The sequence below is a fragment of the Paramagnetospirillum kuznetsovii genome (genome assembly GCF_003284725.1).
Classification (GTDB): Bacteria; Pseudomonadota; Alphaproteobacteria; order Rhodospirillales; family Magnetospirillaceae; genus Phaeospirillum; species Phaeospirillum kuznetsovii.
Window position 1 is genome coordinate 1 of sequence record NZ_PGTO01000019.1, and the last position, 57,671, is coordinate 57,671.

45 protein-coding genes (1 of these 45 running past the window's edge) are annotated in these 57,671 nt (G+C 64.5%); 21 read left to right on the forward strand and 24 right to left on the reverse strand.

The annotated features are described in order from the left end of the window. The first annotated feature begins 221 nt into the window (after positions 1-221). Positions 222-1,610, forward strand: coding sequence for a M23 family metallopeptidase (locus CU669_RS17335; RefSeq protein ID WP_112146860.1), 1,389 nt, complete (start codon positions 222-224; stop codon positions 1,608-1,610). 85 nt (positions 1,611-1,695) lie between these two features. On the opposite strand, the gene CU669_RS17340 is transcribed toward CU669_RS17335, so the two are convergent. Next, positions 1,696-3,270: a hypothetical protein gene (locus CU669_RS17340; protein WP_112146861.1), complete on the reverse strand. Its 1,575-nt coding sequence runs from the start codon at positions 3,268-3,270 to the stop codon at positions 1,696-1,698. Between the two features lie 555 nt (positions 3,271-3,825). Here CU669_RS17340 and CU669_RS17345 point away from each other — a divergent pair. Then, entirely contained in the window at positions 3,826-4,263 is a 438-nt protein-coding gene (locus CU669_RS17345; protein ID WP_112146862.1) for a bacteriohemerythrin, read from the forward strand. A gap of 19 nt (positions 4,264-4,282) precedes the next feature. Here CU669_RS17345 and clpB read toward each other — a convergent pair whose 3' ends face one another. Beyond that, positions 4,283-6,874, reverse strand: coding sequence for an ATP-dependent chaperone ClpB (clpB, locus tag CU669_RS17350; RefSeq protein WP_112146863.1), 2,592 nt, complete (start codon positions 6,872-6,874; stop codon positions 4,283-4,285). 270 nt (positions 6,875-7,144) lie between these two features. Here clpB and CU669_RS17355 point away from each other — a divergent pair, with 270 nt between their 5' ends. After that, positions 7,145-7,855, forward strand: a complete 711-nt coding sequence (locus tag CU669_RS17355; protein WP_112146864.1) for a Crp/Fnr family transcriptional regulator — start codon at positions 7,145-7,147, stop codon at positions 7,853-7,855. Here the strand turns inward: CU669_RS17355 and CU669_RS17360 are convergent. Both CU669_RS17360 and CU669_RS17365 read right to left on the reverse strand, forming a co-directional pair. Next, positions 7,846-9,921, reverse strand: coding sequence for an ATP-binding protein (locus tag CU669_RS17360; RefSeq protein ID WP_239988762.1), 2,076 nt, complete (start codon positions 9,919-9,921; stop codon positions 7,846-7,848). The genes CU669_RS17355 and CU669_RS17360 overlap by 10 nt on opposite strands. A 183-nt stretch (positions 9,922-10,104) precedes the next feature. Then, positions 10,105-11,319 (reverse strand): argininosuccinate synthase, encoded by a 1,215-nt coding sequence (locus CU669_RS17365; RefSeq protein ID WP_112146866.1) that lies wholly within the window; start codon positions 11,317-11,319, stop codon positions 10,105-10,107. A 135-nt stretch (positions 11,320-11,454) separates the two neighbouring features. On the opposite strand from CU669_RS17365, the gene CU669_RS22070 reads away from it, so the two are divergent. Beyond that, on the forward strand, positions 11,455-12,057 hold the full coding sequence (locus CU669_RS22070) for a hypothetical protein (protein ID WP_112146867.1): 603 nt from the start codon (positions 11,455-11,457) through the stop codon (positions 12,055-12,057). 2 nt (positions 12,058-12,059) lie between these two features. Here CU669_RS22070 and rlmN read toward each other — a convergent pair whose 3' ends face one another. Then, entirely contained in the window at positions 12,060-13,187 is a 1,128-nt protein-coding gene (gene rlmN, locus CU669_RS17375; protein WP_112146868.1) for a 23S rRNA (adenine(2503)-C(2))-methyltransferase RlmN, read from the reverse strand. A 108-nt stretch (positions 13,188-13,295) separates the two neighbouring features. Between rlmN and CU669_RS17380 the strand changes: the two genes are divergently transcribed. The 8 genes from CU669_RS17380 (at position 13,296) to CU669_RS17420 (ending at position 27,326) form a co-directional block, all read left to right on the forward strand. Next, on the forward strand, positions 13,296-14,198 hold the full coding sequence (locus tag CU669_RS17380; RefSeq protein ID WP_112146869.1) for a sulfite exporter TauE/SafE family protein: 903 nt from the start codon (positions 13,296-13,298) through the stop codon (positions 14,196-14,198). A 48-nt stretch (positions 14,199-14,246) separates the two neighbouring features. Then, positions 14,247-16,724, forward strand: coding sequence for a sensor histidine kinase (locus CU669_RS17385; RefSeq protein ID WP_112146870.1), 2,478 nt, complete (start codon positions 14,247-14,249; stop codon positions 16,722-16,724). 61 nt (positions 16,725-16,785) lie between these two features. Then, positions 16,786-17,508, forward strand: a complete 723-nt coding sequence (locus tag CU669_RS17390) for a response regulator transcription factor (RefSeq protein WP_112146871.1) — start codon at positions 16,786-16,788, stop codon at positions 17,506-17,508. Between the two features lie 37 nt (positions 17,509-17,545). Next, positions 17,546-18,151, forward strand: a complete 606-nt coding sequence (locus CU669_RS17395; protein ID WP_112146872.1) for a TetR/AcrR family transcriptional regulator — start codon at positions 17,546-17,548, stop codon at positions 18,149-18,151. A gap of 103 nt (positions 18,152-18,254) precedes the next feature. Continuing rightward, positions 18,255-19,742 (forward strand): TolC family protein, encoded by a 1,488-nt coding sequence (locus tag CU669_RS17400; RefSeq protein ID WP_239988763.1) that lies wholly within the window; start codon positions 18,255-18,257, stop codon positions 19,740-19,742. Further along, a complete protein-coding gene (locus CU669_RS17405) occupies positions 19,720-21,756 on the forward strand; it encodes a peptidase domain-containing ABC transporter (protein ID WP_112146873.1) in 2,037 nt (678 codons plus the stop codon). Before CU669_RS17400 ends, CU669_RS17405 begins: the two co-directional genes overlap by 23 nt. Next, the gene (locus tag CU669_RS17410; RefSeq protein ID WP_112146874.1) at positions 21,756-23,159 is read left to right on the forward strand and encodes an HlyD family type I secretion periplasmic adaptor subunit; all 1,404 of its coding nucleotides are present in this window, start codon (positions 21,756-21,758) and stop codon (positions 23,157-23,159) included. Before CU669_RS17405 ends, CU669_RS17410 begins: the two co-directional genes overlap by 1 nt. A 9-nt stretch (positions 23,160-23,168) precedes the next feature. Then, positions 23,169-27,326 carry a cadherin-like domain-containing protein gene (locus CU669_RS17420; RefSeq protein WP_146747775.1) on the forward strand — a complete coding sequence of 1,386 codons (4,158 nt, stop codon included), beginning with the start codon at positions 23,169-23,171 and terminating at the stop codon, positions 27,324-27,326. A 143-nt stretch (positions 27,327-27,469) separates the two neighbouring features. On the opposite strand, the gene CU669_RS17425 is transcribed toward CU669_RS17420, so the two are convergent. From CU669_RS17425 to cobA, 15 genes are all read right to left on the reverse strand, one after another. Beyond that, complete coding sequence (locus CU669_RS17425) at positions 27,470-28,174, reverse strand: cytidylate kinase-like family protein (protein WP_112146876.1); 705 nt, start codon at positions 28,172-28,174, stop codon at positions 27,470-27,472. Between the two features lie 106 nt (positions 28,175-28,280). After that, positions 28,281-29,630, reverse strand: coding sequence for a methyl-accepting chemotaxis protein (locus CU669_RS17430; protein WP_239988764.1), 1,350 nt, complete (start codon positions 29,628-29,630; stop codon positions 28,281-28,283). Positions 29,631-30,039: 409 nt separating this feature from the next. After that, positions 30,040-31,938 carry a hypothetical protein gene (locus tag CU669_RS17440; protein WP_146747777.1) on the reverse strand — a complete coding sequence of 633 codons (1,899 nt, stop codon included), beginning with the start codon at positions 31,936-31,938 and terminating at the stop codon, positions 30,040-30,042. A gap of 62 nt (positions 31,939-32,000) precedes the next feature. Continuing rightward, a complete protein-coding gene (gene rsmA / locus CU669_RS17445; RefSeq protein WP_112146880.1) occupies positions 32,001-32,834 on the reverse strand; it encodes a 16S rRNA (adenine(1518)-N(6)/adenine(1519)-N(6))-dimethyltransferase RsmA in 834 nt (277 codons plus the stop codon). After that, entirely contained in the window at positions 32,831-33,811 is a 981-nt protein-coding gene (gene pdxA / locus CU669_RS17450; RefSeq protein ID WP_239988765.1) for a 4-hydroxythreonine-4-phosphate dehydrogenase PdxA, read from the reverse strand. The genes rsmA and pdxA overlap by 4 nt, the downstream gene beginning before the upstream one ends. 37 nt (positions 33,812-33,848) lie before the next feature. Next, entirely contained in the window at positions 33,849-35,117 is a 1,269-nt protein-coding gene (locus CU669_RS17455; protein ID WP_112146882.1) for a peptidylprolyl isomerase, read from the reverse strand. 58 nt (positions 35,118-35,175) lie between these two features. Beyond that, a complete protein-coding gene (gene lptD / locus CU669_RS17460; protein WP_112146883.1) occupies positions 35,176-37,944 on the reverse strand; it encodes an LPS assembly protein LptD in 2,769 nt (922 codons plus the stop codon). A gap of 16 nt (positions 37,945-37,960) precedes the next feature. Then, the gene (gene lptF / locus CU669_RS17465; RefSeq protein WP_322096915.1) at positions 37,961-39,100 is read right to left on the reverse strand and encodes an LPS export ABC transporter permease LptF; all 1,140 of its coding nucleotides are present in this window, start codon (positions 39,098-39,100) and stop codon (positions 37,961-37,963) included. Positions 39,101-39,144: 44 nt separating this feature from the next. Beyond that, positions 39,145-40,548 (reverse strand): FAD-binding oxidoreductase, encoded by a 1,404-nt coding sequence (locus CU669_RS17470; protein WP_112146884.1) that lies wholly within the window; start codon positions 40,546-40,548, stop codon positions 39,145-39,147. Beyond that, positions 40,545-41,501, reverse strand: coding sequence for an L-threonylcarbamoyladenylate synthase (locus CU669_RS17475; RefSeq protein ID WP_112146885.1), 957 nt, complete (start codon positions 41,499-41,501; stop codon positions 40,545-40,547). Before CU669_RS17475 ends, CU669_RS17470 begins: the two co-directional genes overlap by 4 nt. A gap of 3 nt (positions 41,502-41,504) precedes the next feature. Further along, positions 41,505-41,966, reverse strand: a complete 462-nt coding sequence (locus CU669_RS17480) for a YcgN family cysteine cluster protein (RefSeq protein ID WP_112146886.1) — start codon at positions 41,964-41,966, stop codon at positions 41,505-41,507. A gap of 75 nt (positions 41,967-42,041) precedes the next feature. Continuing rightward, complete coding sequence (locus tag CU669_RS17485; protein ID WP_112146887.1) at positions 42,042-43,361, reverse strand: cobyrinate a,c-diamide synthase; 1,320 nt, start codon at positions 43,359-43,361, stop codon at positions 42,042-42,044. Next, positions 43,354-43,956 (reverse strand): SCO family protein, encoded by a 603-nt coding sequence (locus CU669_RS17490; protein ID WP_112146888.1) that lies wholly within the window; start codon positions 43,954-43,956, stop codon positions 43,354-43,356. The genes CU669_RS17485 and CU669_RS17490 overlap by 8 nt, the downstream gene beginning before the upstream one ends. A gap of 16 nt (positions 43,957-43,972) precedes the next feature. Beyond that, positions 43,973-44,725 carry a sulfite exporter TauE/SafE family protein gene (locus tag CU669_RS17495; RefSeq protein WP_322096916.1) on the reverse strand — a complete coding sequence of 251 codons (753 nt, stop codon included), beginning with the start codon at positions 44,723-44,725 and terminating at the stop codon, positions 43,973-43,975. Further along, entirely contained in the window at positions 44,722-45,504 is a 783-nt protein-coding gene (gene cobA / locus CU669_RS17500) for a uroporphyrinogen-III C-methyltransferase (RefSeq protein ID WP_112146889.1), read from the reverse strand. Before cobA ends, CU669_RS17495 begins: the two co-directional genes overlap by 4 nt. Before the next feature lie 72 nt (positions 45,505-45,576). Between cobA and CU669_RS17505 the strand changes: the two genes are divergently transcribed. Beyond that, positions 45,577-46,608, forward strand: coding sequence for a cobalt-precorrin-5B (C(1))-methyltransferase (locus CU669_RS17505; protein ID WP_112146890.1), 1,032 nt, complete (start codon positions 45,577-45,579; stop codon positions 46,606-46,608). Then, the gene (locus CU669_RS17510; protein ID WP_112146891.1) at positions 46,601-47,362 is read left to right on the forward strand and encodes a cobalt-precorrin-6A reductase; all 762 of its coding nucleotides are present in this window, start codon (positions 46,601-46,603) and stop codon (positions 47,360-47,362) included. The genes CU669_RS17505 and CU669_RS17510 overlap by 8 nt, the downstream gene beginning before the upstream one ends. Here the strand turns inward: CU669_RS17510 and cobM are convergent. From cobM to gap, 3 genes are all read right to left on the reverse strand, one after another. Next, positions 47,309-48,073: a precorrin-4 C(11)-methyltransferase gene (cobM, locus tag CU669_RS17515; RefSeq protein WP_112146892.1), complete on the reverse strand. Its 765-nt coding sequence runs from the start codon at positions 48,071-48,073 to the stop codon at positions 47,309-47,311. The genes CU669_RS17510 and cobM overlap by 54 nt on opposite strands. 84 nt (positions 48,074-48,157) lie before the next feature. Beyond that, complete coding sequence (locus tag CU669_RS17520; protein ID WP_112146893.1) at positions 48,158-49,414, reverse strand: phosphoglycerate kinase; 1,257 nt, start codon at positions 49,412-49,414, stop codon at positions 48,158-48,160. A 161-nt stretch (positions 49,415-49,575) separates the two neighbouring features. Beyond that, positions 49,576-50,577 carry a type I glyceraldehyde-3-phosphate dehydrogenase gene (gap, locus tag CU669_RS17525; protein ID WP_112146894.1) on the reverse strand — a complete coding sequence of 334 codons (1,002 nt, stop codon included), beginning with the start codon at positions 50,575-50,577 and terminating at the stop codon, positions 49,576-49,578. Positions 50,578-51,119: 542 nt separating this feature from the next. On the opposite strand from gap, the gene CU669_RS17530 reads away from it, so the two are divergent. From CU669_RS17530 to CU669_RS17540, 3 genes are all read left to right on the forward strand, one after another. Then, entirely contained in the window at positions 51,120-51,962 is an 843-nt protein-coding gene (locus tag CU669_RS17530) for a peptidylprolyl isomerase (RefSeq protein ID WP_112146907.1), read from the forward strand. 64 nt (positions 51,963-52,026) lie between these two features. Continuing rightward, positions 52,027-53,256 (forward strand): bifunctional glutamate N-acetyltransferase/amino-acid acetyltransferase ArgJ, encoded by a 1,230-nt coding sequence (gene argJ, locus CU669_RS17535; protein WP_112146895.1) that lies wholly within the window; start codon positions 52,027-52,029, stop codon positions 53,254-53,256. A 142-nt stretch (positions 53,257-53,398) separates the two neighbouring features. Beyond that, positions 53,399-53,692: a hypothetical protein gene (locus tag CU669_RS17540; protein WP_112146896.1), complete on the forward strand. Its 294-nt coding sequence runs from the start codon at positions 53,399-53,401 to the stop codon at positions 53,690-53,692. 170 nt (positions 53,693-53,862) lie between these two features. On the opposite strand, the gene lepA is transcribed toward CU669_RS17540, so the two are convergent. After that, complete coding sequence (gene lepA, locus CU669_RS17545) at positions 53,863-55,665, reverse strand: translation elongation factor 4 (RefSeq protein ID WP_112146897.1); 1,803 nt, start codon at positions 55,663-55,665, stop codon at positions 53,863-53,865. 164 nt (positions 55,666-55,829) lie between these two features. On the opposite strand from lepA, the gene CU669_RS21445 reads away from it, so the two are divergent. The 4 genes from CU669_RS21445 to feoB form a co-directional block, all read left to right on the forward strand. Then, on the forward strand, positions 55,830-55,973 hold the full coding sequence (locus CU669_RS21445) for a hypothetical protein (RefSeq protein ID WP_161539709.1): 144 nt from the start codon (positions 55,830-55,832) through the stop codon (positions 55,971-55,973). A gap of 271 nt (positions 55,974-56,244) precedes the next feature. After that, a complete protein-coding gene (locus tag CU669_RS17555; RefSeq protein ID WP_112146899.1) occupies positions 56,245-56,433 on the forward strand; it encodes a hypothetical protein in 189 nt (62 codons plus the stop codon). A 44-nt stretch (positions 56,434-56,477) separates the two neighbouring features. Further along, positions 56,478-56,732: a FeoA family protein gene (locus tag CU669_RS17560; protein WP_112146900.1), complete on the forward strand. Its 255-nt coding sequence runs from the start codon at positions 56,478-56,480 to the stop codon at positions 56,730-56,732. Positions 56,733-56,767: 35 nt separating this feature from the next. Then, a protein-coding gene (feoB, locus tag CU669_RS17565; protein ID WP_112146901.1) for a ferrous iron transport protein B crosses the window boundary here: on the forward strand, positions 56,768-57,671 show its start. It continues 1,208 nt past the right edge of the window; only the first 904 of its 2,112 coding nucleotides appear in the window; its start codon is at positions 56,768-56,770; the stop codon falls past the right edge of the window.

Genomic DNA, 57,671 nt, shown 5'->3' on the forward strand with positions numbered 1-57,671 from the left:
CCTCACCACCGCATTTCCTTGCGAAAACGCCGCAGCGAGGCGCGGGTTGTAGTCCCTTCCATACATACCGTCAAGCCCTTCCGCGTCATATTTCCTTCGCAATCGCAAAAAGGTTTCGGACTCCATGGACAAACCGCCTTGATCGGGCAATTTGAGTTGCGCCCCTGGGGGCCCGGCTGCCATAACCGCCCCTGGACACAAGCGCGGGACGAGCGAGAGCATTGGCCGGACACGTCACAGCCAAACTGAAGCGCAGCCTGAAAGCCCTGGCCCTGGTCATCCTGGTCGGCGCGGCCGGTCTATTCGCCGCCCGGCCCTTCGTGCCGAGCTTTTCCCCCTTTGGCGATGAAGAGCCGCTGCACGCCCCGTCCTCCCTCTATATGGATCTGGATAACGAGGGGAAGATTCACGCCACCGCCGAACTGTCCGACAGCGAGATCGAGGACCGTGCCCGCCGCCCGGTTGATTACCTGGTCCGGGTCGGCTCTGGCGACAAGCTGAGCGACCTGCTTGGCCGGGCAGGCGTGGTGGGCCCCGACGCGGTCCAGGCCATCGACGCCCTGATCAGCATCTTCGATCCGCGCAACCTCAAGGCCGGGCAGAAGGTCACCGTCACCTTCGCCCCCGCCCCCCATGGTTTCGGCGAGGGCGAATTTCAGCAGATCAGTCTGGCCGCCGATCCGGTGCGCGACGTCTTTGCCCGACGCGACGAGGCGAGCGGACGCTTCAAGCCCCATCAGGACGTCCGCCCCGTCACCAAGCAGGTGGCCCATTATTCCGGGTCCATCAAGTCCAGCCTGTACGAGAGCGCGTCGTCGGCGGGCGTGCCCGCCCAGGTGATCATCAATATGATCAAGGCGCTGAGCTACGACGTCGATTTCCAGCGCGATATCCAGAGCGGCGACACCTTCGAAGTCATGTTCGAGGGCTGGTACGACACCAAGGGGAAGTTGGTCCGCAACGGCGAATTGCTCTATGCCGGTCTCGACCTGTCGGGCGCCGAGATTCAGCTTTATCGCTACGACGACGGCCACGGCAACAACGACTTCTTCAATGCCAAGGGCGAAAGCGCCAAGAAGGCCCTGCTGAAGACCCCGGTGGATGGCGCCAAGATCACCTCGGGGTTCGGCATGCGCAACCACCCCATCCTGGGCTATTCCAAGATGCACAAGGGCATCGATTTCGGCGTGCCGCCCGGCACCCCCATCCAGGCCGCCGGAGATGGCAGCGTGGAAATGGCCGGCCCCAACGGCGCCTATGGCAATTACGTGCGCATCCGCCACGGCAGCGGTTTCGCCACCGCCTATGCCCATATGAGCCGCGTCGCGCCCGGCGTTCACACCGGCCGCCGGGTCATGCAGGGCCAGATCATCGGCTTCGTCGGCTCCACCGGCCGTTCCACCGGACCGCATCTTCACTACGAGGTGCTGCAGGGCAATACCCAGGTCAATCCCATGAGCATCAAGGTTCCCACCGGCGTTAAACTGGCGGGCAAGGACTTGGAGCGCTTCCAGGCCCACAAGCGGCAGTCGGACCTGATCATGGCGCAGATTCCCTCGGCCACCCATGTGGCGTCCAATGCCGTGGGGAAGCTGGGCGGCCGGAATTGATACTGCTCGCTCCGAGAATAGCGCCCCATCTGGAGCGCGGGCGTCTCGCCCGTCTGTCGGTCATATCAACCGACGCGCGGCACGACTAAGCCTTCCGATTTGCCTTGGACGGCAATTCTGGGTGACTGAGATCGCACATGACGCCCGGCCCGTTGATGAGGGAGAATCCCGCCTCCACCAGCTTGGCGATCAGCGGCCGCCGCCGCACGCCCCAGACATAGGTGGCGACCTTGGCCTTCTTGGCCTCCAGCCGAAAGACCTCCAGCCGGGCGAACAGGTCATCGTCTCCCACTCGCTCGTCATCGGCCAGTTCGGCAAGATCCACCCCCACCGCCCGCAGATGCGACAAGGCCGGAATCATATCCACCGCCGTCAGCGGAAGTCGCGCCATGACATCGCAGCCGATCTTCTCCAAGGGCTCGAAGACCCGGCGCAAGACATGAGCCGGGATTCCCGGGGTCAGGCCGAACACTTCGATCTTCAGGAATTTTCGGCGGGCTTCCACCGGGCAATCCTCGAACGGAATGCGGATGACATCGCGCCATTTCGGCGACAGGGACATCCAGTTGACCGGCAGGGTCAGGCCGATCTTCTGCCGGGAATAAAACAGACTTTTCAACTCGCGCGCCGTCTGGGTGACGGTAAAGCGATCGAGGGTCAGCGCCTCGATGGGTTGGAGGCCGTCATAGGCATGCACGCCTTCAAGGGTCGGCGTATTGTCCTTGTCCGAACGGATGACCCGAGCATGAAAGGCGCCGATGGCGCGGCGGCCGGTCACCCAGGTGGGGGTCCAGACCAAGGTCAAGGCGGTGTCCGGCGTCAATGCCGATCCTCCCCTCCCTTCAATGCGCATGACCTGCTCGGGGGCTTTTTCCTTGCGCTCCTTGCTCATGTCGAGCACTCGACGCTCGGCGTCGGCCCCTCGCTTGGCCGTCGAGGACGGCGAAGCGCGTTCCTCCGTTATCAACCAATCGGGCTCGGCCATTTTGGCGCGTTCACCGCCTGAAATAGCATAGCCCTTCTTTTTCTCGCGCGCCGCTTCCGCCTCCATTCGGGCGGCGTCCTCGGGCGTCATCAGGGACGACAACTGGGCCCGATAGGGCGCAGCCATGCCACCCGCCGCCCCCATGGCCGCCAATCCCTCGGCCAGCGCCGCCCCCGCCCTGGCCAGGGCGTGGTCGATGGCCTCGCGGTCCATTTCGCCGCCGTCGGTCAAGGCATCATCCAGGGGAAGATTGGCGGCCAGCACCTGCGGCCGCCGACCGTCGATCACCGCGTCGCCGAATAAGTGGGCGGATATATCGCGGGCGATGGCGGCAACCATGGTTCGGGTTTCCGAACGCGATGCATTGGGAAGCGCCAGGCAGGCAATCTCTGCGTCCAGACGGGTAAAGATATCCTTTTCCGCGTTCACATGGCGGCGGATGATGGATTCAACGGCCACTTCCACCAGACCGCCGAGCCGCTCCCATTTGGCTCCCACGGCGCTACGGAAATCCGATAGGGAAAACACATGCAGATGCGGCTGCGGCAGGATGTCGCCGTCCCTGATCTCAACCAGCTCGCCTGCGAATGCATCCACGTTGAGGAAGCCCGTCCGCTTGGCCTTGGGCAGGGGCGGCCGAACATGGCCGGACCGTCTGCCATCGGCGGCGGACACCTCATGCGATAACCCCAAGCGACGGCGAATACTTTCCCACAGTTGGCCAACACGCATATGGCCTACTCCATCCTCCCGAACCCACCACGGAGCATACTCCACTTCGTTATATGGGCACGTGTCTCCCTGTTTTCAGGGGGAGGAACACAAATGACCCGTCTTAGCGGAGCCAAAGCAATACGAAAGCATATAGCATCCATTGACGGCCATGTACGAATGGATCTTATACATAAGGCATGAACGCATCCGCCATTACGGCCTATGGAGCGGGATTGCCAATGTCATAAAACCGCAACATCACAAGCGCGAACCGCCCGACACCTTCGGACCAGTCAACACGACCAAGCCACAACATATTGTTATAACATGTTTTTATCTAGGCACGGCGCCATTCGACCGTCTCGATCGTCAAATCAAGCCATCACAATGCGATGCAATGGCACCCTTCATTTCACTATTTCGTTACTTTGTGCATTTTTGCATTTATTGACTTTGACGGATGTTTTCTGAGAGGCTTATGGACGGTCGAACGCACAGAATGGTGCCGAGGGAATCATGAAGCTCGAATGGTCTCCATCCTTCGCAATCGGACATAAGTCCATCGATGACGACCATCGGCGGCTGTTCGAATTCGTCAACGAGTTCGTCTCCACCCAGAATTTGGATTCCGCCCGCCAGACGGTCATACGCCTGCATGACTACGCCAAGGGACATTTCGGCCGCGAGGAGGCCATCCTGGCGGCGGCGGGGGCGCCCGACCTGCCCTCCCACCGCAAGGAGCACGAGAAGCTGGCCAGCGCCATCCACTCGCTGCTGCTGTCCCATCTGGTGCCGGATAAGGCGCCGTCGGAAAAGGACGTCATCCAAAAAGTGGCCGCCTTATTGGAAAACTGGATTTTTCATCATGTCCTGGTCAACGACATGAAGCAGAAGGCCACCGTCAAGCAATTGACCGAACGCATCAATTCGTCGCGGAAGCAGGCGGCGGGGTAAGGCCCCCACCGCCCTCCCCTCAGACCTCGGCTCCGACCGAGCGGCCGTTGATCATCAGTCCGCCCTCGGCGGCGGTGACCTTGACGGTGTCGCCGTCCTTGACGCCGCCCTCCAGGATTTGACTGGCCAGCGGGTTCTGAAGGGTGCGTTGGATCACCCGCTTGAGCGGCCGCGCCCCGTAGACCGGATCATAGCCCTTCTCGCCCAGCCACAAGGTCGCCCGCTCGTCCAGGTCCAGGGTCACCTTGCGGTCGGCCAGCAGCTTGCGCAGGCGCGCCAGTTGGATCTGGACGATACCGGCCATGTCGCCGCGTCCCAGGCGGTGGAACAGCAGTACCTCGTCCAGCCGGTTGAGGAATTCCGGTCGGAAGGAGGCGCGCACCACCTCCATCACCTCGGCGCGCACCGCGCCGGAATCCTGGCCCTCGTCCTGGTTGGCGAGGATCTCGGAGCCCAGGTTGGAGGTCAGCACGATCAAGGTGTTGCGGAAGTCCACGGTGCGGCCCTGTCCGTCGGTCAGGCGGCCGTCATCGAGCACTTGCAGCAGCACGTTGAAGACATCCGGGTGGGCCTTTTCCACCTCGTCGAACAGCACAACCTGATAGGGGCGGCGACGGACGGCCTCGGTCAGGGCGCCGCCTTCCTCGTAGCCCACATAGCCGGGCGGCGCCCCGATCAGCCGGGCGACCGAGTGCTTTTCCATGTATTCGCTCATGTCCATGCGGACCATGGCGGTCTCGTCGTCGAACAGGAATTCCGCCAGGGCCTTGGTCAGCTCGGTCTTGCCGACGCCGGTGGGGCCGAGGAACAGGAACGAGCCGATGGGCCGGTTGGGGTCTTGCAACCCTGCGCGGGCGCGGCGCACCGCGTTGGACACCGCCACCAGCGCTTCTTGCTGCCCCACCACGCGGGCGCGCAGGCGGGTTTCCATGTCCAGCAGCTTCTCGCGTTCACCGGCCAGCATCTTTTCCACCGGAATGCCGGTCCAGCGCGAGACCACCGAGGCGATATGCTCCTCGGTCACCGATTCGGTCAGCATGCGCTTGCCCTCATCGGCACCGCCCTCGATCTGTTTTTCCAGTTGGGGAATGACGCCGAACTTCAACTCGCCCGCCCGCGCCCAATTGGCTGCGCGTTCGGCATTGGCCAGTTCGATGCGGGCTTCCTCCAACTGCTCCTTGACCTTGGTCGACGAGGCGAGGCTGTTCTTCTCGGCCCGCCAGCGCTCCGACATGTCGAAGCTTTCGCGCTCCAACTGGGTCAGTTCCACTTCCAGCTTGCCGAGACGATCGCGCGAGGCTTGGTCGTTCTCCTTCTTCAGCGCCTCGCGCTCGATCTTGAGCTGGATGATGCGGCGGTCCAACTCGTCCAGCGCTTCGGGCTTGGAATCGATCTGCATGCGCAGGCGCGAGCCCGCCTCGTCCACCAGATCGATGGCCTTGTCGGGCAGGAAGCGGTCGGTGATGTAGCGGTTGGACAGGGTCGCCGCCGCCACCAGGGCGCCATCGGCGATGCGCACGCCGTGGTGCAGTTCGTACTTCTCCTTCAGGCCGCGCAGGATGGAGATGGTGTCCTCCACCCCCGGTTCGGAAACGAAGACCGGCTGGAAGCGCCGCGCCAGGGCGGCGTCCTTTTCCACATGCTTGCGGTATTCGTTCAGCGTGGTGGCGCCGATGCAGTGCAACTCGCCGCGCGCCAGGGCGGGCTTCAGCAGGTTGGAGGCGTCCATGGAGCCTTCCGCCGCTCCGGCGCCGATCAGGGTGTGCATCTCATCGATGAACAGGATCACCTCGCCGCTGGCGGTGGTCACCTCGGTCAGCACCGCCTTCAGGCGCTCCTCGAACTCGCCCCTGAATTTGGCCCCGGCCACCAGGGCGCCGAGGTCGAGCACCATCAGCCGCTTGTTCTTCAGGGTCTCCGGCACGTCGCCGTTGACGATGCGGTTGGCGAGGCCTTCCACGATGGCGGTCTTGCCGACGCCGGGCTCGCCGATCAGCACCGGATTGTTCTTGGTGCGGCGGCTCAACACCTGGATGGTGCGGCGGATTTCCTCGTCACGGCCGATCACCGGATCCAGCTTGCCGCCCCGGGCCGCCTGGGTCAGGTCGCGGGCGTATTTCTTGAGAGCATCATAGCTGTCCTCGGCCGAGGACGAGGTCGCCTTGCGACCCTTGCGGACCTCCTCGATGGCGTGATTGAGCCCCTGGGGCGTCACCCCGGCCTCTTGCAGCGCCTTGGCCGAGGGCGTGCCGGTGGCCAGGGTCAGCGCCAGCAGCAGGCGCTCGGCGGTAACGAAGGAATCGCCCGCCTTGTCGGCCATCTGTTGCGCCTGGTCGAACAGCCGCGCCAGTTCCGGCGTCAGATGGACACCACCGGCACCGGGGCCTTCCACCTTGGGCAATTTGTCCAGGGCGGCTTCCACCGCTTTCAGCGCCTTGGCCGGATCACCGCCCGCGGCCTTGATCAGATTGGCGGCGAGGCCTTCCTTGTCGGCCAGCAGAACCTGCGCCAGATGTTCCGGCGTCAGGCGTTGGTGACCATTGCGCAAGGCCATGGTCTGCGCCGATTGGATAAAGCCTTTGCAGCGCTCGGTAAATTTCTCGAAATCCATTTTGCCCTCGATCTTGAGCGGCGGGAAAGCGGCGCCACCATGGCCGCCGCCCTCCCCGTCTGAGTGTTGCAGATTGATATGGCGTAAATTCCCAAACCCGCAAGCGGCACGCGACGGAGGAAATCAAGGGGATACGAGAGACCTATGTATCCGCCACCTTTGAATTGGGTAGATTCCGCCGCTGAGCTCATTTTTCGGCTTCGGCTGAATTTCGCTGGTCCTGGTCAGGTTAAGGCTTGGCCATACCTGCAAATGAAAGAGATCCGAGCGATGGCCAGTTCACGTCAATGCTGCGATTGCGATGCGTGGGAATCCGGGCGGCGCCAGCCCATGCGCGACACAATCGGCGCCCGCTGCCCGTTTCCCGCGCTCGCCACCCGATTCTCGCTGCCACGCGGGCAGAACATCTTCCATCAGGGCGACGCGGTGGCGGGACTTTACAGTCTTGCCAGTGGAATGGTGGCGCAGGAAAGGGTGGATGCCGACGGCTGTCTCACCATCTTGCGGATCTTGCAGCCCGGGGCGCTGTTTCCCTGCTCTGGCCTGCTGGGAGATGGACCGCACGAGACCGCTGCCCGCGCCCTGACCGATATAAGCGGGTGCTTCGTTCCCATGGAGCGCCTGATACCTGCCTTGCGCGACGATCCCGACATCACGCTGGCCTTGCTGCGCATGAGCGCGGCCGAACTTCGCGAAGACGAGCAAATGATCTTCCGGCTGTGCAGTTCCGACCTGCCCCAGCGCGTGCTGGGGGCGCTGATGACCTGGGCCGACGAGATGGGAGCCCCCCAGGACAATGGCGACATCACCGTCACCCTGCCGGTTTCCTGGCGCGACGTGGCGGCCATGGTGGGAACCGGCCCGGAAGTGATTTCCCGCCTGCTGCGGCGGCTGTCCAAAGCCGGTCACATTTCCTTCCAAGGCCGGAAGGTCACCCTGCACCCCGCCGCCACCAAGCGGACGACTCCGACCTATTGCTGAGGGGCGTGTGCGTTGACGGCGGGAAGGACGACGCTGAAGGCCGAGCCCTCGCCGGGAACCGACTCGATGGCGATGCGACCGCCGTGATGCTCCACCACCTTCTTGCAGATGGCGAGACCGATGCCGGTCCCTTCATATTCGCCCCGTCGGTGCAGGCGCTGGAAAATCAGGAAGATGCGGTCGAAGAACTGCGGATCGATGCCGATTCCGTTATCGGCGACCTTGATCTCCCAGCCGCCGTCGGCCGGTGCGACGGAAAGACGGATGACGGGCGGGCGCTCGGGATCGCGATACTTGACCGCATTGCCGATCAAATTCTGAAACAGCCGCGACAATTCGTCGCCATCGCCCCAGACCGAGGGCAATGGGTCCGGCGGCAGGATGATTTCCGCCCTCGCCTCGTCGATCTTGACCGACAGCGCCCTGACGGCGCGATCGAAAACCTTGCCCAAGGGTATGGCCGACATGGGTTTGGTGATGCGGCCGATGCGGGAGTATTCCAGCAGATCGAGAACCAACCGATCCATGCGCTTGGCCCCATCGCGGGCAAAGCCGATGAATTCCAGCGCTTCCTCGCCCAATTGACTGCCGTAGCGGCGCTGAAGCAGGTCCACATAGGAACTGACCATGCGCAACGGCTCGCGCAGGTCGTGGGACGCCACATAGGCGAACTGCTCCAATTCCGTATTGGACCTGATCAGCTCCTCCGCCTTGGCCTTCAGGTCCAGTTCCGCCGTCTTGCGTTGGGTGATGTCCTTGATGGTTCCGACCAGCCGACAAGGCTTGCCGCTGTCGTCGCATTCGATCTTGCCCAGTCCCGCCACCCAGCGACAGGCGCCGTCACTGCGCCGCAGGATCGGATATTCCTGATCGAAGTCATGTTCTCCGTTCAAGATTCCATTCAGGTATTCGGCCATCCTCCATCGGGCGCCGGGCTCGACGAGACTGAGCCAGCCCATGGCGGTCCGCTGGAATGACTGATCGATGCCGAATATGTCGTCCAGGATGGCCGAGCTTTCCCAATGATCATTCGTGAAGTCGAAGATGTAATAGCCGAGCCTCGCCACCTGTTGGGCCTGGAGCAGATTGGCCTCGCTGACCTTGAGACGGGCCAGAGTCTCGCTCTCGGCGTGATAGCGGCGCAGCAGCAAGACAAACAGAGTGGTCAGCCCGATGATGCCGAAGGCGACGATGGAGACCATCCGGACGCTCTGCTGCCGCCACGGCGCCATGATCCTGTCGAGCGGAATGGCCGCCAGCACCACGAGATCATAGTGCTTCAGCCGCCGGAAACTGGTGATCCGCTCCACCCCGTCCAGGGGCGAAACCGTGACATTGGAGGCGAAGACCTTGCCCTCGGCCATGGCGGGAAAGACAGTCCGGTTGTCCACCTTGGAGCCCACCGCACCTTCGCGGAATGGATGACGGACCAGTATGGTGCCGTCGCCGCGCTGCACATTGACGACTCCGCGATCACCGACCCCCAGCGTCTCGAAAAGTTCCACCACGGTCCGGGGGTCCACATTGGCCGCGATCACGCCGGCGAAGCGGCCATCGGCATAATCGAGCCGTCGGGCCAGGATCAGGGTCTGGCGTTCCAGGATCATCCCCACGACCGGTTCGGTGACATAGGCCTGATCCGTGGGCGTTGCCCGCAGCGCCTGGAAATACTGCCTGTTCTCGATGGTCTTGTCGGGGGCGGGAAAGACGCCCGCATGCATGCGGAACCGGCCGCTTTGGTCGGCCATGAACAAACTGGGGATGGTGTGCTGGGCGCGCCCGAGATCGCGCAGCAACTGCCAACCGTCGTAATCGGCCGCCAGCCGGTTCCAATCGTGGTCACGGGTGAACAGCGGCGTCGCGACTTTGACGGCGGCATCGGCGCTGTCGTAAAGGTGTTCGATATGCTCGGCCGCCAGATCGGCCATGGATTGGACGCGAAGCCGGGCCTGCTCCATGCCCTCGGCGAGATCCCTGGCAACCGTGGCCCGGACCCAGCCCGCCACCAGGATGACGACGCCCCCCCAGATCCACAGTGGCCACCATCGGCGAAGGCCGTCTGTCATGATGCCCCGATGCATTGACATGGAATCCCCGCAAGGCCGGTGACGCAGGGCGTCTTTGGCCCAATTCCCTAACCGATAGTATAAGTATCCCCGTGCCGCCGCAAACCTGTATTTTATTGGACCTGAAATACGAAAAGGCCCCGCCGGGACGGGGCCTTTCCTTTTTTCCATATGGCCGCCTGCCTAGCCGCGGGCCATCTTGGCCAGTCGCATGCGCAGGGCGTTCAGCTTGATGAAGCCCTGGGCGTCGCGCTGGTCATAGACGCTGTCCGCCTCGAAGGTGACGTAGTCGAGACGATAGAGCGAACGCGGCGACTTGCGTCCCACCACCGAGGCCACACCCTTGTAGAGCTTGAGCCGCACGGTGCCGGTGACATTCTCGCTGACCTTATCGATCATGGTCTGGATGGCGATGCGTTCCGGGCTGAACCAGAAGCCGTTATAGATCAGCTCGGCATAGCGCGGCATCAATTCGTCCTTCAGATGCCCCTCGCCACGATCAAGCGTCAGGCTCTCCATGGCGCGGTGCGCCACGATCAGGACAGAACCGCCCGGGGTCTCGTAGACGCCGCGGCTCTTCATGCCCACGAAGCGGTTCTCCACCAGGTCGAGGCGGCCGATGCCGTTGGCGCCGCCCAATTGGTTAAGCTTGGTCAACAGAGTGGCTGGGCTCATGCGCACGCCGTCGATGGCCACCGCGTCGCCCTTCTCGAACTCGATTTCCACATAGGTGGGCTGATCCGGCGCCTTTTCCGGGCTGACCGAACGGGTATACATATCCTCGTTGGGCTCGACCCACGGGTCTTCCAGCGCCTTGCCCTCATAGGAGATGTGCAGCAGGTTGGCGTCGGTGGAATAAGGCGCCTCGCCGCGCTTATCCTTGGCGATGGGAATCTGGTGCTTCTCGGCGAAGTCCAGCAGCGCGGTGCGCGAGTTCAGATTCCACAGCCGCCAGGGGGCGATGACCTTGATGTCGGGCTTAAGCGCGTAATAGCCCATCTCGAAGCGGACCTGATCGTTGCCCTTGCCGGTGGCCCCGTGGGACACCGCGTCGGCGCCGACCAGATTGGCGATCTCGATCTGGCGCTTGGAGATCAGCGGCCGGGCGATGGAGGTGCCCAGCAGATAGACGCCTTCATACAGCGCGTTGGCGCGGAACATGGGGAAGACGAAGTCGCGGACGAATTCCTCGCGCAGGTCGTCGATGAAGATGTTCTCGTCCTTGATGCCCATCATCTGGGCTTTCTTGCGGGCGGGCTCCAGCTCCTCTCCCTGGCCGAGATCGGCGGTGAAGGTCACCACCTCGCACTGATATTGGTCTTGCAGCCAGCGCAGGATGATGGAGGTGTCGAGACCGCCGGAATAGGCCAGAACGACCTTCTTGACTTCGCCCTTCATGGCAGACGCCTTTCCGAGATGGGGAGAATTTGGCGGCGCAGTATAGGCATTGCCGCGCCGGGAGCAAGCATGACTCTTCCCTCTTTCGCGCAAGGCCGGACCGAGTCACTCTGTCCTATCCGGGAGAGAGGCCATATGAACGAAGATCAGTCCCATCTGAAGGAGGCCGCCGCCAGGGCCGAACGCCTGTTCGAGGTCACAGGCGCCAAGGGCGGCGCGGAGCCCCCGGCGCGCGATCTGGAAGAACGGGTCGAAGAGGTCCGGCGCGGCTTGTCCTATTGGCTGTGGCGGCTGTCCGGGCGCCCGGCCGCCAAGCCGGAAGCTTCCTTGGGCGGCAGCGGCGCCATGGCCCGCATGGCCCGGACGGTCGACAACTACGCCCAGGATCTGGAAAGAGCGCGCGAACACATCGCAACCCTGGAAGCGCGACTTGCCGAGAAGGATCGCGGCGCCGAACTGGTCGCCGCCGCCGAGACCCGGGCCAGGGAGGCGGCAGGGCGCGCCGCCGAGGCCGAGCACGCGCTGGCGCTGGCCAATTCCCGCATCGAAATCCAAAAGGACGCCCTGGAGATCACCAAGGCGGCCGCCAAATCCGGCACCGTCGCCGACACCAAGTTCCGCGAGGCCAAGCGCGCCTTTGCCCGCATGTACCATCCCGACAGCGGAACGGACCCGGCCAGACAGCGGCTGTTTTCCGAATTCTGGCCAGTGCTGGAGCGGATCGAGCGGGAGAACTGAGGCTAGCCGCCGTGATGCTCGTCCTCGATCCCGGCCGCCGCCCGTGCCTTGGCGCGCCCAGCCTTCTCGCGCAGGCTTTCCGAGCGTAGCTGGCCGCAGGCGGCCAGGATGTCGCGGCCCCTGGGCATGCGGATGGGGGCGGAATAGCCGTTGTCCTGCAAGATGTCGGAGAAGGCCTTGACCGTCTTCATGTCCGAGGTCTCGAACTCCGAGCCGGGCCAGGGATTGAACGGAATCAGGTTGAACTTGGCGGGCAAGCCCTTGATCAGCTTCAGCAGGGCGCGGGCGTCGGCCGCCGAATCGTTGACGCCCTTCAGCATGATGTATTCGAAGGTGATGCGCCGGGCATTGGAGGCGCCGGGATAATCGCGGCAGGCCTGGATCAAGTCCTTGAGCGGATACTTCTTGTTGATGGGCATAATGCGGTCGCGGATCTCGTCGGTGACCGCGTGCAGCGAGATGGCGAGATTGACGCCGAGGCGCGCGCCGCATTCCTTCATCATGGGCACCACCCCGGAGGTGGACAGGGTGATGCGGCGCTTGGAAATGCCGATGCCCTCGCCGTCCATGAGGATTTCCAGGGCGGTGGCGACGTTCTCGAAATTATAGAGCGGCTCGCCCATGCCCATGACCACGATGTTGGACAACATGCGCTTGGAATCATCCGGCGTCGGCCATTCGCCATAGGCGTCGCGGCCGGCCATGAACTGGCCGATGATCTCGGCGGCGGTCAGGTTGCGCACCAGTAGCTGGGTGCCGGTATGGCAAAACTTGCAGGTCAGCGTGCAGCCCACCTGGGTGGAAATACAGACGGAGCCCCGGTCTTCGTCCAGATCCGGGATGAAGACGGTTTCCGCCTCGTTGCCGTCGTCGAACTTCAGCAGCCACTTGCGGGTGCCGTCCGCCGACAGCATCTCGCGCTCGGTCTTGGGGCGGCGCACTTGGAAATGCTCGGCCAGCTTGGCCTGCATCACCTTGGAAATGGAGGACATGGCGGCAAAATCGGTTTCGCCGCGATTATACATCCAATGCCAAAGCTGCTTGGCGCGGAACGGCTTTTCGCCGATAGCCTCCATCTCGGCGGCAAGCTGCGCCCGAGACAGGCCGATCAAATTGGTTTTGGTATCCATGACGCAGACAGATAAGGTCGCGGCGGCAAAGAAGCAATGGTTTGCTCCGCCACAATCTCGACACAATCGGCGCCCAGGGTACGGCACCGTCCCAACGGAGGCCCCGCCATGAGCATCTATCTTCCCATAGCCGAGCAATCGGTCGAGATTTGGGAGCTGGTCGGCATCGGCGGCGGGATCGGTGTTCTGTCGGGCATCTTCGGCGTCGGCGGCGGCTTCTTGCTGACCCCGCTGCTGATCCTGCTGGGCATTCCCCCGGCGGTGGCGGTGGCGTCCGGCGCCAATCAGGTGATGGGCTCGTCGGTATCGGGCGTCTTCGCCCATTGGCGACGGCGCAATGTGGACATCAAGATGTCCATCTTCCTGCTGATCGGCGGCTTCGCGGGCTCCGGGGCCGGAGTCTGGCTGTTCGCCCTGCTGAAAAAACTGGGCCAAATCGATCTCGTCATCAGCCTCAGCTATGTAGGCGTGCTGGGCAGCGTCGGCCTGATGATGCTGATCGAGACCCTGTCATCCATCCATGGCAGCAATTCCGGCAAGGTGATGGGAAAGCTGCACCCGCACCATTCCTGGCACGGCCTGCCCTTGCGGCTGCGCTTTCCGCGCTCCGGCCTCTATATCAGCGCCATGCTGCCCATCGGGGTCGGCGTCATCGGCGGCGTTCTCGCCGCCGTCATGGGAGTCGGCGGCGGCTTCATCCTGGTGCCGCTGATGATCTATGTGCTGGGCATGCCGACGGCCGTGGTGGTGGGAACCTCGCTGTTCCAGATGATCTTCGTCACCGCCAATGTCACCTTGCTGCAAGCCATCACCACCCATACCGTCGATGTCCCGCTGGCCATGATCCTGCTGGCGGGCGGCGCGGTGGGCGCCCAGGTCGGGGCGCGGTTGGGCGGAAACCTGCCCGCGGAACGACTCCGCCTGTTGTTGGCGCTGATCGTGCTGTTGGTCTGCGGCCAGATGGCTCTTGGCCTTTTCCTGCCTCCGACCGAGACCTATTCCCTGGGCTGACCCTTCCGACATTGCACGGAACCCATCTTCGGTGTAGCGGTAGGTGGCGTGCTGGACTTTGTGGATGGGAAGATGATCCGGCCTTGCCGCCGCCCGAAAGGCGTGATGATCGCCTGCGCCGTTGCCCTGGCATGCTTGCTGGCGTCATTGCCGAGTCGGGCGTCACCGCTTGTCCTGACCAATGGAGTCGAGAGGATCGACCTGGGCGGCCATTGGGATGTCCTGCGCGACGAGACCGGCTCTCTGACCATCGACGACATGGCGCGGCCCGAGGTCGCCGCGGGCTTCAAGCCGTTGGCGGGGAATCTTCTCGCCGGGTTTGATCGCTCGGCGTTCTGGCTGCGTTTCACGGTCTCGCGCGATCCGGCGTCTCGACGGCTATGGCTGCTGGAAGTGGACATGCCCTATCTCGACCATGTCGCCTTGTTCAGTCCCGATAACCAGGGCGGATACACGACGATCCTGACCGGCGACCATACCCCGTTCTCCACGAGGCCGGTGCCCTACCGCGATTTTGTCTTCAGGCTGGACATAACGCCCCAGCCCCGGACCCACTATCTGCGCGTCGAGACCGTCGGCAACGCGGCGGTCGACGCCCGATTGTGGTCCAGCGACGGATTCGCCGTGGCGGCGACCACGGATTCTTTGTTGCTGGGCATTGTTAATGGCGCCACAATCATAATTACACTCATGGCGTTATTTCAATACACCTTGAGCAAGGATCGACTATACCTGTACTTCTGTGCCTATGCGTTGCTTTCACAATTAATGCACATGTCCATCAGTGGGTATGTCTCACAATTTATCTTCAGAGACAGCCCTCTTCTCTCTGATGCGTTTAGCGAATTCATAAGCTGCACATGCCTAAGCCTTGGCGCCATTTTCTCAGCCAGGGCCGTCGACGTAAAACACTCGTTTCCACGTCTGTACAAAATATACCTCGGCACCGCAGTCGCCGCCGCGCTCGCAACAGCCGATGCAGCATTACCCACAAACATATCCATAACCATACCGCTATTGGCTTGCGCGGAATTAATCAGCATTGTGACGACATTTATTGCGGCGACCATGTATTACGATGGAGTAAATGCATCGAAATATTATGCGGCGGCGTTCTTCGTGAGCGCTATTTCCATTTCGATCGTCATCCTCGACGTCCTCGGGATAAAGACCGCCATTCCGCCAAGCAGCCTGATGCCGCAGGCCTTGGCGGTGCCCCATGTGTTGCTGTTGGCCTTGGGTCTGTTTCAGCGTTCGGCGGGCATCGGCGCCACCCGCCTCGAGACGGTTCGCCGCAACGAACGCGAATTGGAGCGCCGGGTCGCCCAACGCACGGCGGAGCTGGCGGAGACGAATACCGCCCTGGCCGCGGAGGTGGTGGTGCGTCGGACCGCCGAGGACCGCCTGCGGGCAAGTGAAGGGCAAGTTCGCGCCATTCTCGATGCGGCGCCATTCCCCATGATGGTGGCCAGCTATCCGGAAGGCCGCTTCATGTTCATCAACCAGCCAGCCTCGGAATTGCTGAACATCGCCCCTGAAATGGCCGGTGATCATCTGACCAAGGACTATTACGCCGACCCCGAGGAACGGCGGCATTTCCTGTGGAAGCTTCGCGAGACGGGGTGCGTGCTGGGCGCCGAGTTGCAGATCCGCCGCAACCCCGACGAGACACGCTGGGTCTTGTTGTCCGCCGTGCGCTTTACCTATTTCAATCAGGATGCCGTCCTTGTCTGCATGAACGACATTTCCACCCGCAAGCGATTGGAAGAATCGCTGCGGCTGGCCAGTCTGCGCTCTGAAGCAGCGCTGGAAGCAGGCAACCAATCCATGCGCGAACAGCGCAATTTCTTGTCCATGGTCTCCCACGAATTTCGCGTGCCGCTTGCCATCATCGAGGCCTCGTCCCAGTTGATGGGGATTTACGGCAGAGGCAATGCGGACGCCGAGGATGAAGTCGCCAAGATTGGGCGCGCCGTGCGGCGCATGGCCGATCTGATCGATGTCTGCCTCGCCGATGACCGCCTCGACTCCACCACCATGTCCCTGCGGATCGCCGAGTTCGACCTTGCCAGGGTGCTGACGGAGATGTGCGACGACAAACGCCGATTCGCGGGCAACCGCCCTCTGTCCATCAGCGTGGGGAATCCCGCCACCTTGGAGGCGGACGCGACCTTGCTGCGCGTCGCTTTTTCCAACCTGGTGGACAATGCCCTGAAATTCTCGCCGCCCAACACTCCGGTGGATATTCGCGTCGCGGGCGATTCCGAGGGGATCATGGTCAGCGTCTCCGACAAGGGACCGGGCATTTCGCTGGAAGACCAGCCGAGAGTCTTCGAGAAGTTCTTTCGATCAACCAAGGCCGATCGCATTCGCGGCGCCGGCCTCGGACTATTCATCGTGCGAAGGGTCATCGATCTTCACGGCGGCAGCATCGCCATCGACAGTCTACCGGGGCGCGGCGCGACCTTTGTCGTGTGGCTGCCCGTCAAACCACCAAATCTCAATGCAACAAATACGACACCTTGATTATTCTCCACTGCTTTATGCTAAGGTCATATCGCGCAACGAACTCTTATAATGGTCACTCATGATCAACATTATCGTCGTCGAGGATGATCCCGACCTTTGCGGGTCCATCGTCAGATACCTGACCCTGGTCGGAATGAATGTGAAGCGGGCCGGTTCCGGTGTGGAACTGGACACCCTGCTGGCGACCATGACCCCCGACCTGTTGGTTCTCGATGTCAATCTGCCGGGCGAGGACGGGTTCTCCATCGCCGCCCGCCTGCGCTCCAGTTCCAAGATGGGCATCGTCATGCTGACCGCCCGCAGCCAGTTGGACGACCGCGTCTTGGGTCTGACCGCCGGTGCCGACGCCTATCTGGTCAAGCCGGTGCAGTTCCGTGAACTGGAAGCGGTGATCCACAGCCTGACGCGACGCTTGCGCGACGCCCAACAGGAAGACAAGACCGAGCCCCGCGAGGAAGGCCATCATGTGTGGAGCTTCGATAGCGCCACATGGTCGCTGATCACGCCCAACGGCCATTCGGTGTCCTTGACCAACGCCGAATACCGGGTTCTGCAAACCCTGACCACCGATCCCGGCGCCTCGGTCACCCGAGAAGAAATCGCCGCCTCGCTGGGCAAGACGGTGGGCGGTTACGACGACCGCAGTATCGATGCGGTGATGGCGCGGCTGCGCCGCAAGGTCAATGCCGCCGCCGGAGAGAATTTGCCCATCCGCGCCGTTCGATCCGTGGGATATGTATTCGCGGCGCAAGTGGAATTCCGCGCCCGCGCCGACGCCTGACCCCTTCACGACTCCCCCCCCCAGGATTTCACCGACCATGGCCCGCACCATCGGCTCTCACGGCCCCAAGACCATGGAGGCCATCCGCAAGGCGGGCTTGAAGCTGATCTACGAACACGGCTTCGAGGCCATGAGCCTGCGCCAACTGGCCTCGGAGGTGGGGATTCAGGTCGGCTCGCTCTACAACCACATCACCACCAAGGAAGACCTGCTCTACGACCTCATCAAGGCCCATATGGACGACCTGTTCGCCCAGTTCGACGAGGTCAGGGCCGAGGGCAGGGACAAGGGCCCGGTGGAGCGCATGCGCGATTTCATCGCCTTCCACGTGACCTATCACATCTTGCGCAAGCGCGAGGTCTTCATCGGCTATTCCGAACTGCGCAGTCTGGAGCCCAATCATTACGAAGAGATCGTCGCCCTGCGCCGCCAATACGAACGCCATCTCATCGACATCCTGCGCCAGGGCGAGGCCCTGGACCTGTTCAGATGCGGCGACGCCAGCGTCGCCGCCTATGGCATCCTGAGCATGCTGACCGGTGTCTGTACCTGGTTCCGCCCCCATGGCCGCCTGAGCAAGGAACAGGTCATTTCCACCTATTCCGATCTGGTGCTCAACGGCCTGATGCCGCCATCGCGCTAAAGGGGAAATCCCCCACTTGGCGAGGCTTCCTTTGCCATAACTTTAGAATGTCTGTTGAATAGACTGAAATACATGATAAAAATGATCTCCTACAGGAGGTCTCGTGTCGGCTCATCGCTCCATCAGGCACATCGTCAGTACGGCAATCACGGCTGCAACGCTTGCGGCGTGCTCGATCACGCCCCCTGATCTGGGCGAAATCCGCCAGGAGCTGAGCCGTCACGCCGAAACGCTTCCGCAAGAGATTTTGCAGCGTCCGCTGACGGTGGAAGACGCCATCGCCCTGGCGGTGGCCCACAATCTGGACAATCGGGTCAAGGTGTTGGAAGAGGTTCTGGCCGCCGGAAAGGCCGACCTATCCCTGTTCGCCCTGCTGCCCGAACTGGCCGCCAAGGGCGGCTGGAGCAAGCGCAATCCCAAGAAGCTGACCACGTCGCGCGACACCTCCACCGGCGCCACCGCCGATTACAGCGTCGGCGAGGACGCCATCAGCCGCACCGGCGACCTGACCGCGTCGTGGAACCTGATGGATTTCGGCATCGCCATGATCCGCGCCGAACAGGAAGAAGACCGCGTCAAGCTGCTGCTGGAAAAGCGCCGCCGCGCCTTGCACCTGCTGGTTCAGGATGTCCAGGCCTCCTACTGGAAGGCGGTCATCAACGAATACGCCGAGAAGAAGTACAATTCGCTGGAACGCCGACTGGTCAAATCGGTCGAGGACGCCGAGACCGCCGAGCGCACCAAGGTGGGCGACCCCATGCAGATGCTGGCCCATCAGCGCGCCATCGTCGACACCATGCGCCAGATCGCCGAATTGCAGCGCCAGACCTCGACGGCGCGGGCCGATCTGGCCGGATATATGGGCGTGCAGTCGGTGATCAGCTTCAAGCTGGCCGAATTGCAGGACGATTCCTTCCTGACCGTGGCCGATCCCACCGAAACCATCGAGAACCTGGAAATCATCGCGCTGGGCAATCGCCCCGAGCTGCGGGGCGAGGAAGCCCAGTTCCGCATCGATGTCCAGGAAGTCCGCACCGAATTGCTGAAGTCGCTGCCCGGCATCGGCCCCTTCATGGGCGGCCATTACGATTCCAACACCTTCATCAAATACAACGCCTGGGCCGATGCTGGCCTCCACATGGCGTATAATCTGGTGGATATGCTCAGCACGCCCAAGCGTATCGGCCAGGCCAAGAACGTGGCCGAAGTCACCCGCGCCCGGCGGCTGGCCCTGGGCATGACGGTGGTGACCCAGGTGCATGTGTCCGATTTGCAATATCGCCACGCCCTCAAGGAATACCGCCTGACCGAGCATATGGCGGGGATCGACCGGCGCATCAGCGGGCTGGCCTCCAAGTCCAAGCAAGCGGGCAGCGGCAGCGCCATGGAGGAAATCAAGGCCGAGGCCTCGGGCATGTTGTCCACGCTGCGGCGCTTCATCCTGTATTCGGACCTGCAAGGCGCCAAGGCACGTCTCAACTCCGCCCTGGGCATCGATCCGGCACTGCCGCCGGACCCCGCCGCCACCCCCGCGCCGACGCCGGACGCGGCACCGGAAACCGCCACCGATGCCGCCCCGTCCACCAGCTGACCCGGGAGATCGCGCCTCTGGGGATCGCGATGGGGAGGCCAAGGCCATCTCGGCCTGCCTGCGGGCGCTCGGCCATTCCGTCGCCGCCAGCGCGCTGAAGGATTCCCACCGCATGGCCCGGGCCGACGCCGCCGGGTCGCCCTGGGTCGTCGCGCTGTCGCGCTACGGCTTCGCCGCCCATGTGGAGGAGGCGGTCAACCCAGCCAAACTGTCGGCCGATCTGTTCCCCTGCGTCCTGCTCGGCCCCACCGAGCCCCGCGCACTATCCGTTCCGCCCCGCGACGGCGAAGCGGCGACGGTGCTGTTCATCCGGCCGCGCCTGGACAAGGATGCCGCCACCCTGCCCACCTCGTGGCCCGCCCTGCTGTCGTCCTGGCGGCCCATGGTGGTGCGGGCCGGATTGGCGGGCATGCTGGCCAATGTGCTGGCCCTGGCCGGTCCCATCTTCTCGGCCCAGGTCTATGATCGGGTTCTGCCCCACGGCGTGCTGGATTCCCTGGCCGCCATGGCCGTCATGTTCCTGGCCGCCGCCCTGTTCGAACAGGTGTTCCGCCGCCTGCGCGCCCTGTTCGTCGAGGACGCCCTGCACGAGGGCAATGTGCGCCTTGCCATGGACATGCACCGCCGCATCCTGGAAACCCGCTTCGAGGGGGCGGCCGCGCCCTCCGGCCATCTGATGCGGCTGTTGCAGGACTTCGATTCCATCCGTGACGGCTTCGGCGCGGCGGCGGTCTCGCTGCTGGCCGACCTGCCCTTCATGCTGCTGTTCCTGGCCGGGCTGTTCCTGTGCGACCCACTGATCGCCGTCGCCATCCTGGGCCTCAACCTGCTGGCCAGCCTGTCGACCATCCTGGCCATTCATCGCCAACGCCTGCTGTACAAGGAACTCTCCCGCGCCGCCACCCACCGCGCCCAGGCGGCGCAGGAGACCTTCTTCGATCCCGAGACGGTGCGCCGGGTCGGGGCATCGGCCTATCTTCAGGCCCGCTTCCGCCAGGGCACCGTGCTGTACGCCGCCGCGGCGCGGGCCATCCGCATGCTGTCGGCGGCGCGCGGCAATGTCTCCATGTTGGCCCAGAACATGGCCATGCTGCTGGCCGTCGGCCTGGGCGCATGGCGCGCCGTCGAGGGCGGCATGAGCGCGGGCGTCATCCTGGCCGCGACCATGCTGGCGACCCGCTTCACCGGCGCCACCATGCAGCTGATCTCGGTGATCCCCCAGACCCAGGCGGCCATCGCCGCCCTGGAAGCGTTGCGCAGCGTCACCGGGCGCCCCACCGAGCGGCCCGAGGGATCGAGCCTGATTCATCGTCCGGTCGCCCAAGGCGCGCTGATCGTCGATGGCGTCACCGCCCGCTATCCCGGCGCCACCCATCCCACCTTGGAGGGTATCGGCCTTGGCATCGAGCCGGGCGGGCGCCTTGCCGTGGTGGGGCCGTCGGGTTCGGGCAAGACCACCCTGGAAAAGGTGATGTCGGGCATCATCCGTCCCACCGTCGGCCGGGTCATGCTGGACGGCGTGGACATCGCCCTGATCGATCCCGCCGACCTGCGCCGCCACATCGCCGTCTGCCCCCAGAATCCGCCACTCTATTCCGGCACGCTGCGCAGCAATCTGTCGTTCGACGGCCAGGTGTCCGACGAGGACATGATCCAGATGATGAACGCCTTGGGCGCGGGCGGCGTCATGCCCATGGGCATGGGACTGGACTTCGAGGTGATCGAGGGCGGCCGCAACCTGTCGGGCGGCCAGCGCCAGATCGTCGCCCTGGCCCGCGCCCTGCTGCGGCGCGCCGCCGTCACCATCCTGGACGAGCCCACCGCCCAGTTGGACGAGGCCACCGAGAAACGCGCCATCGCCGGTATCCATCAGTCGGTGGGCAACCGGACCCTGATCGTCATCTCGCACCGCCCCGCCGTCACCTTGCTGGCGGCGCGGATCGCCACCGTCGAACGCGGCAGGCTGGCGCGGCTGGACCAGCGCCCCCCCACTCCCACCAAGGCAGGTCCGTGATGGCGAGGCGCGGCAAGACGACGGAGTTGGACGGCTTTCGCAGCCCCATCCACGGCATCGCGCCGAAGCTGACGCCGCCCTCGGCCTCGTGGCTTCTCCTATGGGCCACCGTCGCCTTCGTCGGCATGTTCGTCGCCGCCGGAGTGCTTGAACTGGACGAGGTGGTGACGGTCCCCGCCCGCATCGAGCCGTCGGGTCAGGTCCGCCACGTGCAGCATTTCGAGGGCGGCACCATCCGCGAGGTGCTGGTCCACGAAGGCGCCTTCGTCGGCATCGGCGACGTGCTGGTCCGCCTCGTCAATTCCCAGGGCGCCGGGGATCTGGCCGACAAGCGCGCTCGCTGGGCCGCCTTCCAGGCCCGCTCGGCCCGCCTCAAGGCTGACCTGGACGGCGTCCGCGACATCGCCTGGCCCAAGGGCATCGAGATCGACGCCGAGACCAAGCGGCGCGAGACCAGCATCCACGCCGAACGCCTGTCCCACCGCTTGCAGCAGGTCGCCGTCATCCAGCGCGAGATCGAGCGCCGCCAGCGCGAGGTGGTCGAGATCGAGACCAAGTCCACCGGCCTGACCCGCGCCCAGGCCAAGGGGGTCGAGGAAATGAAGATCAAGAAGAAGGCCTATGACGCGGGCGTCGTCGGCAATCAGGAGATCATCAAGCTGGAACGCGAGCAACTGATGCTCGACACCGAGGTCTCCACCTCGCGCGACACCATCGCGCGCCTGCGTGCCCAGCAGCGGGAAGCCGACGCCAAGCTGTCGGAATTCGAGAAGGGCTGGCGCACCGGCGTGCTGGACGATATCGGCAAGGTGGAAGCCGAGATCGCCGCCCTGAAGGCCACCATGGAGGTGGCCTCCGACCGCGAATCCCGCTCCGAGGTGCGCTCGCCGGTCAGAGGCGTGGTCAAGATGTCGGCCATCACCAGCGTGGGCCAGGTGGCGCGGCCCGGCGACACCTTGATGGATATCGTGCCGCTGGACGACGCCCTGGTGGTGGAAGCCAAGGTGCCGCCCCAGGATATCGGCCAGTTGCGCGAAGGCCTGCCCGCCTCCATCCGCCTGTCGGCCTACGACCAGTTCCGCTATGGCCACCTGAGCGGCCGGGTGATGATGGTGGGCGCCGATTCCATCGAGGAAACCAAGGGCGCCACCCAGACCACCTATTACAAGGTGCTGATCCATTCCGACAAATCGGTGCTGACCGATTCCAAGGGGGGGGAGTTCCCGGTCCGCTCCGGCATGGCGGGGACCGCCTCCATCGTCATAGGGCGCAAATCCATCCTTCGTATGGTTTTCGACCCCTTGCTCCGCAATGAAATGATTTTTTCACTGAATTCGTTCAAAGTGGTCTTTCCGGGTGGACGCAGCCTTACGCCCACCGGCCGGAGTGCGCCCCAAGAATAGGTTCGCGCCATGCATGTAAGCCCGACGACCATTCCCGCCGCCAAGTCCATCGCGACCCCCGTCGCCGATGCCGTTGCGCCCGCTTCTGACGGCGGCAAGCCCGTCGTCGTCATCGGCAAGGTGCTGACCGTCCAGGGCGAGGCCTGGGTCATCCACAACGGCCAGAAGATCCCCGCCAAGGTCGATATGGGCCTGACCCAGGGCGATTCGGTCGAGACCGCCCAGGGCGGCCAGATTTCCATGGTGTTCGCCGACCGCTCCACCTTCGCCTTGAAGGACAAGGGGCTGGTGGGGCTGGATGACTTCGCCTACGACCCCGCCACCAAGACCGGCCACGAGACCTTCCTGGTGGCCCAGGGCGGCTTCAACTTCGTGTCGGGCGACATCGCCAAGACCCAGCCCGACGCCGCCCGCCTCGCCACCCCCGTCATGACCATGGGCATTCGCGGCACCACCGTGGCCGGCGCGGTTGCCGCCGACGGCAATACCTCGGTCGCCCTGCTGCCCGATCCCGGCTCGAATTTCGTCGGCGAGGTCACCGTCGGCAGAACCGGCGGCGGCGGCGAAACCTTCACCATCAATTCAGCCGGGTCCGGCATCGTCGGCGCCGGAGCCGGTGGGACATGGTCGGTGGCCGCCAATGCCGCCGCCGCCGTGGCCACCGCCGCCCCGGCCGCCGTGGCGCCGCCCGCCGCGCCTCCCGCGCTGCCCGCCACCCCGGCCGCCGTCGGCGGCGCCGGAGCGGCCCCCACCGGGGCCGGAGCCGCCGCGGCAGCCGCGCCCGCCGCCCCGGCGGCGGCGCCCGTTCAGACCGCCGCGCCGCAACCTCCCGCCGCGACGGCCGCCCCCGAGCCGCCGCCGCTGCCACCGGCACCGGAGCCCGCCAAGGTCGCGGCACCGCCGGAACCGCCGCAGCCGCCCAAGGCCCCGGAACCGCCGCCGGTCCTGGCCCAGCCGCCCGCGCCTTCGCCAGCTCCCCCGCCGCTACCGCCCGGCGCGCCAGTGATCGACAACACGACCCATGCCGCCTCGACCGACCATGTGGGCGGCGGAACGGCCGGTCACGTCACCGCCCATGACCCGGCGGGCGGAACCTTAAGATATGCCCTTCAGGGCGGCACCCTGTCGGTAACCGGATCGGGCACCCTGTCGACCCAGGCCACCAGCCACGGCACCATCGCGGTCAATACGGCGACCGGCGACATAACCTTCACCCCCAATTCCGGGGCTGCCGCCATGGTGGTGGGGGCCACCGCCCACGAAGATGCCACCGTGATCGTGACCAGCAGCGCCAGCGGGAAATCGGCGCTCGCTTCGATCTCGGCGGACATCACCGGGACCAACGATACGCCCAGCATTACCGGCAGCGTGAGTCTGAGCGGCGGCACCGTGGACACCACCAAGACCATCGCCATTTCGACCCTGGTGGGCAATGCCGTTGACCCCGATACCGGCGAAACCACCTTGCTGACCGTGACCGGAACCGTGACCGCCCTGCACGGTACCGCCGGCATCAGCGGCAGCGACGTCATCTATACCCCCGACAGCGGCTATACCGGCGCCGACACCCTGACCTATTCCGTCGCCGACAGTCATGGCGCCACCGTCACCGACACCGCCAGCCTGACCATCGCGTCGGCGCCCGCCCCGCTGGCCCAGTCGGGGGCCACCCTCAGCGTCACCTCGGCGGCGACCCTGAGCGACAGCGACCTGACCGGCTTCAGCGGCATCACCACCCTGACCTTCGGCACCTTCGCGGGAACCCAGGGCGCGACAATGGGAGCGGGCGCGGAGGCGTCGGGCATCGCCATCGTCGATGCCTCCGCCGCCCCCGGAACAGTGAAAATCGATGCGTCAAGCTACAGCCAGGCCGTGACCATCACCACCGGCAGCGGCAGCGACACCCTGACCGGCGGATCGGGCAATGACACGCTGTCCGGCGGCGCCGGTCTTGATTCCTTCATCGGCGGCGCCGGGAATGATGTGATCCACGTGGTCCACAGCAACGACCCCTTGATCGACGGTGGCCTGGGAGCGGCCGATGTCCTGTCGATCGACGCCACCAACTTTGACGACATCAATTATGCCGACAACCAAATCACCAATGTCGAGATCATCAACATCACCAATGCGACCTCGGCGGGCGGATGGTTCAAGGTCGATAACCAGACCGAGGGCTTCACCATCAATGTGACCAGCACCCAGAATGTCACCATCGAAGGAAGCGCAGGCAACGACGTCATCAATGGCGGCAATGCCGGTGAATATCTGTGGGGCTATTACGGCGATGACATCATCGCGGGCGGCGGCGGCAACAACACCATCGACGGCGACAGCGGCACCGACATCGCGACCTATGACGCCATGACCTCGGGCGTCACCGCCACCATCACCGGCAGCGCCATCTCGGTGGTCCATGACACGTCCAATACCGACACCATCAGCAATGTGGAAATCCTGGTTGGCAGCACCCACAACGATTCGTTTTCCACCAACGGAACTGCGGCCGGAACCATCATCGGCGACGGCGGTACCGATTCCTTTACCCTGACTGGCACCGTCACGGCGAACCAGATCATCGACGCCACCGGCGGCAACGGTACCCTGACCATGTCCATCGCCGACCGTTCGGCCGCATCCGTCATCACCGATGTCGCCTGGAACGGCAGCGATATCGCCATGACCACCTCGGGCGGCGGCACCATCACCCTGGTCGGCAATGCCGCCAACACCATCGTCGGCAGCCAGGGCCACACCGAGATCATCGTCGACGCCAGCGGCGCCAACACGGCCGGGCAAGGCTATATGGTGGTGGGAAACAGCTCGGATACGGTGTTGGTCGGCAATACCGGCGACGACACCCTGGTCTGGCATTCCAGCGGCGTCACCAGCAGCAGCATGGACGGTATCAGCGGCAGCGACACCGCCAATTTCCGCGCCGCCACCACCGCCATCACCGCCAGCCTGATCAACGGCAGCGGCACCGCCACCATCGGCGGCACCTCGACCATCACGCTGAGCAACATGGACGCCATCGAGGGCGGCAGCGGCAACGACAGCCTGACCGGCGACGGATGGCTGCAGGGCGGCGGCGGCGACAACACCCTGACCGGCTATTCCGGGGCGGGCACCGCGTCGTACCAGGACCAGCTCTACGCCGTCACCGTGGACCTGACCAACGGAACCGCCACCCATGGCTCGGGCGGAACCAATACCGACACACTGAGCGGCCTGTTCAGCGTCGTCGGTTCCGACTTCAACGACACCATTACCGGCAGCGCCGGTAACGACACCATCACCGGCGGCATCGGTGCGGACCATCTGACCGGCAACGGCGGTGCCGATCTGTTCGTCTATACCGACCCATCCCAATCCCTGAACGCGTTGACGAGCCGCGACACAATCACCGATTTCGCGACGGGGACCGACCATATCCGGCTGTCGCTGAGCGGCACCCATGTGGACGTCTCGACCTTCGACGATTCGGCCGCGACCTATAACTTGGGCCAAGCGGGGCTGGCGGGCGGCGGCGTCGTGGGCGACGGCTTCTATTCCAGCCTCGACGACGCCTTGTACATCTATGTGCACGGAAACAGCACGGCCATCGGAACCGATGGCGGCTATGTCATCGGCAGCACCAACGCCATCGCGGCCTCGGATCTGCAATTCGTGATTACCGGCACCAGCGGCGCCGACACCCTGGTGGGCGGCGCGGGCAACGACACCATCTCGGGCGCGGCAGGCGACGACACCCTGACCGCGGGCAAGGGCGGCAGTTCCCTGACCGGTGGCGATGGCGCCGATGTCTTCGGCCTCAACAATTCCAGCGGCGTCGTCAGTTCCACCATCACCGACTATGCCAGCGGCACCGACAGCCTGTCGCTGTCCAACGCCCAGTTCGGCCTGGGCAGCAGCGGAACCCTGACCGATGGTGGTACCGGGAATTACGCGGAAAGCGCCAGCGCCATGACCGGCACCGCCCAGAACTTCTCGGGCGGCACCGCCACTGTCGCCGGTATCGTCGCCATCGACAACGGCTCCAATACCGAGGTGTGGTACACCGCCGACATCCACGCCGCCGACACTACCAATTCCCATCAGGTGGCGACGCTGAACAACGTCAACACCACGGCGCTGGACAGCACCCAGTTCCACCTGACGGTATAATACCGTTCGTCCAATCAGGTGACTCGTGCGGGCGAGACGCCCGCGCTCCGACTGGCACGCCATACTTGGAGCGCGGCCGTCCCGGCCGCATAGCACAAGAGTCCTTTCATCGACCGAGCGGTATGGGTGGAACCGCTTCAGGCCTAAGCGACTTTCTTCAAATCACCGCGCAAGACACGGCCTTCATGGACCGCCTTGGCCATGATGACGATCATGTCCACCACGTCCTCGAAGTCGTCCATCCGGTCGGTATTGACGGTGATGTCGAATTCCGAGGCGTCGGACAGGCGGGAATGGAAGACCTCCCACACGAACTTGCCCCGGCGGTGATTGACATCGCGCGCCTGGACGAGCAATTCGGCTTCCTTGCCGTGTCCCCCGGCGGCGAGCCGCTTGGCGCAGGCTTCCGGTGTTCCGGCGATGCGGACCCGAAGGGCGCATTCATCGGCCAGGATCACATGGGCGCCGCGCCCGACGATGACGCCGCCCAGGCGTCCCAGGCTCATCACCACCTTGACCAGGGTGTCGCGATAGGCATCGGGGCTGATGTCCTTGCCCGAGAACAGGCGATACAGCCACATGTCCTTGGAGCGCCCGAATCCCTCGTCCAGCAATTGGATGATGGCCGGGTCGTCCTGAAGGCGGGCCGCCACTTGGCGCAGCAGGTCTTCGTCGTAAAGGGGTAGGTTGAGGCGCTGGCACAGCCGGGTGGCGATCACATCGCCGCCAGAGCCGAAATCACGGGACAGGGTAATGACCGGTTGCCGAGGGCGGAGATGGTCGCCCTGGCGTGGCACTGTCGCCACTTCGGCCAATGCGGAGATTACGGTAAGGATGCTGGTTGTCATGGCGCTCTCCCATCGGACGCGTCCTACGACACCATACTACGCCTCGCGCCGCCGGATCGCACCCCCCTCGGTGAGCAGGCCGGACCCCGCGAAAACGCGGCCGCCTTTAGATGCGATAGCCGAACCGCAGACCACCCCAGTGGCGCCCCTGGACGAAAATGGGGGCCGATACGTCCTTCATCATGACGTATTTGCCGCCGCCCATGTCGCGCCGATAGGTCTGGAGCAGGAAGGGCTTGGTATTGCGTCCGGCCGACAGTCCGGTGCGATCGTTGAAGATGCGACGGTTGCGGCAATTGGCGTTATTCCACACCGGGTCCGGTCCCTGGGGATGCGACACCTTGTTGATATGGGTGCCGATATAGCCGTTGCGATCGCAAGCCACGCAGAACGCCACCCGCTCGTCGAAGGCGAGATTGGGTTCCTGAAACTGGGGCAGAACCTCGTCGGTGAAGACGACCCACTTGGTCATATGCTGCTGCGGATTGGTATTGGCGATGGGGACATAGGTCTCGTCGAACAGGTCGTTCATGGTGATGCGGCCCTTGGCCACGGCATCCTCGAACGCCTGGGAAATCCGGCTGGCGGTATCGCTCACCGTCTCGATGAAGGGCGTGTCGGCGGTGCGGAAGCCCGAAGCGGCGATATAGCACATCAGCTCTTCCGAATTTCCCAACAGCGAGGTAATGCGCTCGTCGGCCTTCAGAAGGCTCTCGGAGGTCATGGCCACGCCTTCGAAGAACTTGTCGATCTCGCCCATGACGTCCTGGCATTGGGACATGGACTGGGACGCCGCTTGGGAAATATCGCCGACCTTGCTTTCCACCGAGTCTATGGCCTGGCCGAAGACCGAGACCGCATTGTTGATGACGCCGACGCCAGCGCCGACGGTGTCGGCCATCTTCAGGGTGTCGGTGGAGGTCTCGATCAGGGTGGTGACCGAGCCCGAGAGGTTCTGAACGGTGTTATCGATGCCGGTGGTCACGTCGGCGGTCTGGCGCGCCAAGGTCTTGACCTCGGTGGCCACCACCGCGAAGCCCTTTCCGGCATCACCGGCCCGCGCCGCTTCGATGGTGGCGTTCAAGGCCAGCAGATTGGTTTGACGCGCGATCTTCTGGATGTTGCGCGACATGGAACTGACCTCGCCCAGCGCGCCTTCAAGGCCCTCCAGCTGCTCCTCGATGCCTTGAACGGCACTGACCAGCGTATTGACCCCCGACAGGGCGGTGTCGATGGTACGCAGCGAATCGGCCGATTGTTGCCCCGCCTGTAGGGTCAGTTCGCGGGTCTCCTGCCCGGCCGTGTCAATCAGCCCGATGGTATCCGCCATGGCATGGGCGACGGATTTCAGATGAGAGAACAGCTGTTCTTGATGTTTGACGAACCGCGTCAGCCCCTCCATGGTGCCGGCGATATCGGCGACCTCCAGGCTCAGACTATCGATTCGCTTCAGCACTTCCGTCGCGAAGGAATCAGCATCCTCCTGCGACGGGGAACCCCCACCGTCCCGACCTTGCATCGTCATTGTCTCCCGGACATCCGCTCTTTTCGGAGACGCTTCTTACGAGCGCCTTACTGCTTTATTGCAATAAAACCCATCGCCGCCCCATACGTCAATGGGATTACCTACACCAAATGTTATGGATTACCCCACCGATTTAGGTAGGCCGTCCGTCTGCCTATGCTCCGGGTCGGCCGCTTGATCCTTATCGGGCGCGGCTTTGCGGTTTTTACTGGGATTGGAGAAGCGGAATCGTCCGGCGAGGACACAGCCCTTCATGCCGGGATCGCAGGGGCGGCCGACAACTTTGCCGCAATGACCATTCGCCTCATGCACACATCCCCATCCGCTCATGACCGGCCTCCTATATCCGACCCAGCGGCAAGGGCGCCAGCCCGCTTGGCGGTCGATTATCAGCCAAGGCGGGTGGTGTCGCGGTGGTCTTCATCAGCTTCTCGACCTCTTCCAGCGATTTGGTCGCCGCCTCGACGATGGGTTGGTAACCGCCAGGGTCGGCGATCCGCTCCAGCAGCGCCTTGACGTGGGCCAAGTGAATGAGCGCCTGTTCCCGGCCAGCTGGACCAAATTCTTCCACCACCCTGCGCGCCTGGAACGGCATCCGGCGAATCAGGCCAAGCCGTCGCCCGGACAGCACCTTGAAATCCATCACCTTCGCCAGCAGCTCCTGATTATCTCCCGGATGGATGGTCTCGAACAGATATTCGATCAATTCGATTTCACCGTAATCCAGGCTGAGAAATGAGAATTGCGAGCGTTGCCAGGCGAAGATGAATTCCGAAATGGCCGCCAGCCGCTGCACCAGCGCCCTCTGGAACGTCTCTGGATCGATCATTCTCCATGCCTTGCCCGCCGCCATGGGCAGCTTGCCCGGCATGCCGAAGTTGCGGGACAAATTTAACGCCACCGCTAAAAGCGTCCGACTGGTGATGGCCGAGCTGCCGCGCGGCCAACAGGCATGGAGCAGGTCCAGGGCGGCGAAATCATCGGGCGGAGTCGACAATAGCGATGCCAATGCATTCAAGTCGTCCGGCAAGTCCAACGTCCCGGTCCCGGCCGGTGTCGCCGCCTCCATCAGTGCGACCATCTCGTCGCGCTCCATGGCCGGGGCAGTGGGCTGCGGATCGGGAGGAGCGGAGGCGACATAACTGTCGTCGAGAACCAGGACTTCATCTTCCTCGTCGATGTCATCGCCCATGGGAACGAGATCGGCCACCGGCGGCGCAATCACCGTCATGGTGACGGGAAAGACGATGCTGGCCTCGTCGAGCACCAAAACGTCGTCGTCCTCGGCGATGGCGGGTTCCGCCGGGGCGGTATCTTCGGGCATGTCCGCCGCCGCCTGGGCAGCTTGGGCGCCGAGTACCGCCAGAACCTCCGTCAGCAGATCATGATTGCTCGGCCCGGCCGGTGTCTGCTCCGCGTCAGGGGGCGGCTGACGGGACAAGGCGTCGAGCACCCGCACCAGCAGATACTGATTATCCGCCTCCTCCGCCCCACAGGGCTCGGACAGCGGAATTTCCACCGGCGCCTCGACCTGGGTCATGAAGCTGTCGTCCAGCACCAAGACGTCGTCGTCATCGCCCGTGGGGGGCGCGTCACTCTCCATGACGATCCCCGGCGGCGGCGGGAACTCCGGTTCGGTCTCCGGTTCAGGGCCTGTGGCGGGCTCGGCTTCGACCGGCGCGGGACTGTCCTCCACTGGGTCTTCCAGAATAAGGACATCCGCATCCTCGCCGTCGGCGGCGGCGGGCGCCAGCATGGACACGGCGACCGTGGCCGCTGGGCGGCGGCTGAACAGGCGATCAAGCAGCCCCGGAGAAACATCATCGGCGAAAGCGCCTGTCGGCCCCGCCAAGGATGATGGTATGGCCTCGATCAGATTCCGGTCCTCGACCGTGGGCGCTTCGACAATTTCGACCAGCACCAGAACATCCTGGTCATCGTCCTCATCCTCCACATGGGAGGGAACGTCCCGAGGCGCGGGGATGTCGGGCTCCGGCTCCGGCTCGGGCTCGGGCTCGGGCTCGGGCTCGGGCGGCGCATCGTCGGGCACGGCCGCCTGTCGGGCCGAGCGCCGCGCCAAGATCCGGTGCATCATACTGCGACGCGGAAGCGGTTCCGAAGCATTGGGGGAGGGACCGGGCGGCGGCCGACCGTCTTGCGGCAACTCCTCCAGCGCCTTGGCCAGCAGATCGGCAAACGCCTGCGACGGCGGCGCAAGATCGGCCGTCCCGTCGTTCAAGGCGCTGTCTTCCGACCGGTTCTGCATCACCACTTTTGGGAATTGCCCCTGGGACTAGGCCGTCATAGTGCCATGTTGTCCACAGCCCGCGCCAGGGCACAAAAGCCCTCGACCGGGATCTCCTCGGCGCGGGCGGTGCCCGAAATTCCGGCAACCGCCAGCAGTGCTTCCGCGTTGCCCAACTGCTTTAGGCTGGAACGCAACATCTTGCGGCGCTGCCCGAAGGCGGCGGCGGTCACCCGTTCCAGAGTCTGGAAGCGCGCCGGAGCCAGGGGCTGCGGCCGGGGCACGATTTCCACCACCGTCGAGGTGACCGTCGGCGGCGGCGTGAACGCCCGCCGGTCCACGTTGAACAGGGGACGGACCTCGCACAGCCACTGGGTGATGACCGATAGCCGACCGTAATGGGAGGATCGCGGAGCGGCGGCAAGGCGGTCGACGACTTCCTTCTGAAACATCAGGACGAAGCGCTCAAACTCCGCCGCGCGGCGCAGCCATGCCAGCAACAGAACGGTGGAAATATTATAGGGCAGATTGGCGACAATCTTGCGCGGGGCTTCCCCCAGGGTGGCGGCATCCACCGCCATGGCATCGGCCGCCAATATTTCCAGGCGACCGGGATAGGCTTCGGCGATTTCGTTTTGAATGGCGATGGCCCGGTCGTCGCGTTCGATGGCGATGACCTGCCGCGCCCCGGCATCGAGCAGCGCGCGGGTCAGACCACCGGGACCGGGACCGATCTCGATCACCGTGCCAATGGACAGATCGCCTGCCGCCCGGGCGATCCGGCCGGTCAGATTGAGATCGAACAGAAAATGCTGGCCCAGGGATTTGCGCGCGTCGAGCCCATGGCGTGCGATGACGTCGCGCAGGGGAGGCAGCGGATCGGCGCTCACGACGTCTTGGCCCGATTGGCGGCGATTTCTCCCGCCATGACCATGGCCGCCATCAGACTTTCCGGGCTTGCCGTGCCGGTTCCGGCCAGTTCGAAGGCGGTCCCGTGATCGGGCGAGGTCCGAACGAAGGGCAGGCCCAGGGTGATATTGACGCCGTGGTCGAAATCCACGGTCTTGATGGGGATCAGCGCCTGATCATGATACATGCACAAAGCGGCATCGTAGCCTTGGCGGGCACGGGCATGGAACATGGTGTCCGCGGGCAGCGGCCCCACGGCATCGATTCCGGCCCGGCGCAAGTCCTCCACCGCCGGACCGACGATCTCCAAGTCTTCCCGGCCCATGGCGCCGCCCTCTCCCGCGTGGGGGTTCAAGCCCGCCACGGCGAGACGGGGAGAGGCGATGCCGAAGTCCCGCTGAAGCGCGGCGGCCGTTACGCGCCCGACCTCCACGATATCGCCCCTGGTCAAACCGCGAACCGCTTCGGCCAAACTCACATGGATGCTGACCGGAACCACGCGCAAGCCGGTGCAGGCCAACATCATCACCTCCCGCAGGCTTGGCTCTCCCGCCAGGCTGGCGAGGAATTCCGTATGGCCGGGAAAGGCGAAGCCGCCGTCCTGCATGACCTTCTTATGGATCGGATTGGTGACCACGGCCCCGGTCTCGCCGGATCTCGCCAAGTCCACCGCCCGGGCGATGGAGGCCTGGACCGCCGCCACGTTGTCGCGATGGGGATGGCCGGGCTCCACCGGCCGGGGCAAATCCAAACGCAGCACCGGCAGCGCCCGATGAAACACCGGGACGGCTTCGCCCACTGACTGAATTTCTTGTACCGGCACGGCAAGGTTCAACCGCTCGGCCAGACTCCGCAGTCGATGGGGATCGTCGATGAGCAGAAATGGAGGGCTGGACTCGGTTCGCGCCAACCAAGCCATCAGGCTTATCTCGCCGCCGATCCCGGCCGGCTCGCCCATGGTCACCCCAAGCGGCGGCCCATTGCCAATGGCCACGCTACAGCCTGAAATCGACGAATGCGGCCCGCCGCAGGTCACGAAGATAGCGCTTGCCTTGAAGATCGACCTTCTCATCCTCGATCTGGCGACGAATGACGTCGCGGGACGGCACTCCCCCGGCTGCTCCCAATGAGGTACGCGAGCACACCATCAACACCAACAATCCCTCGGGAGCCTCTTGGGGGGCGCTGGCCTTGTTGGTGGGCAGCCCCTCGACCGCAGTCCTGACCGTGGGCGGCAGTTCGGACTTGCGTCCGTTGTCCAGCCGGGCCGCTTTGTCCGACCCCATCTTACGGCCGAATTCCTCGAATTCGCGGCAGCTCTTGAGCGGCGCTGTGAGATCGAGGGCCTTCGCCTTCAACTGATCCCGGCTGACAGCGGCCCCCACCTGATAGGGAAAGGTGATTTGCAGGATGTTCATGGTCTCGTCGTCGGAATGCTGCGAGCCCGCGACGCGCTTGTCGATGACCGCCACAATGTTGAAGCCGGTTCCGACCCGAATAAGAGGGCTGACATCACCCTTGCCCATGGTGGCGATGGCCGTTCGAATCTCTTCGTCGAGATTGCTATCGACCACCCAGCCCAGCATTCCCCCTTGTCCGGCGCTGGCGCTTTGGGAGAATTGTCGCGCCAGGGCGGAGAATGGGGCACCGGCCTTGAGTTGCTCCATCAAGCGTTCACCGAGTCGGCGCGCTTCTTCCTCCTGCGCGGGCGAATCGACGTTCAGAAATATTTCCGCCAATTGATATTCGGGGTGGCCGACCTGCTGCCTGATCAGTTCAAGACGATCACTGATCTCGTCCTCGCCGATCTTGATATTGGACTGAATGACACGGCTGATCAGCTTCAGCCAAGCAAGATCCGCCCTCAGCTGATCGCGCACCACGTCGGTATCGACGCCAGCCTTGCTGAGGGATCCCAACAGCCCACCCGGCGGCATGCGGTTCTGTCGCTCGATATTGGCGATGCTGCGATTCACCTCGTCGCCGCCCACCGACACCTTGAGCCGGGCCGCTTCCTGCATTTGAATCCGCTCATCGACCATTTTCCGCAGAACCTGCGGAACGGCCCGGCGACGGTTTTCGATGGAATCCGGAAGATTGGACATCACGATGGCCAGTTTGAGCCGCGCTTCCAAATCGTGAATGGAAATCATCTCGTCGTTCACGACAGCAGCGATGCGATCAACTTCCTGGGCCTCGGCATACCTGCCCATGCCCAGCGAAGTAAGGCAGACGATGGTGACGACGATGAAACGAGCCAACATCCCGGCAATCCCCTTCGACCTTCCGGCAAGCGAAAACACGCCAGCCGAAGGCGGTTAATCAGAACAGACCCAAAGGCGCTTCGCCCAAGGTCTTCAGCACAATGGTGAGCATCGCGTTATAGCCCGACAGCAGACCCGGCGCATTGGAATAATATCGGTTCATCGTCGCCATGATGGCAAAGCACTCGTCATTATACGTCGTGTTCGCCGTCCAGTTCAACGTGCCGCCATTATCCCCGAGATCCTGAGCCAATGACGCTGTCGCCACCCAATATTTCGACAGGGCGGAGCTTACCCCATAGTTAATATATTGCCGTCTCGGATAGATCTGGCCAGCAGTGTTGGATGAAGTGGACAGATAGCCATAGGTGGTCGCAAAACTCAGCATGGGCGGCCCGATGGAAATGCTCGATTCGTTGCGGCGCAACGCCAGACTTTCCTTGTCCAGTCGGACGCGGCTGTTCAGGGCCAGAAATCCGGTGGGGGCCACGTCAACCCGTCCAAGGTAGTCGGACAAGGTATCGGTGAAGCCACTGGTGGAACTGAACGTATTGTCCACCTTGCGCCGCCAGCCCTGCGCGGCCTGAAGCCCCAGGCGCCCGCCGACGGCAGGAAAGCCGCTCCACCGCAGTCCGTAGCCGCCGCGCAGGCCGCCCTCGATCCGGTCAAGCCCAACCAACCGATTGGGGCGCATGACATTGGTTTCATCCAGTTCGAAGGCCAGCGAATCCTCGTTGGGGATCTTGTCCGAATTGCCGCCGCCAGGGCTCATGGCAACAATCGCCATGGGCTCGACCACCTGCGACATCCATGTGCCCGGACGGGAGAAGGGATAACGCCATTCCAGCGACGCCTCGGGGATGGCACGACCGGCGGTGGCCGTTCCCGCGTAATTCGTCAGGTTCTGACTGCGATAGCCGTCGCCCCGAACGCTGGTGTTCAAGGTCATCACCTGCCCGTCGGGCGTGGTCATGGGCAGATGCCATCCCGTCTGCTGCGAGATGCGCTGCGCCACCGGCCCCTTGGTCCGGGTGTATGAGAGGAAATCGCTGTCGAAGCTCCAGTAGCTGCCCGCCCAGCCGGGATCGCTCACGGCACGGTGGATCATATGCGGCAAGACCACCGGCGACTTCGTGCCGTCGCCCGAAAGGCGCTCGCCCTGGAACGACATGGTCTCCGCCATGGCGTAATTGCGCCGACCGAATCCTTCCACATAGGGACGCGTCAATCGCCAGGGGCGGTCATTGTCGGTTCGAACGCGGTAAAGATCGCGATACGTCCGATCGGACTGGTATTGGGCCTGCCAACCGGCCCGCCAAGTACGATCGAGATCGACCAAGCCCTTGGACTCCACATGGCCCCGGATATCGCCACTTCCCTTGTCGGCGGTAATGCTGGCGACGGTCTTGGCCTCGCCGTAAACGCCGCGCCAGCGATGCTCGCCCAGCAGGTGAAGATGCTGCATGGCCGAGGTGGCCAGATTGTCGGGGTCGGTCTTGACGGCGGAAATGGCGTCGGTTTGCGGCAGCATGAACCGGGGAACCAGGGTGACATCCTCTTGGTCCGACATCACGAAGAAATACGGAGTCGTGAAGGATGGCCCAAGGGAGCTGTTATAGCCCACGGTGGGAGCCAAGAAGCCGCTCTTGCGCTTTACCGTGGGATCCGGATGGGACAGATAGGGCGTGTAGAGAACGGGGACACCGGCAAGCTCGATCCAAGCGTCGCGATATTCGATCTGCGCCTCGGCCTGATTATGGGTCACCCGCTGGGCCTTGGCCTGCCAGATGGGCGTTCGTCCGGGATTGTCCCGGCAGGGTTCGCAGGCCGTATAGACGGCGCGATCGAAATCGGTGCGATCGCCGCCGACGCGTTGTCCCGATTGGGCGGCCAAGCGCGAATTATCGGCAAGAATAACGCGCATATTGGCGGCGACGCCGCTCTTGAAGTCACCGGTCAATTCGAAATAATCGGCAAAGGTCACTTCGCCGGTGGGCTCGGTCAAGACGACGTTGCCCGACGCCCCCATGACATCCTGCTTAAGATTGTAGGACACCACATCGGCGCTGATGGTCCGACCGCTTTGGATCATCTCCACCCGCCCCTTGGCGGTGACCACGTTGAATTCGCGATCATAGATGACCTGATCGGCCTCCATGTGGACCGGCGGGTCTTCGCCTTCCTCGCGGCGCTGTGCCTTGTGGAGAGCCTGTGGAATGATTCTGGGCGGCCGCCGCATGCCCACCGCATCCCCATCGATATCGGCGGGCTGCACCGCCACCGACACGCCGCGACGACGAACGGGCGAACCGGCCTCGTCGGCGGAGGTGGGAGAAACCGAGGCACGCAGACGGGATGGCGCCGCCTGGGACGGTAGCGCGACTCCAGCCGGAGCGGCGGGGCTTGGCCCAGCCATGGTCGATGGAGCGGGAGCACTGCGCGGCCGAGGCGCCGTTACCGGCTCATCCTCGCCCCAAGCCTGCCCCCAGCCTCCGACTTCCGGAAAGGCTTGCCCTCCGGCCTCGTCCAACGGCGCGACGGACCGCACCGCCTCCACCGGAGCGGAGGACGGGGCGAGTGGGCCGCTGGGGCGAGTGGGCAAAGCCGCCGCGGGCGGCGGAGCCCGATATCCAGGAAGAGGGGGCGAAGAACGGGGAGGCAAGCGCGAAGCAGCGGGTGGCGGAACCTCGTCCTCGCCCCAGGCCTGGCCCCAGCCGCCGACCTCGGGAAAGGCGGCGCCGTTTACCGCTTCGGCACGAGCAAGCCCCGACAAGGCCGTCGAGGAGGCCAGCAGGGTCAGCAGGAAGAGTTGGCGGGATCGCGACACGTTGTCCTCGGCCGGTTCAGGCGGAATCGCCGACCGTGGCGGGCGCTCGGCGGCGCTGCCATGGCGGACTGGTCAAGACCCAAAGGCCGAAACCGATGGGAATGACCGCATTGAGGTAAATGGCTGGCGCCAGAGTGAGATTGCCGGTGGCCACATTGGATATTCCCAAGGCCGCCGCCTGGACGCCCACCATCAGGCCGGTGGAGATCAGCACCTGGGCCAATTGGCCTCGGCGATCAAAGCCAGCGGTCAACAAGATACAGGCCGCCAGCAAGGCAAAGCCCAGATTATAGAGCGGCGCCGTAAGGCGGGAGTGCATCTCGACCTTGAAACGCCGGTATTCCTGGGGGCCGACATCGCCTTCCGAAATGGAGAGCAATTCCATGGTGCCGCGTTCGCGGGCATCGCGGAACCGGTCGCGCTTGGCGCCGGTGGCCGTGGCGAAATCGACGGTGTAGCTGTCGAAATACAGCAGCGACAGCTTACCCGTCCCAGGCGTCACCTCCTGCCGATTGCCGTTGATCATCAAGACACGAGGCCCCGTCTCGGTATAGACCAGCGCACCCTTCTCCGCCATCAGGGTGACCGCCCGATTGGGCGAGCGCTTGTCGTGAACCAGCAACCCCAGCAACTCGCCGGCGGGCGAGCGCGACCGCACATAGATGGTCAGGCCGTCGCCGAATTTGTTGAACATCCCTTCTTGCAGCAACACGTTGGAAATGTCGTTGCGAATGGTCCAGTGCATTTCGTGAAAATCGCGCACCGTCACCGGAATGATCCAGCAGCTCAGCAGATAGCCCAACGCGGTGGTCACCAAGCCCAGCACCATGGCCGGCCGCGCCAGCGCCAGATGGCTGAGGCCCGCGGCGCGCAACACCACCAGTTCTCGGTCCGCGATGAGCTTGTTGTAGGTGAAAAGCACCACCGCGAAAAGTGAAATCGGGATGATCACCACCAGGAAACCCGGCATCAGCAGCATGGTCAGCTTGAGGAACGACCCGATGCTCAACCCCTTGTTGACGATCATTTCCACAAAGCGCAGCGACTGCGTCAGCCATAGGACGCAGGTCAGCGCGATGGAGACGAACAGCATCCCCACCACCATTTGCCGCAGTATGTATCGCGTAATTCCCGACATCGCCGGGATTATAGACATCACCTTTGGCTCCGAACAGCGAAAGGTGAGCCCCCGACCGCCGATCAGGACAGGATTTTTCCGGGGTTCATCAGACCCCGCGGATCCATGGCGGATTTCAGCCTGCGCATCAGGTCCAGGTCCAGGGCGGGCTTGTAATGTGCCAATTCCGCCACCTTCAGTCGGCCGATGCCGTGCTCGGCGGAAATGGAGCCCTCCATCTCCGTCACGATATCATGGACGATGCGGTTCATGCGGTCCCATTGGGCCAGAAAGACCTGCTTGTCGGCGCTTTCCGGCTGGGTCAGGTTGAAATGGGTGTTGCCGTCGCCCAGATGGCCGAACGGCACCACCCGAACGCCGGGCATGGCCGCTTCCACCGCCCGGGTGCATCGGCGGATCATCTCGGGCACAAGCGAGGTCGCCACCGCCACGTCGTGCTTGATGGAGCCGCCTTCCTTCTTTTGCGCCTCGGGAATGGCTTCGCGGATGCGCCACAGGGCGCGGCGCTGTTCCACGCTGTCGGCCAGCACCGCGTCCACCGCGAGGCCTTCGCCCAGGGCCTCGGCCAGCATCTCTTCCAGCGCGTGCCGCAGGCCGCCGGGCCGCGATGACGACAGTTCCAGCAGCAGATACCAGGGATGGGCGGCCTCGAAAGGATCGCGCACCCCCGGCACATGCCGCGCCCCCAGTTCCAGACCGATACGGGGAATCAATTCGCAGCCGGTGACGGCGTCGCCGCTGGCGCGCCGGGCGCGGGCCAGCAGCACCAGGGCGGCATCCAGATCCGTCAGGGCGATCAGGGCGGTCTGAATCTCGGTCGGCTGGGGAAACAGCTTCAACACGGCGGCGGTGACGATGCCCAGTGTTCCTTCCGCCCCGATGAACAGATGCTGGAGCGCGTAGCCGGTATTGTCCTTGCGCAGCCTCTTCAGCCCGTTCCAGACGCGCCCATCGGGCAGCACCACTTCCAGGCCCAGCACCAGATCGCGGGTATTGCCGTAACGCAGCACATTGGTGCCACCGGCATTGGTGGAGATATTGCCGCCGATGCGGCATGACCCCTCCGCCCCCAGGCTGAGGGGAAACAGGCAGCCGACCTCGGCCGCCGCCTGTTGCAGATTGACCAGCACGCAACCAGCCTCGGCGGTGAGCGTGAAGTCAATGGGATCAATCCGGCGGATGCGGTTGAGCCGCTCGGTGGAAATCACCACGGAACCTCCGTCCTCCGACGGCACGCCGCCGCCGCACAGCCCGGTATTGCCACCCTGGGGCACCATGGAAATCCCAGCCGCCGCGCAGGCCTTGACCACCTCGGCCACCTGTTCGGTGGAGCCCGGCCGCACCACCGCCTGGGCGGCGCCGCGATACAGGCCGCGCTCCTCCACCAGATAGGGCGCGAGATCGGCAGCGTCCGTCAGCACATTGGTGGGGCCGACGATTCCGGCGAGTTGCTTGAGGAGGGTCATGACGTCCCCCTCGGCGCCGCCGCCCGCCGCAGCCGATCATTGATGGCCAGCCCCAGCCCGTATTCGGGGATGGGCGACACCGCGATGCCCGACAGGCCGGGCCTGTCCATGGCGCGGAGCATGGCGAACAGATTGGCCGCCGCCTCTTCCAGATCGCCCGAGGGCGACAGATTGAGCGTCGCCGCCACCGGTCCGAAACCCAGCAAGGCCCAGCCCGCCTCCACCGCCTGCGCGTTCAGTCGCACCGGAGCCGACGGCGCGTAATGGCTTTCCAACTGCCCCGGCGAGCGCGGCGCGTCGGGGCTGTCGGCGGCATGGGGCAGGACGAGGCCGAGCACCGCTTCCAGCGTCTCCACCTCCACCCCGCCGGGACGCAGCAGGGCGGGCCGGTCGCCCGACAGATCGACCACCGTGGACTCGACGCCCACCCGGCACGGCCCGCCGTCGAGGATCAGGGAAACCCGTTCACCCAGGCACGCGGCCACGTGTTGAGCCGTGGTGGGGCTGACCGCACCCGATCGGTTGGCGGACGGCGCCGCCAGCGGGCGTCCGGCCGCTTCGATCAGCGCCAGCGCCACCGGATGGTCGGGCATGCGCACCGCGATGGAGTCGAGCCCGGCGCTGGCCAGCAGCGAGACCTTCGAATCGGCGCGGCGCGGCAGCACCAGGGTCAGCGGCCCCGGCCAGAAGCGCGCCGCCAGCCGATGGGCGTCGGGATTGAGTTCCACCAGGCTTTCGGCCTGCTCCATCGAGGCCACATGGGCGATCAGCGGGTTGAAGCTGGGACGGCCCTTGGCCTCGAAGATGGCGGCCACGGCGCGGTCGCAGGTGGCGTCGCCGCCCAGCCCATAGACCGTCTCGGTGGGAAAGGCCACCAGACGGCCGTCCCGCAGAGCCTCGGCGGCCTCGGCGACGGCGTCGGGGGTGGCGGCAAGAATCTTGGAGTCAGGCAACGTCTACTCCGGCCACGTCACGATGTGGTAGTCCAGCAGATCGGCCTTGGACTCGGTGATCACCCGGCCGCGCACCGATATCCCGGCGCGGTGCACCGTATCGGGGTCACCCGAAACCAGCGGATGCCACCATGCCAGCGGCCTGCCTTCCGCCAGCAGCCGATAGGCGCAGGTGGAGGGCAGCCAGTCGATATGCTTCAAGACCGTGGCCGACAATTCGACGCAGTCGGGCACGTCGTCCCAGCGCTGAGCGTATTTCTTGCACTTGGCGGTGCCGATATTGAGCAGACGGCAGGCGACCTCGGTGTAGTGCACCTGGCCGGTATCGGCGTCCTCTACCTTGTGCAGGCAGCAGCGGCCGCAGCCGTCGCACAGGCTTTCCCATTGCGGCCGGGTCATGGCCGACAGCGGCGTGGCGTGCCAGAACGGCGGTTCGGTCTTGGGGGCGGGGGAACTGGCGGACATGGCCTCAACCTCGTTACGCCCCGGCGGCTTGGGGCCAAGCCATAATGGCCGAAATCCCGCCCAAGGTGGTAGTGGTTAGCGTCGATCGATCAGATGAACGAATGATCCAGCCAGCCGACCGCTCGTCAGGCCGGCGGTGCCCAGCCCGGTGCCGCCGGCATCCTGGATGCGGAACAGCGGCGCGCCGTCTTCCCGCAGCACGGTGGCGTAGTGGAATTCGTGACCGCGAAAGCCACCCCCCGCCGCGCCCAGCGGCCCATCGGCGCACAGGCTGGCGCGGCGATAGCCGAGATGAATCCTGCGCTGGGCGAAGGAGGTTTCCACCCCCAACAGCCCGGCCATGGCATGACCGACGCCCTGGGCATCCACCAGCGTCCGGCCCAGCACCATATAGCCGCCGCATTCGCCGAACACCGAGGCGCCGCGCTGGGCGGCGGCGCGCAACCCGTCGAGGAAGACGGCATTGCTCGCCAATCGCCCGGCATGCAGTTCGGGATAGCCGCCGGGCAGATAGACGGCGTCGGCCGAGGAATCGGGCGCCTGATCGGCCAGCGGCGAGAAGGGCAGAATTTCCGCTCCCGCCTGCCGCCATCCGTCCAGCAGGGCGGCGTAGACGAAGGCGAAGGCCGGATCGGCGGCGACGGCGATGCGATGGCCCAGCGGCGGCAGCACCGGGGCTGCGCGCTCGCTCCTAATGCGTGACGGCACCGCCAAATCGGTCAAGGCCTCGATATCAAGATGGCGGCCCACCAGATCTGCGGCATCGTCGAGGAAGGCGGCGAGATCGGGGCGTTCGCAGGCCTGGACCAGCCCCAGATGGCGCGACGGCATCTCAAGCCTGGCGTCGGGCGGCAGGAAGCCCAGCAGGCGAATGCGGGGACAGGCCACCCGGCAGGCCTCGGCGATGGCCGCCTTGTGGCGCTCGCCCACCACCCGGTTGAACACCACGCCGAGCACCGAGACATCGGGACGCAGCGCGGCGAAACCGGCCAGAACGGCGGCGGCCGAGCCGGTCATTCCGCGCCCGTCGATCACCAGCACCACCGGCCAGCCGGTCAGTTGGGCCAGATCGGCGGTGCTGCCGTCGGGCTGGCCCACCGGCACGAAGGCGCCGTCGAACAGGCCCATGACGCCCTCGCAGATCACCAGATCGGCGTCTTCCGAAAGGGTTCCGGCCAGGGCGGCCACCGTCTCGGGCCGCATGGCCCAGCTGTCCAGGTTGAAGCAGGCCCGGCCCGAGGCGGCGGCGTGAAAGGCGGGGTCGATGTAATCCGGCCCCACCTTGGCCGAGGCCACGCGCATGCCTTGCTTGGCCAGCAGGCGCAGCAGCCCCAGGGTCAGCGATGTCTTGCCGCTGCCCGAACTGGGGGCGGCGATAATGAGTCCCTTAGCCAATATGCTTCTTCAGCCCGGCGACCAGATCATCCACCGAAATGCCATGAGTGAAATGGGCGACGAAACGCCCGTCCGGCCCCATCAGATACAAGATGGCAGAGTGATCGACCGTATAGCTGTCGGGCGAATCGCCCTTGACCTTGGCGGCGTAGACCTTGAACTCCTTGGCCACCTTGGCGATATCCTCGGGCGATCCGGACAGCCCCTGGATGGCGGGGTTGAAGGCTTCCACATAGCTCTTCATCACCGCGGGCGTGTCGCGTTCCGGGTCGATGGTCACGAAGATGGGAACCAGCTTCTTGCCAAAGCTCGGCCCCAGCTTGTCCAGCGCCCCAGCCACCGTGGACAAGGTGGTGGGGCAGACATCGGGGCAATAGGTATAGCCGAAGAAGATCAGCATATAGCGATTGCGGAAATCCCGGTCCGACACCGTCTTGCCGGTCTGGTCGGTCAGGGTGAAGGGGCCGCCGATGGCGGGGATGGACTTGCCGTCGCTGGTGGATTGGCCGCTCCACACCACGATGCGGACACCGATGACGACGAAGGCCACCACGATGACGCCGACCACGGCGAGCAGGGTGCGGGAAAATTTCATGCGTCCATCTCCGTCCTTAACCGGCGAGCAACTGCCAGGCCATGAAGGCCAGCACCGCCGCGTTCAACACCAACAAGACCGGCGCCAGCCGCAACAGCGGCGCCCGCCAGCGCAGGATGGCGGCATGGCCGACGGCGCCGATCCCCACCAGCATGGGCGCCGTTCCGGCGGCGAAGGCCACCATTCCCGCCGCCCCGGCGATGGGATTGCCCGCCGCCGCCGCCGCCGCCAAGGCGGCATAGAGCAAGCCGCAGGGAATGAACCCCAGGGCCATGCCCAGCACCCAACCGCGCGGCCCGAACGGACGGGCGAACAGAGGCCTAGCCCAGCGTCCGATACTGCCCGACCACGGACTGTCGCCGGTTCCGGCTAGACCTTTCAGGGCCGGGACCGCCATGGCCGCCAGCAAAGCCGCCGCCAGCGCCAGCAACCCGGCCGCCAGCCAGCGAAACGACGCGGCGCCACCCAGTATTCCCGCGAAGCTCGCCCCCACCGCCCCCAGCGCGCCATAAGTGGTGGCGCGTCCGAGATGATAGGGCAGCAAGGCGGCGCCCGCCAGCCTTCGCATCTCGGTCATGCGCTCCAGCGGAATGGCTTCCATGCGCGCCGCCACCTGGGACAGCACGAAGGGGCCGCACATGCCCGAGCAATGGGTCAGGCTGCCCACCAGCCCGGTCAGGAACAAGCCGCCGATCAGCCCTTCCCGGCCATCGACGGAGACCCGGCAAACGGACACACCGGCATGGAGCAGCGCCATGAATTCGCTCACGCCGGGCTCCACCAGTCGAGCCGGTCGCGCAAGCGCACCACGCTGCCCAGCACCAGCAAGGCGGGCGGCTTCAGCCCGGCCGTCGCCACCGCCTCGGCGACCTGCCCCAAGGTGGTTTCCAGCACGGTCTGCCGGGGCGTCGCTGCGTCGCACACCACCGCCATGGGCTCGTCGGGCCTACGCCCCGCAGCCATCAATCGCTTGGCGACCCGGTCCAGATGCTTCAATCCCATGTAGAACACCATGACCGGCGCGCCGCGTGCCAGGGCGTCCCAGTCGAATTCATCGGGCACCTCGCCGTCGGCGCCATGACCGGTGACGAAGGCCACTGCCGAATTGGTGTCCTTGGAGGTCGCCGGAATACCGGCATAGGCGAGACCGCCGATGCCCGCCGTGATGCCCGGAACGATGCGAAATTTGATCCCGGCCTGGGCCAGGGCCAAGGCCTCTTCCGGGCCGCGCCCGAACACGAAGGGATCGCCGCCCTTCAGCCGCAGCACCCGCGAACCCTGGCGGGCCAGTTCGATCAGCCGGTCGGTGATGTCGGTCTGCCTGACCGAGTCCTGGCCGCCGCGCTTGCCCATGGTCTCCACCACCGCGCCGGGGCGGACCAGGGCGAGGATGCGCGCATCCACCAGGGCGTCGCACACCACATGATCGGCATGACGCAAGCCATGCAGGGCCAGCAGGGTCAACAGACCGGGATCCCCCGGCCCGGCCCCCGCCAGCCACACGGTGCCCGCCTCGAACGGGGCAAAGTCAAACGGCAAGTCCAACATGGGCGGCAGTATATGGATTTGGTCCCGATCGGCCTCATGTATTTTCCGTAAGAGTGCGGGTAAAGTCCGCCCATGACCGAATCGCCGCTTCGCAAGGGATGGACCACCGGGGCCTGCGCCGCCGCCGCCGCCAAGGCCGCCTATGCCGCCCTGAGGGGCGAGGGCTTTCCCGATCCCGTGACCATCCAATTGCCGCGCGGCGAGACGCCGAGTTTCGCCCTGTCGCGCAAGCATCTTGAACCCTGCCGCGCCATTGCAGGGGTGATCAAGGACGCGGGCGACGACCCCGACGTCACCCACGGCGCCGAGATCATCGCCACCGTGGAACCAGGCTCGGCCGGTTCCGGCATCACCTTCCGGGCGGGCGAGGGCGTCGGCACCGTCACCCTGCCCGGCCTGCCAATCCCGCCGGGCGAGCCCGCCATCAATCCGGGCCCGCGCCGCCAGATCACGGACAATCTGGGCGATGTCGATCTGGTGGTGACCATTTCCATTCCGGGCGGCGAGGCCCTGGCGGCCAAGACCTTGAACAGCCGCCTCGGCATCATGGGCGGGCTGTCCATCCTGGGCACCACCGGGGTAGTGATCCCCTATTCCTGTTCCGCCTGGGTCCATTCTATCCATCGCGGGGTGGACGTGGCCCGCGCCCTGGGGTTCGACCATGTGGCGGGGGTCACCGGCAAGACCTCGGAAGCCCTGGCCCGGAAGCGGTTGGGATTGTCCGACCAAGCCATCATCGACATGGGCGACATGGCGGGGGGACTGCTGAAATATCTGCGCCGCGCCCCGGTCAGGCGTCTGACCCTGGTGGGCGGCTTCGCCAAGCTGACCAAGCTGGCGGCGGGCCATCTCGACCTGCATTCCGCCGCCTCTCAGGTGGATGGCGGTTTCCTAGGCGGATTGCTGCGCGACCTGGGCTTCGCCGACCAACTTCCGCTATCGGCAACCGCCGCCCAGGCCTTGGTCCTGGCCGGTGATCTGCCGCTGGGCGATCTGGTGGCGCGTCGCGCCCGCGAGACGGCCCTGGCGGTGCTGTCGGGCGGCACCGAGATCGCGGTGATCGCCGTTGATCGCGGGGGCAAGGTAGTGGGGAAAAGTGGTTAGAGTCCTCATCCTGGGCGGCACAACCGAGGCCGCCGCCCTGGCGCGCGCCCTGGACGGCAAGGTCGAGATCATCACCTCGCTGGCCGGTCGCGCCGGCATTCCCCATATCCCAGGCGGCGTAAGGGTTGGCGGATTCGGTGGCGCCTCCGGCCTGGAAGCCTATCTGCGGGCCGAGGGAATCGAGGCGGTGATCGACGCCACCCATCCCTTCGCCGCCCGCATCTCGGCCCATGCACAAACCGCCTGCGCGGCGACCGGCATCCGCCGCACCACCCTGTGCCGAGCGGAATGGACCAAGCACGCGGACGACCATTGGATCGAAGTCGGGTCCATGGCCGAGGCGGCGGAAAAACTGCCGAGCCTGGGCAAGCGCGCCTTCCTGACGGTCGGGGCGGGCGAGGCGGCCGCCTTTGCCGAGGTTGCGGGCGTCTGGTTCCTGGTCCGCCTGCTGAAGGCCGCAAGCCTGCCCCTGACGGACTACGCCGTCATCACCGGCCGCCCGCCCTTTTCGGTGGAGGATGAAGGCGCGTTGATGGCCGGGCATCGCATCGACGTGCTGGTTACCAAGGCCTCGGGCGGTGCCGCCACTTACGGCAAGATCGAGGCCGCCCGAACGTTGGGTCTGCCCGTCCTGATGATCCGCCGCCCACCGCCGCCCGAGGGCGAGAGCGTCGAGAGCATCGAAGCGGCGGTGGAGTGGTTAGACCTTCCCCGGCCGCAGCACATGGGTGTGGTCGGCGGCGTACAGCCGTGAATCGGTGAAGTCGGCGCCCTCGCCCAGCACGCGGCCCACCAGGATCAGGGCGGTGCGGGTCAGTCCCGCCGCCTTCGCCTTGTCGCGGATATCGGCCAGCGTTCCCCGGATGAAGCTCTGATCCGGCCACCCCACCCGGAAGGCCACCACCACCGGACAGTCCTCGCCGTAGAGGGGGCTCAGTTCCTTGACCACATGGGCCAGGTTGGTGACCGAGAGGTGGATGGCCAGGGTGGCGCCGCTCTTGCCCAGGGTGGTCAGATCCTCGTTGTTGGGCATGGCGGACGAGCGCACCGAGGTCCGGGTCAGGATCACCGTCTGGCTGATATCGGGCAGGGTCAGTTCGGTGGACAGCGCGGCGGCGGCGGCCGCGAAGGCGGGCACGCCCGGCGTCACGTCATAGGCGATGCCCAGCGCGTCGAGGCGGCGCATCTGTTCGGCGATGGCGCCGTAGAGCGAGGGATCGCCGGAATGGACACGGGCCACGTCCAGATTCTTGGCCTGGGCCTCGGCGATCTCGGCGATGATCTGGTCCAGATCCAGCGGCGCGGTGTCGACGACACGGGCGCCCGGCGCCGCCTCGGCGACGATCTCGGCGGGCACCAGCGAACCGGCGTAAAGCACCACCGGGCAGGACTGGATCAGCCGCAACCCGCGCAGGGTGATCAGATCGGGGGCTCCCGGCCCGGCGCCGATGAAATGGACTTTCATATCAATCCCCAAAAATCGTCATGCCCGGGCGTGACCCGGGCATCCTTGCCCCCGGATCGCTCCGGGGGTGACGATGAAAAATGATTAGTGGCAACCGCCACCGCCGCCGCCGCTGCCGCAGCCACAGCCGCCGCCCGACGACGGAGCCTTGTTGGGCATGATGTTCAGCGCCGCCACGCCGGGCAGCTCCTTGCCTTCCAGCCATTCCAGGAAGGCGCCACCGGCGGTGGAGACATAGGAGAACTTGTCCTCGACCCCCGCCTTGGCCAGGGCGGAGACGGTGTCGCCGCCGCCCGCCACGGTCAGCAGCTTGCCCTGTTTGGTGCGCTCCGCCGCCCATTGGGCGACGGCATTGGTGGCGGCGTCGAACGGCTTGATCTCGAAGGCGCCGAACGGGCCGTTCCACACCAGGGTCTTGCAGCCGCCCAGACGGTCGATCACCGCCTCGGCCGAGGCCGGACCGGCGTCGAGGATCATCATATCGGCGGGAACCTCGTCCACCGAGACGACCTTGGACGGCGCGTTCTCGGCGAATTCGCCCGCCACCACGGCGTCCACCGGCAGCACGATATGGCAGTGGGCGGCCTTGGCCTTTTCCAGAATCTCGCGGGCGGTGTCGGCCATTTCCTTCTCGCACAGCGACTTGCCCACCTGCTTTCCTTCCGCGAACAGGAAGGTGTTGGCCATGCCGCCGCCGATGATCAGGTAATCGACCCGGCTGACCAGATTGCCCAGCAGCTCCAGCTTGGTGGAGACCTTGGCGCCGCCGACGATGGCGGCCACCGGCTTTTCCGGGTGTTCCAGCGCCTTGCCCAGGGCTTCCAGCTCCGCCTGCATCAGGCGACCGGCGGCGGCGGGCAGCATATGGGCGAGCCCCTCGGTGGAGGCATGCGCCCGGTGCGCCGTGGAGAAGGCGTCATTCACATAAAGGTCGCCCAGCGCCGACAGGGATTTGGCGAAGCCAAAATCGTTCTTCTCTTCCTCGGGGTGAAAGCGGACGTTTTCCAGCAAGGCGATGTCGCCGTCCTTCATGGCGGCGATGACCTTTTCGGCCTCGGGTCCGATGCAGTCGTCGGCCCAGGCCACCGGCTTGCCCACCGCCTTGGCCAGCGGCTCGACCAGAAGCTTCTGGGAATACTTCTCTTCCCGACCCTTGGGGCGGCCGAAATGGGTGAGAACGATCACCTTGGCTCCGGCGGCTGCCAACTCGGTGAGCGTGGCGGCCGAACGGTCGATGCGGGTGGTGTCGGTGACCTTGCCGTCCTTGGACGGCACGTTGAGGTCGGCGCGCACCAGCACCCGCTTGCCTTTGACGTTGAGCTTGTCGATGGTCAGGAACATGGTGAAGCCTCCCTGGGTCGTTATGGCGGCAAGCTGAGGACCGCTTGCAGTCTTAATCCCTCGTCACCCCCGCGCAGGCGGGGGTCCATGGTGACGCCAAGAGTCCTTGGCCGACATGGATTCCCGCCTTCGCGGGAATGACGAGGAATAAAGAGCCGTTCCTAGTTCTTGGCGATGTGCTGCAAGAACCGCAGCATGTTGCAGGTATAGCCGTATTCGTTGTCGTACCAGGTCACCACCTTGACGAAGGTGCCGTCCAGGGCGATACCGGCGTCGGCGTCGAAGATGGAGGGCATGTTGCAGCCGACGAAATCGGTGGAGACCACCTTTTCATCGGTGTAGCCGAGCACGCCCTTCATGGCGCCTTCCGACGCCGCCTTCATGGCCTTGCAGATATCCGCGTAGGACGCGTCCTTGCTGAGCTCGACGGTGAGATCGACCACCGAGACGTCAGAGGTGGGGACGCGGAAGGCCATGCCGGTCAGCTTCTTGTTCAGCTCGGGCAGCACCTTGCCCACCGCCTTGGCGGCGCCGGTGGACGACGGGATGATGTTTTCCAGAATGCCGCGGCCGCCGCGCCAATCCTTGGAGGACGGGCCGTCCACGGTCTTCTGGGTGGCGGTGGCGGCGTGGACCGTGGTCATCAGGCCGCGCTTGATGCCCCAGTTGTCGTTCAGCACCTTGGCCACCGGGGCCAGGCAGTTGGTGGTGCAAGACGCGGCGGAAACGATCTTTTCGCCCGCATACTTGGCGTGGTTGACGCCATAGACGAACATGGGGGTCTCGTCCTTGGACGGAGCCGACATCAACACCTTCTTGGCGCCGGCCTTGAGATGCTTTTCAGCCGAGGCGGCGTCCAGGAACAGGCCAGTGGATTCGATGACGATATCGACGCCCAGCTCGCCCCACTTCAGTTCGGCCGGATCCCTGACCTGGGTCAGCAGGATCGGCTTGCCGTTGACGGTCAGGATGTCGCCGTCAACGCTGATCTCGCCGCCGAAGCGACCATGCACCGAATCGTATTTCAGCATATAGGCCAGGTATTCGGGCTCGAGGAGGTCGTTGATGCCGACGATCTCGATCTCCGGGAATTCCTTGGCCACGGCGCGGAAAACCATGCGACCAATGCGGCCGAAACCGTTGATGCCAACGCGAACAGTCATAATTTCCTCCACTAGGTCCGACACTGTGGTTTAGGCAGGCACGCCCTGGCGAGGGGCTGGATGGACGGCGCCAGCGCGCATGGTAGAGCGCGCCCAAGCCTGCGAAGTCGGGCAACCATATTGCACAGAGTCGGATTCGAATCCAGCCCCCAAACGATGGCAAAGTAAACATTGATGACATTAAAATTATATTTCATTACTCACCCACCCTAAAGGATTAATTTCGCTCCACCCCTCTGGTGATGAAGTAATAACCGAATGGACCGGACAGAAAATAATCCTCTATCCTGATCCTATTGGGACGACCTATTCTTCAAGTGCTCAATTCGCACTGCTATTGTGCGATGCAAAATTTCCGATTGCTGGGACGGTCTGAATTTTCCCCCGTGTCCCCAAGGCGCCTGCCGCCGGAAATGAATGGCTGACGGGAGAACCGCGCTCTTGTGCCCGCGACGCGGTTGTGCTTCATACCCAGGATCAATGTCTCGGCCAAAGGGGCGCAGGTGCGCCTCGGACCATTCGACAAGAAGGATGACTCGCCCATGAAGACGCTGTTTGCGCGCCGCTCCGTCCTTGCCCTCGCCATGGCGACGGGAATGGCCGCCAGCCCCGCTTTCGCCGCCGACCAAAAGGACACCGTGGTCGCCAATGTCAACGGCAGCGACGTGAAGCTGTCGTCCATGGCCGACTTCGCCCGCCAAATGGGTCCGCAGGCGGCGCAGGCCCCCTATGAAGTCATGCTGGAAGTGGTGATCAACAACCAGTTGGTCTACGACGCCGCCAAGAAAGACAAGATGGACGCCGACCCCGAGGTCAAGGCGGCGCTCCGCAAGGTCGAGGCCCAGTTGATCACCCAGGCCTATATGCAGAAGAAGATGCGCTCCGCCATCAGCGAAGAAGCGATCAAGGCCCGCTACGACCAGGCGGTGAAGGAGTTCGTCCCCGCCGAGGAAGTGCGCGCCCGCCATATCCTGGTGGACACCGAGGAGGCCGCCCGCTCCATCATCGCCGAACTGGGACGCGGCAGCGACTTCGCCGAACTGGCCAAGACCCGCTCCAAGGATACCGGATCGGGCATGGGCGGCGGCGATCTCGGCTACTTCACCCAAAAGGACATGGTGCCGGAATTCGCCTCGGCCGCCTTCGCCATGCGTCCCGGCGAAGTCTCGAAAGCCCCGGTGAAGAGCCAGTTCGGCTTCCACGTCATCAAGGTGGAAGACAAGCGCATGGCGACCATCCCGCCCTTCGAGCAGGCCAAGCCCGCCATCGCCAACAAGATCGCCGAAGACATTCAGCAGAAGGTGGTGATGGATCTGCGCGACAAGGCGAAGATCAAGCGCTTCAACGTGAACGGCACCCCCATGGCCGAACCCGCCAAGAAGTAAGATCGGATACAAGGGGTCTCCGGTCCGCCGGAGGCCCCATTCTCTCGCTCAACGGAATACCACCATGACCGCCGTATCGCCGCTCGCTCCCGCCCGGTTTCCTAAAATGCCGGAGGTGACGGGCGTCACCCTGGCCAGCCATGCCTGCGGCGTGCGCTATGCCGGGCGCACCGATCTCCTGCTGGTGGAGATGGTGGCGGGAACCACGGCGGCAGGCGTCTTCACCAAATCCCTGACCGCATCGGCTCCGGTGGAATGGTGTCGCCAATCCGTCGCCAAGGGCCGCGCCCGCGTCCTGGTGGTCAATTCCGGCAATGCCAATGCCTTTACCGGCTCGGTCGGCGTGGCCTCGGTCAAGCGTACCGTCGAAAAGGCGGCAAAGCTGGCCGATTGCAGGTCGTCGGAAGTCTATGTGGCCTCCACCGGCACCATCGGCGTCCGGCTGCCCGACGAAAAGATCACCGAGGCCCTGGCCGACGCCCGCGCCAAGTTGAAGGGTAATGCCTGGGCCGACGCCGCCAAGGCGATCATGACCACCGACACCTATCCCAAGGGCGCCACCCGCACCGCGACCATCGACGGCACCAAGGTGGTGATCAACGGCATCGCCAAGGGCGCCGGCATGATCGCGCCGGACATGGCCACCATGCTGTCCTATGTCTTCACCGACGCCGCCATTCCCGCCGATGTCCTGCAAGCCCTGCTGAGCAAGGGGGTCAAGGGCTCGTTCAACGCCATCACGGTGGACAGCGACACCTCGACCTCGGACACATTGATGCTGTTCGCCACGGGCAAGGCGGGCAATACGGTGATCAAGGACGCCAAGGACAAGCGTCTGGCGGATTTCAAGGCCAAGCTGTTCGACCTGCTGCTGGACCTGGCCCATCAGGTGGTCAAGGACGGCGAAGGCGCCACCAAATTCGTCGCCGTCAGCGTGAGCGGCGCCGCCAGCAAGCGTGCCGCCCGCGTCATCGGCATGGCCATCGCCAATTCCCCCCTGGTCAAGACCGCCATCGCAGGCGAGGACGCCAATTGGGGCCGCGTCGTCATGGCGGTGGGCAAGGCGGGCGAAAAGGCCAATCGCGACAAGCTTTCCATCCGCATGGGCGGCGTCCTGGTTGCCGACAAGGGCGAAATCGCCGAAGGCTACGACGAAGCGCCGGTGACCGCCCATTTCAAGGGCCAGAACATTTCCATCGAGGTGGATGTGGGGGTCGGCAAGGGCAAGGCCACCGTGTGGACCTGCGACCTGACCCACGCCTATATCGACATCAACGGATCCTATCGCACCTAGGCATATGAATCCCGTCTTAACCTGATGCGGAAATTAGCTGTTTTTTTCCACATCCGGCGAAAAGCTGTTGAATTTCAGACCGCTTGGGCGCAAATCTATTCTCAGTTATCAAATAAGCACTAAATCGCCTTCAGGGGGCCGCATGATTTTCGGACGTGTGATGGGGTGGCTGCTGATCGGAGTGTCGGTCATCATGGCCTCTGCCGACGCCGTGCTCGCCCTTGGACCGGCGGAATATGCCGGAATCATCACCGCCGACGTGGTTACCCTTCTGGCCGGTCACACCCCCGACACCGCCGATGCGGGCCGCTCGCTGATGGACGGCATGGCCGCCCTGATCCTCGACCTTCCCGCCTGGATCGCCGTCGGCCTGACCGGCGCCTGCCTGTCGGTGGCCTGCCGTAAGCGCCAGCGCCGCCACGCCTTCCGGCGTTAAGCAAAGACCTCCCCACCCCGCGCCGCTCGTGCGGCGGAAGCACAGGGGTTTCGGAGAAACCCACCCGGCGTTTGATGTGATCCGCAGGCGGGCGAGACGTCCGCGCTCCTAACTGCTCGCTATTCTGGGAGCGCGGCCGTCCCGGCCGCTTTCCGTAAGAGTCAGCGATATCAGTCGTCGCCCATCTTCAGCGCGGCCAGGAAGGCGGATTGGGGAATCTCCACCTTGCCGAACTGGCGCATGCGCTTCTTGCCTTCCTTCTGCTTGTCCAGCAGCTTGCGCTTGCGCGAGGCGTCGCCGCCATAGCACTTGGCGGTCACGTCCTTCCTAAGCGCGCTGATGCTTTCACGCGCCACGATACGCCCGCCAATGGCGGCCTGGATGGCGATCTGGAACATCTGGCGCGGAATCAGCTCTTTCAGCCGCTGGCAGATGCCGCGTCCGCGTGATTCCGCATTGGCCTTGTGCACCACGAAGGACAGGGCGTCCACCGGCTCGGCGTTGACCAGGATCGAGACCTTGACCAACTCGCTTTCTGAATAGCTGTCCACCTCGTAATCGAAGCTGGCATAGCCGCGCGAGATGGATTTCAGCCGGTCGTAGAAGTCGAACACCACCTCGTTGAGCGGCAGCTTGTAGACCGCCATGGCCCGCGATCCGGCATAGGTCAGGTCCACCTGCTGGCCGCGCCGGTCGGTGCACAGGGTGAGCACCGGCCCCAGATATTCGTCGGGAACCATGATGGTGGCCTTGATCCACGGCTCTTCCATATGGTCGATGCGGGCGGGATCGGGCATGTCGGCGGGATTGTGCAGTTCCTGCATGTCGCCATTGGTCAGGTGGACGCGATAGACCACCGACGGCGCCGTGGTGATGAGGTCCAGATTGAACTCGCGCTCAAGCCGTTCCTGGATGATCTCCAGATGCAGCAGGCCGAGGAAGCCGCAGCGGAAACCGAAGCCCAACGCCGCCGAGGTCTCGGGCTCGTACTGGAAGCTGGCGTCGTTGAGGCGCAGCTTGGCGAGCGAGTCGCGCAGATCCTCGTAATCGGCGGCGTCGATGGGGAATAGGCCGCACCACACCACCGGCACGCTGGGCTTGAAGCCCGGCAGTGGCTCGGCGGCCGGCTTCTTGTCGTCGGTGACGGTATCGCCCACCTTGGTGTCGGCCACCGCCTTGATCCCCGCGGTGAAGAATCCCATCTCGCCGGGCCGCAACTCGTTGGACTGGATGATCTTGGGGGTGAAATAGCCGACGCTGTCAACCTGATAGGCGAGGCCGCTGGCCATCATGCGGATCTTCTGGCCCTTGCGCAGCACGCCGTTCTTGATGCGCACCAGGATGATGACGCCCAGATAGGCGTCATACCAGGAATCCACCAGCAGCGCCTGCAGCGGCTCGTTCTCCTCGCCTTCCGGACAGGGCAGGCGGGTGACCAGGGCTTCCAGCACCAGATCGATGCCGATGCCGGTCTTGGCCGAGATCATCACCGCGTCGGAGGTATCCAGGCCGATGACGTCCTCGATCTGCTGCTTGACGCGCTCGGGCTCGGCGGCGGGCAGGTCGATCTTGTTCAGGACCGGCACCACCTCGTGACCGGCGTCCAGCGCGTGATAGACATTGGCCAGGGTCTGGGCCTCGACGCCCTGGGAGGCGTCCACCACCAGCAGCGAGCCCTCGCAAGCGGCCAGCGAGCGCGAAACCTCGTAGGCGAAGTCCACATGGCCGGGCGTGTCCATCAGGTTCAACTGATAGGTCAAGCCGTCCTTGGCCTTGTATTCCAGACGGACGGTCTGGGCCTTGATGGTGATGCCGCGTTCGCGCTCGATATCCATGGAATCGAGCATCTGCTCCTTCATGTCGCGGGCTTCGATGGCCCCGCAGGCCTGGATCAGACGGTCGGCCAGGGTGGACTTGCCGTGGTCGATATGGGCGACAATGGAGAAATTGCGGATATGGCTGAGCTTGGTCATCTTGGGTCATGAATCCTGAAGTTGCCGGACCATAAAGCCCCAAGCGGCTTTTGGGAAGAGAGGAGCTTCATGGCCCAGGCGACTCGCAAGACCTTGGGTGGGGCAAAGGCCCGATTGTGCTGCTTTTCGGAAATCGGACACCGACGGAAGCTACGATCCGATGTTTGAAGATCCCCAATGCAGAAGAGATCAACCGCCGTCAGCCCGACCGAGACGCCCAGGTCAATCCCCATGCCGCCCATCGCCCGAAATACCGGCTGGCAGGGCTGCCTCGCTGCTCCTGCTGTGGCGGCACCGCCAATCGGTAACGCGTTACCATGCGTGTGGCCGAGGGTAACGCCGTTGCCATTCGGAGGCAGCCGAGGAAGCACTTTTGGATTCATCGGCGGGGGCGGTGCCTCGCTTGGCCGCGACCTGGACGGCGGCCAATACGGCCCGCAGGCGTGGACGCGGCCCCAGGGGCGAGCGGTGCCCAAGGGCTTCCCACACGGGCATCGCAAGACCACTTGTCACGAGGGGGAATCTACGCTATTGAAGATGCGAGCCAGTCGCATAGCAGAAATTCTACTGGGCGTTTCAATGAAGAAGATTGCCGGTTTATTGAATATGCTGGTCGGAGCCTTTGTCCTTCCCTACATCTTTCTTGCTTTGTTACCGGCCGATGTCGACGAAGTCGCTCCTGATGTCGGAAACGGTTTTTGGGGCCGTGGGACGCTGACCGGCGTTGCTTCCCTGCCCTTTCGGTCGGATCACCGGCACCTACAGTGAAAAATATCCAGAGCCGCGATAGCATATTTCATAGGAATCATCCCATGGCACAGCAGATCAGTTCCGATATTCTCACCCTTGCCGACCTTGGTCCCGAACAGCAGGGTGAAGTCGTCAAGATTGAGACCGAGGACGGCGTTTTCAAACGCCGCATGCAGTCGCTTGGCGTCGTGGCCGGCACTCCCGTCACGCTGGATCGTGCGGCGCCGTTGGGTGATCCGCGCATCTACAGCCTGATGGGCTACAGCCTGGGCCTGCGCAACGCCGAGGCACGGCAGATCCGCATCCGCGTGAAATAATCACCCCATCGACCTCGATCCAAGGGAAGCCGCACATGAAATCCCCCGTCACCGTGGCGCTGGTGGGTAACCCCAATGCCGGTTCCACCAGTTTGTTCAATGCCCTGACGGGCGCCCAATCCGCCGTCGCCAACTATCAGCGGGTGACGACCTCCCTGAATGTGCGCGAGATCACCCATGGCGGGGTCAGCCTACGCATCGTCGATGTGCCGGGCATCTTCTCCACCTCGTCGCAATCGCCGGAGGAGAAGGTCGGCTGCGACTACATTCACGACGAAGAACCCGACATCATCGTCAATGTACTAGATGCCGGGCATCTGGACCGCAGCCTGTTCCTGACCACCCAGCTGATCGAGACCGGGCTTCCCCGCATCACCGTACTGAACATGATGGACGAGGTCCGGCGGGCCGGTATTCGCATTGACACCACACTATTGGCGTCGGCCCTTGGGTCACCGGTGGTGGAGACCTGCGCCCTGAAGAAGGAAGGCGTCGACGCCCTGCTGGACGCGGTGGCGGCCATGGCCTCGACGACTCCCGCCACGCCCATGCGGCTACACTATGATAGCCATCTGGAGGCGGCCATCGAGCGCGTCCAGCAGCATCTGTCCACGCTGCACCCCCAGGAGCTGAGCCCGGCACGCTCGCGCTGGCTGGCCATCAAGATGCTGGAAGGCGATGACGAGATCCTGCGCCACGAAAGCAACCATGCCGACCTGATAGGCGAAATCAAGGGCGAGCAGACCGCCCTGGCCCACGAGCATGATGAGGACACCGCCAGCCTGTTGGCCTCGGCGAGGTTCGCCTTTTCCAACGGCCTGCTGCGTGAAGCCCGTCAGCAGGAGGGGGATCCCACCGCCGGGTTCAAGCTGACCCGTATCCTCGACGACTTCTTCCTGAACCGCACCCTGGGCCTGCCGCTGCTGCTGGGTATCCTGT

Excerpts from the sequence above, each read along its gene's own strand:
- CU669_RS17345 (WP_112146862.1), top strand. The coding sequence starts at position 3,826 with ATGAAGCTCGAATGGTCTCCATCCTTCGCAATCGGACATAAGTCCATC.
- clpB (WP_112146863.1), bottom strand. The coding sequence starts at position 6,874 with ATGGATTTCGAGAAATTTACCGAGCGCTGCAAAGGCTTTATCCAATCG.
- CU669_RS17355 (WP_112146864.1), top strand. The coding sequence starts at position 7,145 with ATGGCCAGTTCACGTCAATGCTGCGATTGCGATGCGTGGGAATCCGGG.
- CU669_RS17360 (WP_239988762.1), bottom strand. The coding sequence starts at position 9,921 with ATGACAGACGGCCTTCGCCGATGGTGGCCACTGTGGATCTGGGGGGGC.
- CU669_RS17365 (WP_112146866.1), bottom strand. The coding sequence starts at position 11,319 with ATGAAGGGCGAAGTCAAGAAGGTCGTTCTGGCCTATTCCGGCGGTCTC.
- CU669_RS22070 (WP_112146867.1), top strand. The coding sequence starts at position 11,455 with ATGAACGAAGATCAGTCCCATCTGAAGGAGGCCGCCGCCAGGGCCGAA.
- rlmN (WP_112146868.1), bottom strand. The coding sequence starts at position 13,187 with ATGGATACCAAAACCAATTTGATCGGCCTGTCTCGGGCGCAGCTTGCC.
- CU669_RS17380 (WP_112146869.1), top strand. The coding sequence starts at position 13,296 with ATGAGCATCTATCTTCCCATAGCCGAGCAATCGGTCGAGATTTGGGAG.
- CU669_RS17390 (WP_112146871.1), top strand. The coding sequence starts at position 16,786 with ATGATCAACATTATCGTCGTCGAGGATGATCCCGACCTTTGCGGGTCC.
- CU669_RS17395 (WP_112146872.1), top strand. The coding sequence starts at position 17,546 with ATGGCCCGCACCATCGGCTCTCACGGCCCCAAGACCATGGAGGCCATC.
- CU669_RS17405 (WP_112146873.1), top strand. The coding sequence starts at position 19,720 with ATGCCGCCCCGTCCACCAGCTGACCCGGGAGATCGCGCCTCTGGGGAT.
- CU669_RS17410 (WP_112146874.1), top strand. The coding sequence starts at position 21,756 with ATGGCGAGGCGCGGCAAGACGACGGAGTTGGACGGCTTTCGCAGCCCC.
- CU669_RS17420 (WP_146747775.1), top strand. The coding sequence starts at position 23,169 with ATGCATGTAAGCCCGACGACCATTCCCGCCGCCAAGTCCATCGCGACC.
- CU669_RS17425 (WP_112146876.1), bottom strand. The coding sequence starts at position 28,174 with ATGACAACCAGCATCCTTACCGTAATCTCCGCATTGGCCGAAGTGGCG.
- pdxA (WP_239988765.1), bottom strand. The coding sequence starts at position 33,811 with ATGGGCGAGCCGGCCGGGATCGGCGGCGAGATAAGCCTGATGGCTTGG.
- CU669_RS17455 (WP_112146882.1), bottom strand. The coding sequence starts at position 35,117 with ATGTTGGCTCGTTTCATCGTCGTCACCATCGTCTGCCTTACTTCGCTG.
- lptF (WP_322096915.1), bottom strand. The coding sequence starts at position 39,100 with ATGTCTATAATCCCGGCGATGTCGGGAATTACGCGATACATACTGCGG.
- CU669_RS17470 (WP_112146884.1), bottom strand. The coding sequence starts at position 40,548 with ATGACCCTCCTCAAGCAACTCGCCGGAATCGTCGGCCCCACCAATGTG.
- CU669_RS17480 (WP_112146886.1), bottom strand. The coding sequence starts at position 41,966 with ATGTCCGCCAGTTCCCCCGCCCCCAAGACCGAACCGCCGTTCTGGCAC.
- CU669_RS17490 (WP_112146888.1), bottom strand. The coding sequence starts at position 43,956 with ATGAAATTTTCCCGCACCCTGCTCGCCGTGGTCGGCGTCATCGTGGTG.
- cobA (WP_112146889.1), bottom strand. The coding sequence starts at position 45,504 with ATGTTGGACTTGCCGTTTGACTTTGCCCCGTTCGAGGCGGGCACCGTG.
- CU669_RS17505 (WP_112146890.1), top strand. The coding sequence starts at position 45,577 with ATGACCGAATCGCCGCTTCGCAAGGGATGGACCACCGGGGCCTGCGCC.
- cobM (WP_112146892.1), bottom strand. The coding sequence starts at position 48,073 with ATGAAAGTCCATTTCATCGGCGCCGGGCCGGGAGCCCCCGATCTGATC.
- CU669_RS17520 (WP_112146893.1), bottom strand. The coding sequence starts at position 49,414 with ATGTTCCTGACCATCGACAAGCTCAACGTCAAAGGCAAGCGGGTGCTG.
- gap (WP_112146894.1), bottom strand. The coding sequence starts at position 50,577 with ATGACTGTTCGCGTTGGCATCAACGGTTTCGGCCGCATTGGTCGCATG.
- CU669_RS17530 (WP_112146907.1), top strand. The coding sequence starts at position 51,120 with ATGAAGACGCTGTTTGCGCGCCGCTCCGTCCTTGCCCTCGCCATGGCG.
- argJ (WP_112146895.1), top strand. The coding sequence starts at position 52,027 with ATGACCGCCGTATCGCCGCTCGCTCCCGCCCGGTTTCCTAAAATGCCG.
- CU669_RS17540 (WP_112146896.1), top strand. The coding sequence starts at position 53,399 with ATGATTTTCGGACGTGTGATGGGGTGGCTGCTGATCGGAGTGTCGGTC.
- lepA (WP_112146897.1), bottom strand. The coding sequence starts at position 55,665 with ATGACCAAGCTCAGCCATATCCGCAATTTCTCCATTGTCGCCCATATC.
- CU669_RS17555 (WP_112146899.1), top strand. The coding sequence starts at position 56,245 with ATGAAGAAGATTGCCGGTTTATTGAATATGCTGGTCGGAGCCTTTGTC.
- CU669_RS17560 (WP_112146900.1), top strand. The coding sequence starts at position 56,478 with ATGGCACAGCAGATCAGTTCCGATATTCTCACCCTTGCCGACCTTGGT.